Here is a 51682-nt window from a genome sequence, read left to right on the forward strand (position 1 = left end):
GAGCTGGCTTGCCGGCGATGGGCCGCATAGCGGCCCCGATTACCCGATCAGGACGGCGACCGATCCCGGCGCATCTGGCTAACCAGGGTAAAGCGATCATCCGGGTGCACCGTCTCGGAAACCGCCATCAGGTCGCCGTTTTCCTCGCGGTAATGGCGAATGATCTTCAGCCCCGGTGAGCCTGCCTCGGCCTTCAGCACCCGGGCCATTTCCGCGCTCAGCAACACTGCCCGCACCTGCTGGTCGACCACCGCGATCGCCCGGCCATAGTGCTGCTCGATCAGCCCCGCAATCAGCTGGTCGGGGTGCTCGCGGGCCATCTCGATGACCTCGGCATAGTCGCGCTGCGCGTACACATCGGTCCAGCACAGCGGCGCCGCGTTGTGCACGCGGTCGACACGGATGCTCGACACGCAGAAGTAGTGCTCGCCCGGTACCAGCCCCAGCCGCGCCGCCTCGCTCAGGTCGGCGACGAAGTGGCGCACGTCCTGGATTTCCCGTTGCTGCGTTTCCGCCAGGTGCGCCAGGTCCGCCACGCTGGCCAGTGACTGCGAGTAGCCACCGCGCGGGCTGCTGGCCTCCACCCGGGTGCCTACGCGCTTGCGCCGCGATACCAGCCCTTGGTTGAGCAACTGGTTGATCGCCGCGCGCACCGTGTGTCGGCTCACATCGTACAGGTCGCACAGTTCGAACTCGGTCGGCAGCAGGCTGCCCACCGGGTAGCGGCCGCTGGCGATGCCTTCCATCAAGTCCTTTGCCACGGTGGTATAACGCGTCGGGTTCATACCTTTGGTCTGTCTCGCGAATTTGTATCAGCAGCAGGGGCGCAAAGTCGCCCGAAAATCAAGCCTGGGCAGGCAAGCTCATATGCAGCAAGGGGAACGGTCGGCCTTCGCCATCCAGCGGTGAACGGCCGGTCTGGATGAAACCATAGTGCCGGTAGAACCCCACCGCCTGCGGGTTCTGCTCGTTGACATCGACGCTCATCACGTTGTGCTTCTGGCGGCCGAAATCCAGCAGCGCGCGGCCTATGCCCTGTCCATGGCGCTCGGGGGCGACGAAGAGCATTTCCACGTGGTTGCCATTGAAACCGATGAAGCCCAGCGGGCGGTCTTCGGTGTCAACCGCGACCCAGAGCTCGACGGCCAGAAGGTAGACGTCGCGCAATTGCGGCAGCAGCGCGTCAATGTCGGACGCTTGCAGAAAGTGGTGCGTGGCGCGCACGGCGCGCAGCCAGATATCGAGCAGTTGCGGGTGGTCTGCAGCGATACTTTGGCGAATGATCATGGAGTCATGCCTGGGCGGTGTATGGCCGGGGAGGCCGGGAGGAAGAAAAAGGGTACCCGGATTGTGTGGGGCGGGGCAATGGAGGGTGGGGCAGGGCATCAGCTGATGTGTTGCCCGGGCCGGCCCTTTCGCGGGTAAAACCGCTCCCACAAGTAGGCACTGCCCTCGAGCCCGGCGCCGTACCTGTGGGAGCGGCTTTAGCCGCGAACACCGGCATAGCCGGTGCCATGTACCGCGTTGGATTCTTCGCGGCTAAAGCCGCTCCCACAGGGTACGCGTACCGCTTGCGAATTCAGTTCTCTACGCGGCAGCGCAGCCCAACGCGCAGGGCAATCTGCCTGAAAAACGGTATCTAGATGCCCGCCTCCAGGCCCAGCAAATCCTGCACCGTCTGCCTGCGGCGAATCATCCGTAGCGCTCCATCCTCGATCAGGAACTCCGGCAGCAACGGCCGGCTGTTGTAGTTCGATGACATCGACGCGCCATAGGCCCCGGCGTCGTGGATCACCAGCAGGTCACCCACCTGCGCCTGGGGCAGGTCGTGCGGGGTCAGTTCCTGGTCATCCTGGGTGAACACATCACCCGACTCGCACAGCGGCCCGGCCACCACGGTCGGCTGCCGTGGGCGGTCAACCGGCTGGCCGTCGGCGTCGAGCAGGGTCATGCGGTGGTAGGCCCCGTACATCGCCGGGCGCATCAGGTCGTTGAAACCGGCGTCGATCATGACGAAGGTGTTGCGGCCCACCTGCTTCACGGCGCGTACCTCGGCCACCAGGTAGCCTGACTCCGCCACCAGGAAGCGCCCTGGCTCGATTTCCATGCGCACGGGGTGGCCCAGCATCGCTTCGATCTCCTTGCGGGCCACGGCCCAGGTCCGGGCGTAGCGTTGCAGGTCGACCGGCTTGTCGCTGCTGCGGTACGGGGTGGAAAGCCCGCCGCCAATGGAGAACGCCTCGATGTCCACGCCCAGGCGGCCGATCAGCTCGATCATCGAGCGGGCCACTTGCTCCAGATGCTGGTAATCCACCCCCGAGCCGATGTGCATGTGCACCCCTACCAGGTGCAGGCCATGGGTTTTCACGCAGGCCAGCGCTTCGCCCAGCTCTTCGTGCCAGATGCCGTGCTTGCTGTTCTCGCCGCCGGTGTTGGTCTTGCGGCTGTGGCCATGGCCGAAGCCGGGGTTGATGCGGATCCACACGCGGTGGCCGGGCGAGCGTTCACCCAGTTGGCGCAGCATGTCGATGGAGCCGGCGTTGACTTCGATCTTCGAGGCCACCACCCGCTCCAGGGTCGGCCGGTCCAGCGCGTCGCAGGTCAGCACCACGCCGGCAGGGTCGCCATCCACGCTGGCGCCCGCGGCAAAGGCCCGCTCCATTTCGCCCAGCGACACTGCGTCCAGCACCAGGCCGTGGGCGCGCATCAGGCGCAGCACATGCAGGTTGGGGTTGGCCTTCTGGGCGAAGCGCACGGTGTCGAACACCTTCAGCTGTTCGACACGCTCGGCGATGGTGCCGGCGTCGTAGGCCCACAGCGGCGAGCCGTGCTGGCGGACAGCCTCGGCCAGCAGAGTGAAGGGTGCAGTCATGGTGGCGCTACTCATATAAGGAAGGCCACGAGAATGAGCCAAAGCAGGAATTCAGAAAAATAGCTATTTTTCTGTCAGCCATTCATATCTGATATGACCATTACCGACTTGCCAGGTGTTGCCCGTGAAACTGTCCGTCCGCCATATCGAAGTGTTCCGCGCCATCATGGCCGCTGGCAGCGTCACCGGTGCGGCGCGCCTGCTGTTCACCTCGCAGCCCACCGTCAGCCGCGAACTGGCGCGGCTGGAGCAGGTAACCGGGCTGAACCTGTTCGAGCGCGAAGGTGGCCGCCTGGTGGCGACGGCCCAGGCGCTGCTGTTGATCGAGGAGGTTGAGCGGGCCTACGTAGGGCTGGAGCGCATCGACCGCTTTGCCCAGGCCATCCGCAATTTCGAGCAGGGCCGGCTGGCCATTACCTGCCTGCCGCTGTTTTCCCAGACCTTGCTGCCCAAGGCTTGCCAGCGCTTTCACCAGCAGCACCGGGGCGTGAGCGTGAGTATCCTGGCGCAGGAGTCGCCGTTGCTGGAGGAGTCACTGGTTGCCCAGCAGCATGACCTGGGCCTGACCGAGGTAGAACAGATACCGCGTGGCGCCTACGGCGAATTGCTGTTCAGCGCCAACATGGTGTGCGTGCTGCCCGACGGGCACCCGTTGCAGGCCAGGGCCGAGCTGGAGCTGAGCGATTTCCACGAGGTCGACTTCATCAACCTGGCCAGCCTGGACACCTACCGGCAGCGCCTGGACCAGCACTTTCGCGCGGCAGGGGTGAACCGCCGCACGGTCATCGAGACCACCAGTGCTGCCTCGGTGTGCGCCATGGTCAGGCAAGGCCTGGGGGTGGCGATCATCAACCCGCTGAGCGGCCTGGAGGCGGCGCAGGGCGGGTTGCCGATCCGGCGGTTGCGGGTGTCGGTGCCGTATCAGGTGATGCTGATCAGGCCGGACCACCGGCCGGCGTCGGCGGCGGTGGAGCCGTTTTGCCAGGCGTTGCGGGTGCAGGCCCGGGAGATGCAGGCGGCACTGATCTGAAGCCTGGCGCGGCCTTTGTAGGAGCGGCCTTGTGTCGCGATGGGCCGCAAAGCGGCCCCAGAATCTCGGCGTCACGGCATACATTGCTGGGGCCGCGTTGCGGCCCATCGCGACACAAGGCCGCTCCTACAGGGATCGCGCAAGCGTTTGGATTTCTGTATGGCTCAGACTTCGCAGACGAAGGTGCCGGTCCCGGCCAGGATGTTCTCCAGGGTTTCCTTCACTTCATCCATGTCACTCAACTCGCTGGTCAGGTTGATCTCCAGCACCTCATCCCCCTTCAGCGCATCCCGGTCGCCGGCCGCCACTTCGATCAGCAGGCGCTTGGCGCTCAGGGTCACTTTCAGGCCATCCAGCGTCGACGGCTCGTCATCCAGGGTCAGGTCGACGGTGTCTTCGTCCGGGTAGCGGGTCAGCAGGAACATCTGACCCTTGTCGCTGTGGCAGCACAGGGTCGCCATGTTGTCTTCCTCGTCATCGCAAGGGGTGGCGAACAGCAGGGCAGTATTGATTTGCATGGACAAGGCTCGGATCAAAGGAAACGGAAGGGAATTCTGACAGTCTTGCCGACAGGCATAAACGTAAAGTTACCGCCCCTTGACCGAAATTGTCGCAGCGCTGCAAGCCTTGATGACCGATCAGTCGTTAAGCTTCGGCGAGCCCTGGGCGTGCCTGCGCACGTTCAACGCCTGGTTTTACCGTCCGCCTTGCCACGGGTTGGCTATCGTTGATCCGTACACGGCGCACGCAGCGACGCTTCAATTATTACAAAGCCCAAGCGGAGTACCACAGATGGCGTTCTTCACCGCAGCCAGCAAAGCCGACTTCCAGCATCAACTGCAAGCGGCCCTGGCGCAGCACATCAGCGAACAGTCCCTACCACAAGTCGCGCTGTTCGCCGAGCAGTTCTTCGGCATCATCTCTCTGGACGAACTCACCCAACGCAGGCTTTCCGACCTGGCCGGCTGCACCCTGTCAGCCTGGCGCATCATCGAGCGTTTCGACCCCGAATACCCGCAAGTACGGGTGTACAACCCCGATTACGAGCGTAATGGCTGGCAATCGACCCACAGCGTGGTCGAAGTGCTGCACCACGACCTGCCGTTCCTGGTCGACTCGGTACGCACCGAGCTCAACCGCCGCGGCTACAGCATCCACACCCTGCAGACCACAGTGCTCAGCGTGCGCCGCGGCGCCAAGGGCGAGCTGCTTGAACTGCTGCCCAAGGGCACCCAGGGCGAGGGCGTACGCCATGAGTCGCTGATGTACCTGGAGATCGATCGTTGCGCCAACGCCGCCGAGCTGACGGTACTGGCCCGCGAGATCGAGCAGGTGCTGGCCGAGGTGCGGGTGGTGGTGGCCGACTTCGAACCGATGAAGGCCAAGCTGCGCGAAGTGGTTGCGGAGGTGGAGCAGACCGCCTTTGGCCCGGCGCAGAACGAAAAGGGCGAGGTCAAGGCTTTCCTCGAGTGGCTGCTGGACAACCACTTCACCTTCCTGGGCTATGAAGAATTCACCGTCAAGGGCGACGCCGATGGCGGCCAGATGGTCTACGACGAGCAGTCGTTCCTCGGCCTGCCGCGCCGCCTGCGCGTGGGCCTGACGAGCGACGAGCTGCGCATCGAAGACTACGCCGTGGCCTACCTCAACGAACCGCTGCTGCTGTCGTTCGCCAAGGCCGCGCTGCCAAGCCGCGTACACCGCCCGGCCTACCCGGACTACGTGTCGATCCGCCAGCTGGACGCCAATGGCAAGGTGATCAAGGAGCACCGCTTCATGGGCCTGTACACCTCGTCGGTGTACGGTGAAAGCGTGCATGCCATCCCTTATATCCGGCAGAAGGTCACCGAAGTCGAGCGCCGGTCGGGCTTCGATCCCAAGGCCCACCTGGGCAAGGAACTGGCCCAGGTACTGGAAGTACTGCCGCGCGACGACCTGTTCCAGACCCCGGTCGACGAGCTGTTCAGCACCGTCATGTCGATCGTGCAGATCCAGGAACGCAACAAGATCCGCGTGTTCCTGCGCAAGGACCCATACGGCCGCTTCTGCTACTGCCTGGCCTATGTACCGCGGGAAATCTACTCCACCGAAGTGCGGCAGAAGATCCAGCAGGTGCTGATGGAGCGCTTGAAGGCCAGCGACTGCGAGTTCTGGACCTTCTTCTCCGAATCGGTGCTGGCCCGTGTGCAGCTGATTTTGCGGGTAGACCCGAAAAACCGCATCGACATCGACCCGCAGCAGCTGGAACGCGAAGTGATCCAGGCCTGCCGCTCGTGGCATGACGACTACTCGGCGCTGGTGATCGAGAACTTCGGCGAAGCCCAGGGCACCAACATCCTCGCCGACTTCCCCAAAGGTTTCCCGGCCGGCTACCGCGAGCGCTTCGCCGCGCACTCGGCGGTGGTCGACCTGCAACACGTGCTGAACCTGTCGGAAAGCAAGCCGCTGGCGATGAGCTTCTACCAGCCATTGACCCAGGTCGGGGAACGCACCCTGCACTGCAAGCTGTACCACGCCGACACGCCGCTGGCGCTTTCCGACGTGCTGCCGATCCTGGAGAACCTTGGCCTGCGCGTACTCGGCGAGTTCCCGTACCGCCTGCGCCATGCCAGTGGCCGCGGCTACTGGATCCACGACTTCGCCTTCACCTACAGCGAAGGCCTGAGCCTGGACATCCAGCAGCTCAACGACACCCTGCAGGATGCCTTCATCCACATCGTCCGCGGCGATGCCGAGAACGACGCCTTCAACCGTCTGGTGCTGACCGCCGGCCTGCCATGGCGCGACGTGGCGCTGCTGCGCGCCTACGCCCGTTACCTGAAGCAGATTCGCCTGGGCTTCGACCTGGGTTACATCGCCAGCACCCTGAACAACCACACCGACATCGCCCGCGAGCTGACCCGGTTGTTCAAGACCCGCTTCTACCTGGCGCGCAAGCTCACCCAGGAAGACCTGGATGACAAGCAACTGCGCCTGGAGCAAGCCATCCTGACCGCGCTGGACGACGTGCAGGTGCTCAACGAAGACCGCATCCTGCGTCGCTACCTGGACCTGATCAAGGCCACCCTGCGCACCAACTTCTACCAGCCGGACGCCAACGGCCACAACAAGTCGTACTTCAGCTTCAAGTTCAACCCCAAGCTGATCCCCGAACTGCCTAAGCCAGTGCCCAAGTTCGAAATCTTCGTCTACTCGCCACGGGTCGAAGGCGTGCACCTGCGCTTTGGCAACGTCGCCCGCGGCGGCCTGCGCTGGTCCGACCGCGAGGAAGACTTCCGCACCGAAGTGCTGGGCCTGGTGAAAGCCCAGCAGGTCAAGAACTCGGTCATCGTGCCGGTCGGCGCCAAGGGCGGCTTCCTGCCGCGCCGCCTGCCGCTGGGCGGCAGCCGTGACGAGATCGCCGCCGAAGGCGTGGCGTGCTACCGCATCTTCATTTCCGGCCTGCTCGACATCACCGACAACCTCAAGGACGGTGGCGTGGTGCCGCCGGCCAACGTGGTACGCCATGACGATGACGACCCGTACCTGGTGGTGGCGGCCGACAAGGGCACCGCGACCTTCTCGGACATCGCCAACGGCATCGCCATCGACTACGGCTTCTGGCTGGGCGACGCCTTCGCCTCGGGCGGCTCGGCCGGTTACGACCACAAGAAGATGGGCATTACCGCGCGCGGCGCCTGGGTGGGCGTGCAGCGCCACTTCCGCGAGCGCGGCATCAATGTGCAGGAAGACCCGATCACCGTCATTGGCGTCGGCGACATGGCCGGCGACGTGTTCGGCAACGGCCTGCTGATGTCCGACAAGCTGCAATTGGTGGCGGCGTTCAACCACCTGCACATCTTCATCGACCCGAACCCGGAGCCTGCTTCCAGCTTTGCCGAGCGCAAGCGCCTGTTCGACCTGCCGCGCTCGGCCTGGAGCGACTACGACACCAGCATCATGTCCGAAGGCGGCGGTATCTTCCCGCGCAGTGCCAAGAGCATCGCCATCAGCCCGCAGATGAAAGAGCGCTTCGCCATCGAAGCCGATCGCCTGACCCCGACCGAGCTGCTCAATGCGCTGCTCAAGGCACCGGTAGACCTGCTGTGGAACGGTGGCATCGGTACCTACGTCAAGGCCAGCACCGAGAGCCACGCCGATGTTGGCGACAAGGCCAACGACGCGCTGCGGGTCAATGGCAACGAGCTGCGCTGCAAGGTGGTGGGCGAGGGCGGCAACCTGGGCATGACCCAGCTTGGCCGGGTCGAGTTCGGCCTGCATGGCGGCGCCACCAACACCGACTTCATCGACAACGCCGGCGGCGTGGACTGCTCCGACCACGAGGTCAACATCAAGATCCTGCTCAACGAAGTGGTGCAGGGTGGCGACATGACCGAGAAGCAGCGCAACCAGCTGCTGGGCAGCATGACCGACGAAGTGGCCGGGCTGGTGCTGGGCAACAACTACAAGCAGACCCAGGCGCTGTCGCTGGCGGCCCGCCGCGCCCGCGAGCGGATTGCCGAGTACAAGCGCCTGATGGCCGACCTGGAAGCCCGTGGCAAGCTGGACCGTGCCATCGAGTTCCTGCCGTCCGAAGAGCAGTTGGCCGAGCGCCTGGCCGCCGGCCAGGGCCTGACCCGTGCCGAGCTGTCGGTGCTGATCTCGTACAGCAAGATCGACCTCAAGGAACAGCTGCTCAAGTCGCTGGTGCCGGACGATGACTACCTGACCCGCGACATGGAAACCGCTTTCCCGCCGTCGCTGGTCAGCAAGTTCGCCGAGTCCATGCGCCGCCACCGCCTGAAGCGCGAAATCGTCAGCACCCAGATCGCCAACGACCTGGTCAACAACATGGGCATCACCTTCGTCCAGCGCCTGAAGGAGTCGACAGGCATGAGCCCGGCCAACGTGGCCGGGGCCTACGTGATCGTGCGCGACATCTTCCACCTGCCGCACTGGTTCCGTCAGATCGAGGCTCTGGACTATCAGGTGCCGGCGGAAATCCAGCTAACCCTGATGGACGAGCTGATGCGCCTGGGCCGTCGTGCCACCCGCTGGTTCCTGCGCAGCCGCCGCAACGAGCAGGACGCCGGGCGCGACACCGCGCACTTCGGGCCGAAGATCGCGCAACTGGGGCTCAAGCTCGACGAGTTGCTCGAAGGCCCGACCCGCGAGCGCTGGATGGTGCGCTACCAGGGCTTCGTCGAGGCTGGTGTGCCAGAGTTGCTGGCGCGCATGGTGGCTGGCACTACCCACCTGTACACCCTGTTGCCGATCATCGAGGCGTCGGATGTTACCGGCCATGACCCGGCGCAGGTGGCCAAGGCGTTCTTCGCCGTGGGCAGCGCACTGGACCTGACCTGGTACCTGCAGGAAATCAGCAACCTGCCGGTGGAGAACAACTGGCAGGCGCTGGCCCGCGAGGCGTTCCGCGACGACATCGACCTGCAGCAGCGGGCGATCACCATCTCGGTACTGCAGATGGCCGATGCACCGGAAGACATGGACGCCCGCGTGGCGCTGTGGGCCGAGCAGCACCGGGTGATGGTGGAGCGCTGGCGCGCCATGCTGGATGACCTGCGCAATGCAACGGGTACCGATTATGCGATGTACGCGGTGGCCAACCGCGAGCTGGTCGACCTGGCCATGAGCGGGCAGGCGGCGGTGGTGCCGTCCTGAGCCATGAGCTGAAATGAAAAGCCCCGGCAGTGATGCCGGGGCTTTTTTATGATTCCAGTGCTGCTATCACAAGGCTTGAGCGTAGTGAGGCCCCTGTAGGAGCGGGTTTACCCGCGAAGAGGCCGGTACAGGCTTACTTGAACCTGCGCTCCACCCCTTTCTCCACCAGAATCTTCGCCGAAATCTCCTCCACCGAAAAATGCGTGGAATTGATGTTGGGAATGTTCTCCCGGCGGAACAGGTTTTCCACCTCGCGCACTTCGAACTCGCACTGGGCAAAGCTGGAATAGCGGCTGTTGGGCTTGCGCTCGTGGCGGATGGCGGTGAGGCGGTCGGGGTCGATGGTCAGGCCGAACAGCTTGTTGTGGTGCTTTTTCAGCACCGCCGGCAGCTGCAGGCGCTCCATGTCGTCCTCGGTCAGCGGGTAGTTGGCGGCGCGGATGCCGAACTGCATGGCCATGTACAGGCAGGTGGGGGTCTTGCCGCAGCGCGATACACCTACCAGGATCAGGTCGGCCTTGTCGTAGTAGTGGGTGCGTGCGCCATCGTCATTGTCCAGGGCGAAATTCACCGCCTCGATGCGCTCCATGTAGTTGGAATTGCCGCCAATGGAGTGCGACTTGCCGACTGAATACGACGAATGGGCAGTCAATTCCTGTTCAAGTGGGGACAAAAACGAAGAAAAGATGTCGATCATGAAGCCATTCGAGGTAGCCAGGATCTCACGGATGTCCTGATTGACGATGGTGTCGAAGATGATCGGGCGTACACCATCGCGCTCGGCCGCAGCGTTGATTTGCTGGACCATGGTCCGCGCCTTTTCCGGCGAATCGATGTAGGGACGGGTGAATTTATTGAACGGAATGCTCTCGAATTGAGCGAGCAGACTCTGGCCCAGGGTTTCGGCGGTGATGCCGGTGCCGTCGGAGATGAAGAACGCGGTTCGTTTCATTTGCGATCTGGGCCTTAAGCTGATGACGTTTCTTGGATATGATAAGTTCGGTTTGCCGAATGCGGCTGTCGGCATTCTCACTTATTTTCCAGGTACAGGCCACAAGCGTCCGGCCAAGTCAACGAAGGCAGGCGGGCGCCCTTGAGCTTTTCCAACACAGTTAGTGGAGAGATCACCTTGGTAGAGTACGTAGTTTCCCTCGATAAGCTCGGCGTCCATGATGTGGAGCATGTGGGGGGCAAGAACGCATCCCTGGGCGAGATGATCAGCAACCTCGCAGGTGCTGGTGTATCGGTGCCGGGCGGCTTTGCCACTACGGCGCAGGCGTACCGCGATTTTCTCGAACAGAGTGGTCTCAACGACCGTATCCATGCCGCGCTCGACGCACTCGATGTGGATGACATCAACGCCCTGACCAAGACCGGCGCGCAGATTCGCCAGTGGGTCATGGAAGCCGACTTCCCGGCACGTCTGGATTCGGAAATCCGTACGGCCTTCGCCGAAATGGCTGCCGGCAACGACAACATGGCCGTTGCCGTGCGTTCCTCTGCCACCGCCGAAGACCTGCCGGACGCCTCGTTCGCCGGCCAGCAGGAAACCTTCCTCAACATCCGCGGCGTCGACAACGTGATCCGCGCGGCCAAGGAAGTGTTCGCCTCGCTGTTCAACGACCGTGCCATCGCCTACCGCGTGCACCAGGGCTTCGACCACAAGCTGGTGGCCCTGTCCGCCGGTGTGCAGCGCATGGTCCGCTCCGAAACCGGCACCGCCGGCGTCATGTTCACCCTCGACACCGAGTCGGGCTTCCGCGACGTGGTGTTCATCACCGGCGCCTACGGCCTGGGCGAAACCGTGGTGCAGGGTGCGGTCAACCCTGACGAATTCTACGTGCACAAGAACACCCTGCAGGCAGGCCGCCCGGCCATCCTGCGCCGCAACCTGGGCAGCAAGGCGATCAAGATGGTCTATGGCGAAGAAGCCAAGGCCGGCCGTTCGGTCAAGACCGTCGAAGTGGACCGCGCCGAGCGCGCGCGCTTCTGCCTGACCGATGCCGAGGTCAGCGAGCTGGCCAAGCAGGCCATGATCATCGAGCAGCACTATCAGCGCCCGATGGACATCGAATGGGCCAAGGACGGTGACGACGGCAAGCTGTACATCGTCCAGGCGCGCCCCGAGACGGTGAAGAGCCGCTCCAGCGCCAACGTCATGGAACGCTACCTGCTGAAAGAGAAGGGCACCGTTCTGGTCGAAGGCCGCGCCATTGGCCAGCGCATCGGCGCCGGCAAGGTCCGCGTGATCAACGACGTATCGGAAATGGACAAGGTCCAGCCGGGCGACGTGCTGGTCTCCGATATGACCGACCCGGACTGGGAACCGGTGATGAAGCGCGCCAGCGCCATCGTCACCAACCGTGGCGGGCGTACCTGCCACGCGGCGATCATCGCCCGTGAGCTGGGCATTCCGGCCGTGGTCGGTTGCGGCAACGCCACCCAGGTGCTGAAAGACGGCCAGGGTGTGACTGTGTCCTGTGCCGAAGGCGATACCGGCTTCATCTTCGAGGGCGAGCTGGGCTTCGATGTGAAGCAGAACTCGGTCGACGCCATGCCCGACCTGCCATTCAAGATCATGATGAACGTCGGCAACCCGGACCGTGCCTTCGATTTCGCCCAGCTGCCCAACGCCGGTGTCGGCCTGGCGCGCCTGGAGTTCATCATCAACCGCATGATCGGCGTGCACCCCAAGGCGCTGCTGAACTACGCCGGCCTGCCAGCCGACCTGAAGGACAGCGTCGACAAGCGCATCGCCGGCTACAACGACCCGGTAGGCTTCTATGTCGAGAAGCTGGTCGAGGGCATCAGCACCCTGGCTGCGGCCTTCTACCCGAAAAAGGTCATTGTGCGCCTGTCGGACTTCAAGTCCAACGAGTACGCCAACCTGATCGGCGGCAAGCTGTACGAGCCGGAAGAAGAGAACCCGATGCTCGGCTTCCGTGGTGCTTCGCGTTACATCAGCGAATCGTTCCGTGACTGCTTCGAGCTCGAGTGCCGTGCGCTCAAGCGCGTGCGCAACGAGATGGGCCTGACCAACGTCGAGATCATGGTGCCGTTCGTGCGTACCCTGGGTGAAGCCAGCCAGGTTGTCGACCTGCTCGCCGAAAACGGCCTGGCCCGTGGCGACAACGGCCTGCGCGTGATCATGATGTGCGAACTGCCGTCCAACGCCATCCTCGCCGAAGAGTTCCTGGAGTACTTCGATGGCTTCTCGATCGGCTCCAACGACCTGACCCAGCTGACCCTGGGCCTGGACCGTGACTCGGGCATCATCGCCCACCTGTTCGACGAGCGTAACCCTGCGGTGAAGAAGCTGCTGGCCAACGCCATTGCCGCGTGCAACAAGGCTGGCAAGTACATCGGCATCTGCGGCCAGGGCCCGTCGGACCACCCGGACCTGGCCAAGTGGCTGATGGAGCAGGGTATCGACAGCGTGTCGCTGAACCCGGACTCGGTACTCGAAACCTGGTTCTACCTGGCGGAAGGCCAGGGCGCGGTCTGATGCAGTAAAACGCGGGGGTACGTCTGGCGTACCCCCGCCTGGTTTTTTCCAGGGCGAGCTCCAGCAATGGATCCCGCCCTTTTTTGTGCACCAAGCAACCTTATGCAAAGCAGCAGCACTCTATTCCCCGTGGCCCTGCTCAGTGCCGAACGCCGCGGCGACCTCAGCGAAGACGTGTACCGGATCAAGGCCGGTAACAGCCCTGACCCCAGCGTCGAGCTGGCTGTCACCCGCCTGGGGCTGGCCGATCAGGGTCAGGCCCAGGGCGTACCGGTCATTCTCCTGCACGGCAGCTTCTCCAACCGCCGCTTCTGGTATTCCCCCAAAGGGGTTGGCCTGGGCGCCTATCTCGCCCGCGCCGGCTTCGATGTGTGGATCCCGGAAATGCGCGGCCATGGCCTGTCGCCGCGCAACCATGACTGGAAGCACAACAGCGTTGCCGCCTATGCCCGCGATGACCTGCCGCTGATTGCTGCGTTCGTGCGCGAGCAGTCGGGCCAGACGCCGCACTGGGTCGGCCATTCCCTGGGCGGCACGACCCTGGCGGCAGCGCTGGGCGGTGGTTTTCTGGCTGCCGAACAGGTGGCCAGCGTGGCGCTGTTCGGTACCCAGATCAGCCGCGTGTACTGGCCGCTGAAGGTGCCACCGCTGGCCTGGGGGGCCAAGCTGCTGCTCAAGCGCTGGGGGCAGATTTCCGGGCCTCGTTTCAAACGTGGGCCGGAGGATGAGCCGATCGGCCTGGCCCTGGAAAGCATGCGCTGGCATGGCCTGTTCGGGCGCTTTGGCGATAAACAGAGCGACTGGTGGGCGGGGCTGGCCAAGGTGGATGTGCCGCTGCTGGCCGTGGCTGGTGCGGGGGACTTCCAGGACCCGGTGTGGGCCTGCCGCAAGCTGTTCGAGCAATTCGGCGGTGAGCGCAAGCAGTTTCTGCGGCTGGGGCTCGAGGAAGGCTTCGACGCTTTCGGGCATGTCGACATGCTGGTGAGCAAGGCCGCGCAGGTGCAGGTGTGGCCGCTGGTGGAGCGTTGGCTGCGGGATCCGCTGGTGCCGGTGCATGAATCCACGGTGGTGGCGGAGCCTGTGCCCGTCGGTTGAATGGGTTGCGCCTGTGCTGGCCTCTTCGCGGGTAAACCCGCTCCCACAGGAATTGCACAGGGCTCGGGTGCAGTGAAAACCCTGTGGGAGCGGGCGTGCCCGCGAAAGGGCCGGTACAGGCAAAACACAACTGACTGCTTGGTCCCGGATGACTGCAATGGGCTCTACGGTGTAGCCTTGGCCGATATCCGCTTTCGTTGTGACTGACAGGAGCTTCCCATGCAGCATTACGTTACGCCCGACCTGTGTGATGCCTACCCGGACCTGGTGCAGGTGCTGGAACCGATGTTCAGCAATTTCGGCGGCCGCGATTCGTTCGGCGGCCAGATCGTCACCATCAAGTGCTTCGAAGACAACTCGCTGGTCAAGGAGCAGGTCGAACTCGATGGCAAGGGCAAGGTCCTGGTCGTCGATGGTGGCGGCTCGCTGCGCCGCGCACTGCTCGGCGACATGCTCGCCGAGAAGGCTGCCAGGAACGGTTGGGAAGGCCTGGTGATCTACGGCTGCGTGCGTGACGTCGACGTGCTGATCCAGACCGACGTCGGCGTGCAGGCCCTGGCCAGCCACCCGATGAAGACCGACAAGCGCGGCATCGGCGACCTCAACGTGCCAGTGACCTTCGCCGGGGTGACCTTCCGCCCGGGCGAGTATGTGTATGCCGACAACAATGGCGTGCTGGTGTCGCCAAGCCCGTTGAAAATGCCCGAGTAAGGCGCCGCCCGCGCTGATGGAGCTTTGATGTTCGAGGAAGACAACGCGCAGTGGGGGCTGGTGCACGCCCTGGTGCTCGATGGCAAAGGTGGCGCGCGCTCGATTGCCCGTACCGAGCTGGACGACTTGCAGCTGCAACCCGAGCAAAGCCTGTGGCTGCACTGGGATCGCAGCCATCCGCAAACCCGCACCTGGCTGCTGCACGACAGCGGCCTGAGCGCGTTCGCCTGCGAGCTGCTGCTGGAAGAAAACACCCGGCCGCGCCTGCTGCCCATGGCCGATGAACAGTTGTTGCTGTTCCTGCGTGGGGTCAACCTCAACCCGGGTGCAGAGCCGGAAGACATGGTCTCGGTGCGTATCTTTGCCGAGGCGCAGCGGGTCATCTCGCTGCGCCTGCGGCCGTTGCGCGCCAGTGACGAGATTCTCCAGCAGCTCGAAGAGGGCAGGGGCCCGAAATCGGCGTCCGAGCTGTTGCTGCTGATGGGCGAACTGCTCACCGAAAAGGTTCAGGGTCTGGTCAGCGACCTGTCCGAACTGGCCGACATTGAGGAAGAAAAGGTTGAATCCGACGAACGGTATACCCCGGAGAACGGCAGCCTGCAGCAGATCCGCCGGCGTGCCGCCGGTCTGCGGCGTTTTCTTGCCCCGCAGCGGGAAATCTACGCCCAGTTGTCGCGCAGCAAATGGAGCTGGTTCGCCGATGCCGATGCCGATTACTGGAACGAGCTGAACAACAGCCTCATCCGCTATCTCGAAGAGCTGGAACTGACCCGCGAACGTGCCGCGCTGGTGCTGGAAAGCCAGGATCGCCGGCGTAGCGAGCGCATGAACCGCACCATGTACCGCTTCGGCATCATCACCTGCATCTTCCTGCCCATGAGCTTCATCACCGGGCTGCTGGGCATCAATGTCGGCGGCATCCCCGGGGCGGAAAACCCCTATGGTTTCCTGTTCGCCTGCATCGTCGTACTGGGGCTTGCGGTGGGGCAGTGGTGGCTGTTTCGGCGGTTGCGGTGGGTATAGATGTCGATTGACCTGCTCTGGCCTCTTCGCGGGCACGCCCGCTCCCACAGGGACACCACAGCCTTCAGGTTCTGTGGGATCCCGGTGGGAGCGGGCGTGCCCGCGAAGAAGCCGACGCGCATTCATTTTGAAACACTCGTCCCAATGCGATGTGTGACCCATCGACCGGCCATCTCGTCTCTGACTGACACTGCGCGAGGTGCCCATGCACGATCCGTTTGAAGAATCCCTGCGCGACCTGCTCAAGGCGTCCCCCTCCGGCAATGACCGGGACGACCGGGACGACGCCGCTTGCCTGGGTCGCGTACTGAAAACCGCCAACCGCCAGGTTGGCGCGGGCGATCTGTTCAGCCTGCTTGGCCGCTGGAGCCAGGCGCTGCTGATCGCCGTGAACAATGGCGCGGCGCATGTTGCGCCGGTGCGTCGACACTCTTCCCGCAACGCTGCCAACGGCAGCAAAGCAGATAAGGCCGATTGAATATGGAACTCGATCTCTGGACCCAGAGCCTGGTCACCGCCATGACTGCCCTTTGGACCAAGGTAGCGAACTTCATCCCCAACCTGTTCGGCGCGCTGGTCGTGGTGCTGCTCGGTTTCGTGGTGGCCAAGCTGCTCGACACGCTGCTGTCCAAACTGCTGGCCAAGTTCGGCCTGGACCGCCTGATGGCCGGCACCGGCCTGACCAAGATGCTCGGCCGGGTCGGCATCCAGGTGCCTATCTCCACCTTGATCGGCAAGATCGTCTACTGGTTCGTGCTGCTCATCTTCCTGGTCTCGGCCGCCGAGTCGCTGGGCCTGGAGCGGGTTTCGGCAACCCTCGACATGCTTGCCCTTTACCTGCCGAAGGTGTTCGGCGCAGCCCTGGTGCTGCTGGCCGGCGTGCTGCTGGCCCAGGTGGCCAACGGCCTGGTACGCGGCGCTGCCGAAGGCATCGGCCTGGAGTACTCGGCAGGCCTGGGGCGTATCACCCAGGGCCTGGTGATCATCATCAGCATCTCGGTGGCCATCAGCCAGCTGGAGGTGAAAACCGACCTGCTGAACCATGTGATCGTGATCGGGCTGATTACCGTTGGTCTGGCCGTTGCGCTGGCAATGGGCCTCGGTAGCCGCGAAATCGCCGGGCAGATCCTGGCCGGCATCTACGTGCGCGAACTGTATCAGGTGGGCCAGCAGGTGCGAATTGGAGAGGTCGAAGGGCACATCGAGGAAATTGGCACGGTCAAGACGACGCTGCTGACCGATGATGGCGAACTGGTGTCGCTGTCCAATCGCGAGTTGCTTGAGCAGCGAGTCAATAGCCGCTAACCGCACAAAGCTGTTAATGTATGCCGCCGCGAAAATCGACCCACGGGGTCGCGCGGCGACATTGACCTGACTGTCGGCCAGATCCGTTTTGAATAAAGTTCATTCGCCGCCCATGCGTTATGACCCCCGCGAGCTCACCGACGAAGAGTTGGTGGCGCGTTCGCATGAGGAGCTGTACCACGTTACCCGCGCCTATGAAGAGCTCATGCGGCGCTACCAACGGACCCTGTTCAACGTCTGTGCGCGTTATCTGGGGAACGACCGTGACGCGGACGATGTCTGTCAGGAAGTCATGTTGAAAGTGCTGTACGGGCTGAAGAACTTCGAGGGTAAGTCCAAGTTCAAGACCTGGCTCTACAGCATCACCTACAACGAATGCATTACCCAGTACCGCAAGGAGCGCCGTAAACGTCGGTTGATGGATGCCTTGAGTCTGGACCCTGTCGAAGAGGCGTCCGAAGACAAGGCTCCGAAGCCGGAAGAAAAAGGCGGGCTGGACAAGTGGCTGGTGCATGTGAACCCGATTGACCGGGAAATCCTGGTGCTGCGTTTTGTCGCAGAGCTGGAGTTTCAGGAAATTGCCGACATCATGCACATGGGCCTGAGCGCGACAAAAATGCGCTACAAGCGCGCGCTAGACAAGCTTCGGGAGAAATTTGCCGGCCTCGATGAAACTTAGTGGCGTGCAAATATCTCTAACGAACCGGCGAGTTCTGCTAGACTTGCCGTCGAGTTGTCCCCCTTGTTTGTGGTGGGACTGCTTAACTATCACCAGATGGGGATTTAACGGATGAAATTGAAAAACACCTTGGGCTTGGCCATTGGCTCGCTCGTCGCTGCTACTTCGTTCGGCGTTCTGGCTCAAGGCCAAGGCGCTGTGGAAATCGAAGGCAACGTTACCAAGCAGTACTACGACAGCGAACGTAACTTCAAGAACGACGGCACCAATCCTGGTGTTCGCCTGGGCTACTTCCTGACCGACGACGTTTCCCTGGACCTCGGCTACAACGAGACCCACAACGCTCGTGGTGAAGTCTTCAACAAAGACATCAAAGGTTCCAAGGCCAAGCTCGACGCTACCTACCACTTCGGTACCGTTGGCGACGCTCTGCGTCCGTACGTTTCCGCCGGTTTCGCTCACGAGAGCCTGGGCCAGGCCACTCGTAGCGGCCGCGACCACTCCACCTTCGCCAACGTTGGCGCTGGCGCCAAGTGGTACATCACCGACATGTTCTTCGCCCGTGCTGGTGTAGAAGCCATGTACAACATCGACAACGGCAACACCGAGTGGGGCCCGACCGTTGGTGTTGGTCTGAACTTCGGCGGTAGCCCGAAGCAAGCTGAAGTCGCTCCGGCCCCAGTTGCCGAAGTGTGCTCCGACTCCGACAACGACGGCGTTTGCGACAACGTCGACAAGTGCCCTGACACCCCGGCCAACGTTACCGTTGACGCTGATGGCTGCCCGGCTGTTGCCGAAGTCGTTCGCGTTGAGCTGGACGTCAAGTTCGACTTCGACAAGTCGGTCGTCAAGCCAAACAGCTACGGCGACATCAAGAACCTGGCTGACTTCATGAAGCAGTACCCACAGACCACCACCACCGTGGAAGGTCACACTGACTCCGTCGGCCCAGACGCTTACAACCAGAAGCTGTCCGAGCGTCGTGCCAACGCTGTCAAGCAGGTCCTGACCCAGCAGTACGGCGTAGAATCCAGCCGTGTTGATTCGGTTGGCTACGGCGAAACCCGTCCGGTTGCCGACAACGCCACCGAAGAAGGCCGCGCTGTCAACCGTCGCGTTGAAGCTCAGGTAGAAGCCCAGGCCAAGTAATTGGTTTGAAGCTTCATGAAAAACCCGGCCTCGGCCGGGTTTTTCTTTGCCTGGGATTTGTGTGGTGTGTGCCGGCCCTTTCGCGGGTAAACCCGCTCCCACAGGTTCGCCGCACCCTTCAGCTCATGCACAATCCCTGTGGGAGCGGGTTTACCCGCGAAAGGGCCGGCGCAGGCAGCGCATCATCCAGCAATTGCCACCAATTCCTGAACCACCTGTTCCCCAACCACCTCTCCAATCACCAAAATCGCCGGGCTACGCAAGCCAAACCCCCGCGCATCCTCGACCATTCCCCGCACATCGCTCCTGCATTCCCGCTGCTGCGGCAACGAGGCATTCTCGATCATCGCCACCGGCGTCGCCGGTGCCATGCCCCCGTCCAGTAACCCTTGGCGCACCTGCTCCAGCCTGGCCACGCCCATGTACACCACCAGCGTCGTCCCGCCCTGGGCCAAGGCCGCCCAGTTCAGTTCGCTGTCGTCCTGGGTATGGGCCGTGACCAGCGTCACGCCCCGGCTCACACCCCGTGAGGTCAGGGAAATTCCGCATTGCGTGGCGCCAGCCAGGCCGGCTGTGATCCCATTGACCACTTCCACCTCGATGCCATGTCCCTGCAACCACAGCGCCTCTTCACCGCCGCGGCCGAAGATGCACGGGTCGCCGCCCTTGAGCCGGACCACGCAGCGCCCTTGCCGCGCATGGCGCAGCATCAGGCGCTGGATGAACGCCTGCGGCGTGGAGCGGCAGCCGCCGCGCTTGCCCACGGCAATCACACGGGCCTGTGGGCAGTGCTCCAGCACCGCCGGGTTGACCAGGTCGTCGATCATCACCACAGCGGCTTGCCGCAAGGCGCGTACAGCCTTGAGGGTGAGCAGCTCCGGATCACCAGGACCAGCACCAACCAGCCAGACTTTCGCATTCATCAGGGTTTCCTCATCGGCAAGGTGCGTTCAGCCCTTGAGCAGGGTGAGCAGCAAAATCAGGTTGAACAGCAAGGACAGCAGGGCCAGGGTGCGCCAGACCTTCAACGGTTCGCGCTCCAGCAACGGCCGTGGCCGGGTGGGCAGCTCCTGGCGGTCGCCACGTTCGAGCAGCAGTAGCCAGTGTTCGGCGGTTTCGAAGCGCTGCGCCGGGTCGGCTGCCAGCGCCTGCTGCAGGTTGTGCTGCAGCCATTCCGGCAGGTCAGGGCGGTAGCGCGCGGCGTTGACCGGCTGGCCGAAGCGTGGGCGCTGGAAGGCCTCCACCTCGCCGTAGGGGTAATGCCCGGTCAGCAGGTGATACAACGTCACACCCACGGCATACAGGTCCTGGCGTGGGCTGGGCGGTTGGCCGTCGAACGCTTCCGGGGCAATGTATGACGGTGTGCCCGGCAACTCGTGCAGCGGGTCTTCGGACAAGCCCGGGCAGTAGGCCAGGCCGAAGTCCAGCAGGCGCAGCTGCCCATCGCTGCCCAGGTGCAGGTTCTCTGGCTTGATGTCGCGGTGCAGCAGGTTGCGCCGGTGCAATACGCCGACCGCCTGCAGCAGTTGCCGGGCCAGCTCCAGCCACTGCGGCATGGGCAGCGGGCCATGCTCGGCCAGCAGCGCCGCCAGGCTCTGGCCGGGGTATTCGCGCATCACGTAGTACAGGTGCTGGCGCTGGCTGGCGGTGTGCAGCTCGGGAAAGTGCCGGCCAGCGACCCGGCGCAGGAACCATTCCTCCAGCAACAGCCCTTGCGCCGCGCCGGGCTCCTGCTCGCGCGCGGGTGGCAGTGTCTTCAGCAGCCAGGCTCGGCCCTGACTATCGCGCACCCGGTACAGCAGCGACTGGCGGCTTTGCGAAAGCAGCTTTTCGGCTTGCCAGCCATCGATTACCTGGCCTTCACGCAATGGGCCGGGCACCGGCCATTGCTGCAGTTGCGCCAGGGTGTCGCCCAGGTTGGCAGTGCCCAATTGCTCGACCTGCACCAGCAAGGCACTGGCGTTGTCCTGGCTACCGTTCAGGTGCGCGCTGGCGACCAGGGTATCGACGGCCAGTTGCAGGTCGGGTTGCTCGCGCAGCACCGCCTGGATGTGCTGGTCGCCCAGGCTGGCCCATACGCCATCGCTCAACAACAGGAAACTCTCGCCCGGCTGCAGCTCACCTTCCAGATAATCCACCAGCAGGTGCTGGTCCAGGCCCAGCGCGCGCTTCAGCACATGCTGCATGCCGGGCTGGTCCCATACATGGTCTTCGCTCAGGCATTGCAGGCGCCCGGCGTGCCAGCGGTACACGCGACAGTCACCCACGTGGGCCAGGGTAAAGCGTCGGCCGCGCAGCACCAGCGCGCTGAGGGTGGTCAGCAGTGGCTGGCCACTGCCTTGGGCGCGCAGCCAGCGGTTTTGCGCCAGCAGCAGGCGGTCCAGTGCCTGGGCCACGCTCCAGGTCGCGGGGGTGGCGTAATAGTCCAGGGCCAGCGCCTGCAGGCTGGCACGGGCTGCCAGGCCGCCATCGGCACATTGGCTGACGCCGTCGGCGAGGGCGAACAGGTAGCCTTTGCTGGCGGCCAGCTCCGGCGCCGGGGTAACCAGGCGCAGGGCGTCCTGGTTTTCCTCGCGCGGCCCGGTGGCGCTGGCCTGGGCAAAGTTCAGTTGCAGGCTCATGGCTGTGCCTCAGACCCGTGCCGCGGTAACCGCAGCCGAGCCCCAGGTGGTGCGCCAGCGCTGTTTCACGCCGTGCAGGCCGAACCAGGCCAGCAAGCCCAGGCTGGCGAACAGCCACAGCCCCAGCTGGTAGTCACCGGTGTGCTGCTTGATGGTGCCAAGCCCGGCGGCCAGCAGGAAGCCCCCGATGCCGCCGGCCATGCCGATCAGCCCGGTCATCACGCCGATCTCCTGGCGGAAGCGTTGCGGTACCAGTTGGAACACCGCGCCATTGCCGGCTCCCAGGCCGAGCATGGCGCTGACGAACAGGGCCAGTGCGGCGGCGGCGCTAGGCAGGTTGAAGCCGACTGCGGCGATGCAGATGGCCGCCACGCTATACATGCCCAGCAGGGTGCGGATGCCGCCGAAGCGGTCAGCCAAGGCGCCGCCAAGTGGGCGCATCAGGCTGCCGGCGAACACGCAGGCAGCGGTGTAGTAGCCAGCGGTGACCGGGCTCAGGCCATACTGGTCACTGAAATAGCCGGGCAGGGCGCTGGCCAGGCCGATGAAGCCGCCGAAGGTGACGCTGTAGAAGAACATGAACCACCAGCTGTCACGGTCGCCCAGGGCCTTGAGGTAGTCGGCCATGGCTTTTGGCTTGGGCCGCTGCGGAGCATTGCGTGCCAGCAGGGCGAACACCAACAGGGTCAGCGACAGCGGGACCAGTGCGAAGCCGAACACATTGTTCCAGCCAAAGCCCGCAGCCAGCGCGGGGGCCAGCAGGGCGGCGAACACTGTGCCGGAGTTGCCGGCACCTGCAATGCCCATGGCTTTGCCTTGGTGCTGTGGCGGGTACCATTGCGAGGCCAGCGGCAGCGACACAGCGAACGAAGCGCCGGCAAAGCCGAGGAACACGCCCAGCAGCAGCGCTTGTTCATAGCTGTGCACGCCCAGGTGCCAGGCAGCGGCGAGGGCGACGATGACCACCACTTGGCCGATCAGCCCCGCGGTCTTGGGTGACAGGCGGTCAACCAGCACGCCCATGGCGAAGCGCAGGATCGCCCCGGCCAGGATCGGCGTGGCCACCATCAGGCCCCGTTGTTGTGCACTCAGCTGCAGATCGGCGGCAATCTGCACCGCCAATGGGCCAAGCAGGTACCAGACCATGAAGCTGAGGTCGAAGTACAGGAACGCGGCGAACAGCGTGGGCACATGCCCGGATTTCCAGAAGCTGGTACTCATCGAACACCTCACTCGGCAATGCAACGGAACGAAAAAGACGCCGCTACCCGCTCCACGTGCGTGGAGGGGAGAGCGACGTCTTTGTCGGGGATTAAGTGGGGCAACCGCCGTTGGCTACCGGTGATATTTGTTGAGCAAGAGATGGGCCAACTCTGAGAAGTTGCAGTCCCCTTGTAGGAGCGGCCTTGTGTCGCGATGGGCTGCGCAGCAGCCCCAGGATCTCAGCTTCGCGGCAGAGATTACCGGGGCTGCTGCGCAGCCCATCGCGACACAAGGCCGCTCCTACAGGGGACCGCGTGAAGCAGGTTGCTAGCCCAGCATCTCGTGCATGGCAATGATCTGCTCGGCCACCTGGATCAGCTTCTGCTGCCGGCTCATGGCCTGGCGGCGCATCAGGGTGTAGGCCTGTTCTTCGTTACAGTCCTTCATCTTCATCAGCAAACCCTTGGCCTGCTCGATGCGCTTGCGTTCAGCCAGTTGCTGGTCCCGTGCGAGCAGCTGCGCCTTCAGCGCCTGGTCACTTTCGAAGCGGGCCATGGCCACATCCAGGATCGGTTGCAGCCGCGCGGCATGGATGCCTTCGACGATGTAGGCGCTGACCCCTGCCTGGATCGCCTGGCGCATCACCCCGGGATCATGCTCGTCGGTGAACAGCACGATTGGCCGTGGCTGGTCACGGCTGACCAGGACCACCTGTTCCATCACATCGCGGTCCGGTGAGTCGGTATCGATAAGCACCACGTCCGGGCGCACCGTTTCGACGCAGGCGGGCAGGTCGATGGTCAGGCCTGGGGCTTCGATGACCTCGAAGCCGGCCTCGCTCAAGGCCGCCTTGAGGCGGCCGAGTTTGCTCTGGGTGTCGTCGATCAGCAGGATGCGCAACATGAATGGCCCCCCTCACGCGCCGACACGGGCATCGGGCAGGTCGCCCAGGGCATGCAGGCTGAAGCTGCGGGCATAGCCGTAGGGGTCGCTGCCGTCCCAGCGGCTGCCATCGATCAGCAGGCTGCTGCGCATCGGCTGCTCGGGGCAGGCCACGCCTAGGCTTTGGGCCGCCTCGCCATACAGTGCCAGCTGCTGGACCTGGCGGGCCACGCCGAGGTAGTCGGGGTCATCGCGCAGCAAGCCCCAGCGGCGGAACTGGGTCATGAACCACATGCCGTCGGACAGGTACGGCAGGTTGGCCCGGCCGTGATCGTGCAGGCGCAGGGCGTGCGGGTCTTGCCAGTGGTTACCCAGGCCATCGTGGTAGCTGCCGAGCAGTCGCGGCTCGATACTTGCCAGCGGAGTGTCCAGGTAGGCGCTGCTGCTGAGCAGTTGCGCAGTGCTGCGGCGGTTTTCCGGGCTTTGCTCGATGAAGCGGCTGGCGGCGAGTACCGCCTTGATCAGCGCGCGGGCGCTGTTGGGGTATTGCTCGGCAAAGGCGCGGGCGCAGGCCAGGACCTTTTCCGGGTGGTCCGGCCAGATCGACTGGCTGGTGGCCAGGGTGAAGCCCTGGCCCGTGGCCACTGCATCGGCAGCCCAGGGTTCGCCCACGCAGAAACCGTCGATGCGCCCGGCCTGGATATGCGCAGCCATTTGCGCCGGTGGTACCACCACGCTGTCGACGTCGCGCAATGGGTGGATGCCCTGGCTGGCCAGCCAGTAATACAGCCACATGGCGTGGGTGCCGGTGGGGAAGGTTTGGGCGAAGGTGAGGCGTGCGCCATGCTGGTGCACCAGGCGCGCCAGTGCTTCAGGGTTGGTCACGCCTTTGCGCTGCAGGGCCGGGGACAGGTTTATGGCCTGGGCGTTCTGGTTCAGCCCCATGAGCACGGCCATGGCGCTGGCCGGTACACCGCCGATGCCCAGGTGCACGGCGTACACCAGGCCATACAGGCAGTGCGCCGCATCCAGTTCGCCGCTGACCAGCTTGTCGCGCAGCCCGGCCCAGGAGCCTTGGCGCTTGAGGTTGAGGGTAAGGCCGTGCTGCTGGGCGAAGCCCTGGGTGGCGGCGACTACCACCGAGGCGCAGTCGGTCAGGGCCATGTAGCCGATGTTCAGGCTGGGCTTTTCCGGCGCGTCGCTGCCGTTGACCCAGGCCAGGGGCGTTGCTCGGGGTGCAGTGTTCACAAGGGTCCTCGCCCGTACTGATAAGGCTGTGGGCTTTTCCGGTGCAACCGATGTGCCATCTGACAGCAGCCCCACGATTTGCTGTCATGCCGGCCCCACGCTGGCTATAATCGCCCCCTCATTCACCCCGAGCCTTGCCCGCCCATGTATACCCTGGCCCGCCAGCTGCTGTTCAAGCTTTCCCCGGAAACCTCCCATGACCTGTCCCTGGACCTGATCGGTGCCGGTGGCCGTCTCGGCCTCAACGGCATGCTGTGCAAGCAGCCGGCGGCTTTGCCGGTTACGGTCATGGGCTTGAACTTCGCCAACCCGGTGGGCCTGGCGGCCGGCCTGGACAAGAACGGTGCGGCCATCGACGGTTTCGCCCAGCTGGGCTTCGGCTTCGTCGAAATCGGCACCGTCACCCCGCGCCCGCAGCCGGGCAACCCCAAGCCACGGCTGTTCCGCCTGCCAGAGGCAACGGCCATCATCAACCGCATGGGCTTCAACAACCTGGGCGTTGATCACCTGCTCGGCCGGGTACGGGCTGCGCGTTACAACGGTGTGCTGGGCATCAACATCGGCAAGAATTTCGACACCCCGGTGGAGCGTGCCGTCGATGACTACCTGATCTGCCTGGACAAGGTGTACACCGAGGCCAGTTACATCACGGTCAACGTCAGTTCGCCCAACACCCCGGGCCTGCGCAGCCTGCAGTTCGGCGATTCGCTCAAGCAGCTGCTCGATGCCCTGGCCGTGCGCCGCGAGCAACTGGCCGGCACGCATGGCAAGCGCGTACCTCTGGCAATCAAGATTGCCCCGGACATGAGCGACGACGAAACCGCCCTGGTGGCCGCCGCGCTGATGGAGTCGGGCATGGATGCGGTGATCGCCACCAACACCACGCTGGGGCGTGAGGGTGTCGAAGGCCTGCCGTACGGTGGCGAGGCGGGTGGCCTGTCGGGTGCGCCGGTGCTGGAAAAGAGCACCCATATCGTCAAGGTGCTGGCGGGCGAGCTGGGCGGCAAGCTGCCGATCATTGCCGCTGGCGGCATTACCGAAGGCCGCCATGCCGCCGAGAAGATCGCTGCCGGGGCGAGCCTGGTGCAGATCTACTCTGGCTTTATCTATAAAGGGCCGGCGCTGATTCGCGAGGCGGTGGACGCTATCGCTGCAATGTCCAGGTAACCTGACAGGCCAATTCGCGGGTAAACCCGCTCCTACAGGAATTGCACAGCGCTTGAAGGCAGCAGGGCATCTGTGGGAGCGGGTTTACCCGCGAAAGGGCCGGTGCATTTGATAACATTTGCCAAGTAGCATAAAAAAGGGCCCCATCAAGGGGCCCCTGGGCCTTCGCCCGCCGCCCGGATAGGGCGTGCATGGTGAATCGAATTCAGTGTCCTCGTTCAGCCAACGGCGTGATTTTCGTTGAGTCTATGGATGCCAGCGGTGCCAGTCATTCCGTCCCAGTTATCACCGCGACCTTCACGCCAGCCGTTGATCCAGGCTTGGCGAACAGAAGGAAGATTGAAGGGGCAAAGTTCGCGGGATTTGCCGGTGACCCCGTATTGGTAGCCACGTGAATATGCTCTTTCCAACGGATCACGCTTAAGTCTTCTCATAGGGTGTTGCCCTCACTTGTTGACTGTAATGTCCCGTCGGCCTCTCCGAGGCCGGGCAGAGTCTTTCTGCCGGTGTGCGCTCGCTGCCGGCGTGGCGAGCTGAAAGTGCCACCTCGTTGCGAAGCGGCCTGAGACCAGTTCTATCGAATGCGAGTCACGGTGTGAATGATCGATTTGTCATAAGCACGTAACCTTTCCAAGGGTGAGGGGATAAGTAAATAAATGCGACTCAACCTTGTTTAGCGTTGAGCCCGCTATGATCAGGGTTTGCCGATCATTGACGTCATTTCGCCAGCGTTGCTTGCGGATGACAGAAATAATTTGAAATGCGACGAAGGGTCACATCGGCCCTGGTATCGCAAGAATTTTTCGTACTGCCTGATGATCTAAGCTGTCTTTGCCACTGGGCCAAGCACAGATCGGTCAGGCGGCCCGGCCTTTCATTGCACGTTCGCGTGCCGGGAAGGGCCACCCGCACGTCTGCTGGAAAGGTGTGCGGGCAAACATCGCGGGGCGATGCGTCGCCCCGTCAGTCAAATAGCCCAAGGCGCTGGATTACTCATGTCGGACCGTTTCGAACTTTATCTCACCTGCCCCAAAGGCCTGGAAGGCCTGCTTGCCGAAGAGGCGCGGGGCCTCGGCCTGGATGACGTGCGCGAGCACACTTCGGCCATTCGCGGCGCCGCCGACATGGAAACCGCCTACCGCCTGTGCCTTTGGTCACGCCTGGCCAACCGGGTGCTGCTGGTACTCAAGCGCTTCTCCATGAAGAACGCCGACGACCTCTACGACGGCGTGCACGCGGTCGACTGGGCCGATCACCTGGCAGCCGACGGCACCCTGGCAGTTGAGTTCAGCGGCCATGGCTCGGGCATCGACAACACCCACTTCGGTGCGTTGAAGGTCAAGGACGCGATCGTCGACAAGCTGCGCAACCGTGAAGGCCTGCGCCCGTCGGTAGAAAAGATCGACCCTGATGTGCGCGTACACCTGCGCCTGGACCGTGGCGAAGCCATTCTCTCGCTCGACCTTTCCGGGCACAGCCTGCACCAGCGTGGCTACCGCCTGCAGCAAGGCGCCGCGCCGCTGAAGGAAAACCTGGCGGCAGCGGTACTCATCCGCGCCGGCTGGCCGCGCATTGCTGCCGAAGGTGGCGCGCTGGCCGACCCGATGTGCGGTGTGGGTACCTTCCTGGTCGAAGCGGCGATGATCGCCGCCGATATCGCGCCCAACCTCAAGCGTGAGCGCTGGGGCTTCAGTGCCTGGCTCGGCCACGTACCGGCATTGTGGCGCAAGGTGCATGACGAGGCGCAGGCGCGGGCACAGGCCGGCCTGGCCAAGCCACCACTGTGGATCCGTGGCTACGAGGCCGACCCTCGGTTGATCCAGCCAGGCCGCAACAACGTCGAGCGTGCCGGCCTGGGCGACTGGGTGAAGATCTACCAGGGCGAAGTCAGCACCTTCGAGCCGCGCCCGGACCAGAACCAGAAAGGCCTGGTCATCAGCAACCCGCCTTATGGCGAGCGCCTGGGTGACGAAGCCAGCCTGCTGTACCTCTACCAGAACCTCGGCGAGCGCCTGCGCCAGGCCTGCATGGGCTGGGAGGCGGCGGTATTCACTGGCGCGCCGCAGCTGGGCAAGCGCATGGGCATTCGCAGCCACAAGCAGTACGCGTTCTGGAACGGCGCCTTGCCGTGCAAGCTGCTGCTGTTCAAGGTGCAGCCCGACCAGTTCGTTACCGGCGAGCGCCGCGAAGCGCAGCCTGAAGGCGCGGAAACCCGCCAGCAGGCAGCACCGGCCAGCGAGCCGGCGCGCCTGTCGGAAGGGGCGCAGATGTTCGCCAACCGCCTGCAGAAAAACCTCAAGCAACTGGGCAAGTGGGCCCGCCGCGAGCAGGTCGATTGCTACCGCCTGTACGATGCCGATATGCCCGAATATGCCCTGGCGGTCGACCTGTATCAGGATTGGGTGCACGTGCAGGAATACGCCGCGCCACGTTCGGTCGACCCGGACAAGGCCCAGGCACGCCTGCTCGACGCGCTGGCAGCCATCCCGCAGGCCCTGGGCATTTCGCCGCAGCGTGTGGTGCTCAAGCGTCGCGAGCGGCAGAGCGGCACGCGCCAGTACGAGCGCCAGGCGACCGAAGGCCGCTTCCAGGAAGTGAACGAAGGCGGCGTAAAGCTGCTGGTCAACCTCACCGACTACCTCGACACGGGCCTGTTCCTGGACCATCGCCCGATGCGCATGCGCATCCAGCGCGAAGCAGCCGGCAAGCGCTTCCTCAACCTGTTCTGCTACACCGCCACGGCCACCGTGCATGCGGCCAAGGGCGGCGCGCGCAGCACCACCAGCGTCGACCTGTCGAAAACCTACCTGGACTGGGCGCGACGCAACCTGGCGCTCAATGGCTTCTCCGAGCGCAACCGCCTGGAGCAAGGCGATGTGATGGCCTGGCTGGAAGGCAACCGCGACAGCTATGACCTGATCTTCATCGACCCGCCGACCTTCTCCAACTCCAAGCGCATGGAAGGCGTGTTCGATGTGCAGCGTGACCACGTGCAACTGCTGGACCTGGCCATGGCCCGCCTGGCGCCGGGTGGCGTGCTGTATTTCTCCAACAACTTCCGCAAGTTCCAGTTGGACGAGCACCTTATGGCGCGTTATGCGGTCGAGGAGATCACGGCCCAGACCCTGGACCCGGACTTCGCGCGCAATAACCGTATCCATCGCGCCTGGCGTCTGCAGCTTCGTTGAGGCGACGAGGTACATTGCGCGGCTAATGGCCAATGGCTATAACTGAGGGCAGGGCAAGATAATCCGCAGGACGCTGACGTGACGAGATGGGTGTATGTCAAAGGGTGGCGTGCGTGCGCGGTTGCTTGGCCTGTGCACAGAGGCAATGTCCGCCTGGGCGGTGGCCCTGGTCGCCCTGGTCGTGGGTGGCCTGTTGACGGCCGTCCTGGCGTTAGCCACGCAAACCTTCTACAAGCAGCAACTGCGCCAGCGCTTCGAGCTGCTGGCCAGCGAGCGTTTCAGCCGGATCGCCGAGCGGTTTGACGAACAGCAGCAGCGCCTGGACGGGCTGCGGCGGTTTTTCAGCTTTTCCAACGAAATCACCCCACACGAGTTCGACGGCTACGCCCGGCCATTGCTGCAGCGGACCCTGGCCTACGCCTGGGCGCCGCGTGTCGAGGCCGCGCAACGCGCCGAGTTCGAGCGCCAGGCCAGTGTGCATTTCGGCCCGGGCTATGTGATCCGCGACCAGGATGAACAAGGCCAGTGGCACCCATCCCCCCAGCGCGACCATTACTTCCCGGTACTCTATACCCAGTCGGGTGAATTGCCCGGGCTGCCCCATGGTCTGGACCTCGCCGGCCAGGAAGTGCCCTTGGCGGCACTGGCGCGGGCGCTGGGGCCCGGCAGCATGGCGGTGTCCGAGCCACTGCCCATGTTCGATACCAGCTCGGATGCGCGTGGCCTGCTGATGGTGGCGCCAGTGTTTTCCGATGCCAACCCCCGCGGCGCGGCAATGGGCTATGTGATGGCCCTGCTGAGCATGCGGGAACTGGTCAGTGACGGGCGCCCGGTTACGGCAGACGATAACCTGGTGGTGCGTATCGTCGACCCCACCGGGCTGCATGGCCCCGAGGTGATGTTCGATTCGCAGAACCCGGTCGCACCTCTGCCGCTGGCCATCAACCAGTTGTTGCACCTGGCTGACCACCACTTCCAGCTGAGTATCCGGCCGAGCCTGGCCTTCGTGCGCGCCAATCGCTCCTCCGCGGTGCTGGCGGTAAGCCTGCTGGGCGGCTTGTTGAGCCTGCTGCTCAGTGTGTTGCTCTACAGCCTGTTCAGCCAGCGCCAGCGCGCCTTGGCCCTGGTAGAGCAGCGTACCGCCGAGCTGCGGGTCAGCGAGCAGTCACTGCGTGGTACCCACAACCAGCTGCGCAGCGTGCTGGATGCCGCAACCCAGGTGGCGATCATCGCCACCAACCTCAAGGGCGTGGTCAGCACCTTCAACGCCGGTGCCGAGCGCATGCTCGGTTACCCGGCCTGCGAGGCGATCGGCAAGCTGCGCCTGGAGGACCTGGTGTTGCCCGAGGAGTTGAGCCTGCGTGCTCATGCCTTGAGCCTGCGTTTCGGCCGGCCGATTGCAGGTGGCCAGGCCATGTTTGCCGAAACGGTGCAGGGGCATGGAGCCGAGCCGGGGGAGTGGACCTTGTTGCGCGCCGATGGCAGCCAACTGGTGGCCAACATGCTGGTCACCGCCATGCTCGATGAACAGGGGTTATGGATCGGTTACCTGGCGATCTGCATCGATGTCACTGAACGGCGTCGGGTGCATGAGGCGCTGGCGGCGCGTGACCGCCTTCTGGAAAAACTCAGTGCCGAGGTGCCGGGCGGCATCTACCAGTACCGCCTGGATGGCAACGGCCATTCCTGTTTTCCGTACGCCAGCAAGGGCCTGTACGACATCTACGAAGTCGATCTGCAGCAATTGCGCGAGGATGCCACGGCGGTGTTCGAGCGCATCCACCCGGATGACCTCGAGCGCGTGCGCCGCTCGGTGCGTTACTCGGCCGAACACCTGTCGCCCTGGCGTGAAGAATATCGCGTCTGCCTGCCGCGTGCCGGGCTGCGTTGGGTGCGTGGCGAGGCGACACCGGAGGTGGGCGAGCAGGGCTGCACGTTGTGGCATGGCTACCTGACCGATATCTCCGACCTCAAGGGTGTGGAGGAAGAGTTGCGCGCGCTGTCGGTGACCGATTCACTGACCGGCATCCATAATCGCCGTTACTTCCAGGAGCGGCTCAAGCTCGAGCTGGAACGGGCCCAGCGCGATGGCCAGGCACTGGCGGTCATCATGCTCGATATCGATCACTTCAAGCGCATCAACGACCATTTTGGCCATGCAGTCGGCGATCGCGTGCTGCGCAGCCTGTGCCTGCGTATCAGCCAGCGTTTGCGCCGTACCGATGTTTTCTGCCGGTTGGGCGGCGAGGAATTCATGGTGCTGTGCCCGGGGAGCGATGCCGAGCAGGCGCGGCTGCTGGCGCTGGAGCTATGGTATGGGGTGCGCAATGTGCCGGTGGAAGGCGTGGGCAGGGTGACCGCGAGTTTTGGTGTGGCGGGCTGGCGACCGGGGGAAGGGGCCGATGCCTTGCTGTTGCGGGCTGATGCAGGCGTGTATGCGGCCAAGCAGGCCGGGCGGGACCGGGTGGAGGGGGAGTTGGCCTGACAGCTTTCAGTTGCCAATGCCGGCCCGCTCGCGGCTAAAGCCGCTCCCACAGGGACATCACAGGTCTTGAACCCTGCACTGTACATGTAGGAGCGGCTTTAGCCGCGAAGAGGCCGGTACCGGCTAACGATCAGTTGGCCGCAGTACTGCCGGCCAGTTTCGGCTGGCGGTACAGGTCCAGCAGCACCTGGTCGAGCACCTGCGAGGCGCCCCACGGTTTCGGATCGTTGAGGATCGCCGCCACCGCCCAGGTATGGCCGTTGCTGTCGCGGCTGAAGCCTGCAATTGCCCGCACGGTATTCAGCGTGCCAGTCTTGATGTGCCCTTCGCCGGTCATGGCGGTACGCTTCAGGCGCTTGCGCATGGTGCCATCCATACCCACCAGCGGCATCGAGCTCATGAACTCGGCAGCATAAGGGCTCTTCCAGGCAGCCTGCAGCATCGCGGCCATTTCCCGGGTGCTGACCCGTTCGGCACGCGACAGGCCGGAACCGTTTTCCATTACCAGGTGCGGCGCGGTAATGCCCTTCTTCGCCAGCCACTGGCGCACCACACGCTGGGCGGCGCGGGCGTCGTCACCGTCGGCATCGGTGCGGAACTGCGCGCCAAGGCTCAGGAACAGCTGCTGGGCCATGGTGTTGTTGCTGTACTTGTTGATGTCGCGGATCACTTCCACCAGGTCTGGCGAGAAGGCTCGGGCCAGCAGGCGAGCGCCCTTGGGCACGTTCTCGAAGCGGTCGCCACCCTGGATGCTGCCACCCAGCTCGTTCCAGATCGCGCGCACGGCACCGGCGGCGTAGGTCTGGTGGTCGAGCAGCGACAGATAGGTCTGGGAGTTGCAGCCGTCACCCAGCTGGCCACTGACCGTTACGCTGATGCCATCGGCCTGCTGCACCGGGTTGTAGCGCACGTCACCCGAGCACTGTCTGGAGGCTACTGCCTTGACCTGGTTGTCGATGCGGATGCTGGCAATCGGCGGTTCGACTGCGATGGTTACCTTGCCGCCATCGTTGCGGGCCACGAAACGCAGGGCCTTGAGGTTGACCAGCAGCGAGTCGGGCTTGACCAGGAACGGCTTGTTCTCATCGCCGCCGTCGTCGTTGAACTGCGGCAGGTTGGGCTGCACGAAATGGCTGCGGTCCAGCACGAGGTCGCCGGTGATGGTGCGCACGCCATTGGCGCGCAGGTCACGCATCAGCAGCCACAGCTTTTCCATGTTCAGTTTCGGGTCGCCGCCACCTTTGAGGTACAGGTTACCGTTGAGTACACCGTTGCTCAGGGTGCCGTCGGTGTAGAACTCGGTTTTCCACTGGAAGGTCGGGCCGAGCAGTTCGAGGGCGGCGTAGGTGGTGACCAGTTTCATGGTCGAGGCCGGGTTGACCGAGACATCGGCATTGAACACGGTCGGTGTGCCGGGGCCGTCCAGCGGCAGCATCACCAGCGACAGGGCAGAATCCTGCAGCTTGTTGGCCTTGAGGGCCTGCTGCACCTTGGCAGGCAGCGTGGTGTTGACGGCGGCGGCCTGGCTGGGCAGGGCGAGTGGCAACAGCAGGCCGGCAAGAACGAGGGGACGAAGCGTTTTGATCATGATCGATAAATACCCTACGGCGAGGGAAAAGGGCATTGGGGCTGTAAGGAATGATGGCCCCAGGGTGAAAGAATACGCATTATGCCCCAAGCGCAGCGACGATGCGCCACGTTCGACGGAAAAGCACCCCCAATAAAAAAGGCCACCCCTGAGGGTGGCCTTTTCAGCGATCGAGCCGGGCCGGTATTACTCGGCCTTGTTGATCGGCTTTTCCGGGTACCAGGCGTCCAGCAGCGGGCTGACCTCGATCTTGGTCAGTTCGCTACGGCCTTTGAGCCAGGCTTCAACGGCTGCACGCTGTTCTTCGCTGACCGAGCCGCGTTTGACCGAGCACACCAGGCCGAAATCGTCACCGCCTACATAGTCCAGGCCATTGGCGTCCATGGCTTCTGCCAGGAACGCGTCGAGGAAAGCATCGATTGCCTGGTCATCCAGATCTTCCTTGAATTCCAGGTTCAGCTCGAAGCCCAATTCCTGAAACTCGTCGACACACAGCTTCTTGCGCAGACGACGGGAGCGGTTTGTGGCCATGAAACAATCCTCTTAGGTAATAACGCCGCGCAGTCTACCAGTTAACACGCCTGGCTGCCTGCCTGTGTGCAGGTGCCTGTGGCCAGTTCCCTGGCCAGGGCACGTTCTACCCGGTACATATGCCGCGCCAGTGCCTGGCGCCGCAGGCGTAACTGGGTGGTAGTCAAGCCGCTTGCCTCGAGGGCTTCGCAGGCTTTCATCAGCTCGGGGGCTTCCAGCATCCGCGCGGCACTGAGCACCTTGTGCGCCTGTTCGGCAATGGCATCGCTGTCATGCTGCGGATGCAATGCCATCAAGGTGGCCAGGTCGGCCTGCAGGCTCTGCTGCAACGCCTGCAGGAAACGCTGGCGATCGTTCGGGTCATGCCCGACCACCGTGGCCAGGCCGTCCAGGTGGTAGAGCTTGCGGCGCGGTTTCTGCTGGCGGCGTGGGCGGATACTGGCAAGACGCTGGCTGAGCGTGCCCAGGCTGATGGGCTTGAGCAGGCAGTCGTCCATGCCGGCGCTCAGGCACTTGCGGCGTACCTCCGGCTGTGCGTTGGCGGTGTAGCCGAGAATGGTGCAGCGCTGCCGCTTGCCATGGCGTTCCTCGGTACGCACGGCAGTGGCCAGCTGGTAACCGTTCATGTGCGGCATGTTGCAGTCGAGCACCAGTACATCGAAGTCGCCCGCCCGCCAGGTAGCCAGGCCTTCGCGACCGTCCTGGGCGCTGGTGTGTTCAAGCCCCAGGTAGCCAAGCTGCTGTGCCATCAGTTGCAGGTTGGCCGGGTGGTCGTCGATCACCAGCACGCTCAGCCGTGGGTCGGGCACGTCGAGGTGTTCGATCAGCGGGGTCGGCTGCGCTGCTGCGTCAACCCGCAGCAGCGGCATCTTCAGGCGCACCTGGGTGCCGACATCCTCCAGGCTCTTTATGGTCAGGCTGCCGCCCATCATCTCGCACAGGTTGCGACAGATGGCCAGGCCCAGCCCGGTACCTGCACGGGCGCTCTGGCTATGCGGGTTGGCCTGGATGAACGGGTTGAACAGGCGCTGCAGGTCGTCGGCGTGGATACCGATGCCACTGTCGCGCACTTCCAGCTCCAGCACTGCGGGGGTAGTGCTGCCATCGTCCACCAGGCCGACGCATATGCGCACCTGGCCATGCTCGGTGAACTTGATGGCGTTGCTTACCAGGTTGGACAGGACTTGCTTGAAACGCAGGGGGTCGAGCAGGGCATGGCAGCGGGCGGCCGGTGCGATGATCACCTCCAGGGCCAGGCCTTTCTGCCGGGCCTGGCCCTCGAAAATGCGCCCCACCGACTCGACCAGGGCCGCCAGGTCGACGGCCTCCGGGGCGAGGGACAAATGCCCGGACTCGATGCGCACAATGTCGAGGATATCGCCGATCAGGCCCAGCAGGTCCTTGGCCGAATGGTGGGCCAGCTCCAGCGCACAGCGGTCTACACGGCCTTGGTCGGCGCGCTTGACTGCCAGCTCGAGCATGCCGATGACGGCATTCATCGGGGTGCGGATTTCGTGGCTGATGGTGGCCAGGAACGTGCTTTTGGCGCGGTTCGCATCATCGGCCTGCTGCTTGGCCTGGCGCAGCTCCATGACCAGATGGCGGCGCTCGCTGATGTCGATCCAGCCACCGATGATGCCCTGCACCTCACCCAGTGAGTCGCGGTACGGCAGAATCCAGTGGTAGATGGTCATCTCCCGGCCCTGGATCCGAAGTGGCCGGTCCATGATCAGCGGCGAGCCTTCGGCCATCACCTTCAGATAATCGGCGTGGATCTGCCGGGTCTGCTCGTAATCGGCGAACAGGCTCCCCTCCAGGTTTTTGCCGATGACCTCCTCGGAGCGGGCCTGCACGGCTTCCAGGTAACTGTAGTTGCAGCTTTGCAGTCGGCCCTCGCGATCTCGAACGTACATGGGGTGGGGTGTACCGTTGAGGAGGGCGCGCATGAACGCCAACTGGTCGTTCAGCGCCCGTTCGGCGCGTTGCCGCTGGCGAATCTGCAGGCGCAGGCGGGCATTCCACAACAAGGCCAGCAGCAACAGCACGGCGGTGCCCAGTACCACCTGTATCGCCAGCCGGCGGTAGCCGTGGTCGTTGCCATCCTCGTGCAGGCTGAAGCCGCGCCAACGGTTGTTGATGACCCCGAGTTCTTCCGGCGAGATGCTCAGCAGCGCCTTGTCGAGGATCGACACCAGCGCTTGTGACGGGGCGCTGGTGGCCATGGCGAAGGTGGCGGGTTCGCTGCCGACGGTGGCCCGGATGACCAGTTCGGGATTGCCAGCCAGGGCGTGGTTGGCGTCGATCAAGGTGGTGATCACCGCATCGACGGCACCACTGTTGAGCAACGCCATGGAATAGAACGAGCTTTCGGTCTCGACCCAGCCGATTTGCGGGTAGTGCCGCGACAGCATGGCGTCCATGGCACTGTAGCGGGTAATGGCGATGCGATGCCCCTGCAGCTGTTCCAGCGAGGTGAAGGGTTGTTTGTCCTTGCGGCTGACCAGCACATAGGCGCTTTCCAGGTAGGGTTGGCTGATTTGCAGGTCGTCTTCGTTCATCCCGCCGCTGGCCAGTGCAGCAATGACATCGGCGCGGCCATCCTTGAGGCGGGCAATCATGTCGGCAAGGCCGCTGGCGCGCTGCACTTCGAAACGCAAGCCGGTGCGCAGGCGAAGGAGCTCGAGCAGGTCGGCGGTGATGCCGCGAAAATGCCCCGAGCCGTCGAAATAGGAGACCGGTGCAGCGGTGTCATCGATTGCAACGCGCATCACCGGGTGGTCTTTCAGCCATTGTTCTTCGGTGTCGGTCAGTTGCAGCTTGCGGTCGGTCAGCAGCAGGTCGCTACCAGCGCTCCAGCGCTTGAAGATGCTGGAGCGTATGGCCGAGGTCTGTCTGTCCAGGGTGGCGTTCACCAGATCCATCAGGACCCGGTCCCCGCGGCGCAGGGCAAAACCGAAGCCGATGGCCTCGTGCTTGCCGAAACTGGCCATGCGCAGGCGCGGCAGGTGGCCGCGATTGAGCTGGTAGTGGGTGGAAATGGTATCACCGATGAACACGTCGGCCTGGCCGAACGCCACGGCACTCAGGGCCTGGCTGGACGAGCCGAAGGCCAGAAGCTCGGCCTTGGGGTAGGCGCTGTTCACCTCCTGCCGGGGCAGGTAATGGTAGAGCATGCCCAGGCGCATGCCGCCCAGGCCTGTGTCCAGCGCCCGGCTTTCGTCCTCGCGCGTTACCAGCACCGGTTGGTCGATGGCATAGGGGGCCGACAGGGCCAGGCCATCGCTGGCCGCTTCGTAGCCGTTGGAGCTGCCAAGGAGGTCGATATCGCCCTGCCGGAGCGCCTCGACCGCCGCTTGCCGGCTGGAAAAGCGCAGCACCCGCACGGGCAATTGCAGGGCCTTGCCGATCAGGCTTGCGTACTCGGCGGTAAGGCCCTGGTAGTCGCGGCCCCCACTGGTGATGTCGAACGGCGGGTAGTCTGGTGCCGAGGTACCCAGCACCAGTTCCTGACGGCCTTCGAGCCATTGCCGTTGTTCGTCCGTGAGCGCTGGTAATGCCGGCCTGGCCGATGAGCGTGCCAGCAAGGTATAGGATGAAGCCTCGTGATGGGTAGCCTGTGCCACGCCGCTGAACAGGAGCAGGGTGAGCAGTAGGCGAGCGATACTGTGCGCCATGACTACCCTCAGACCAGCGCGTTGCGTTTGGCCATTTCAATCAGATCGACCAGCGTATTGACCTGAAGTTTGTGCATGAGGCGCTTCTTGTAGGTACTGACGGTCTTGCTGCTGAGGAACATGCCTTTGGCAATTTCCTTGTTGCTGCGGCCCTGGGCGAATAGTTGCAGCACCATCAGTTCGCGGTCATTCACCTGACGGAAAAGTTGCAGGTCGGCATCTACCGCCTGGTTATGCTTGATTGCCTGGCTGGGGAAATAGTTGTAACCAGCCAGCACGGCCTTTACTGCACTGAGCAGTTCGCTCAGGTCCTCCTGCTTGCACACATAGCCTGCAGCACCCGAGTGCATGCAGCGTACGGCAAACAATGCGGGAGATTGCGCGGTCAGTACCAGTACCTTCACGGGCAAGGCCATGGCCTGGAACCGAGCAAGCACCTCCAGCCCGTCCAGTTTGGGGATGCTGATGTCGAGGATGACCAGGTCTGGCGCGGCTTCGCGAATCATCTGCATGGCGTCCACGCCGTTGTCCGACTCGCCGACAATCTTGTAATTCTGGTTTTCCAGCAACATACGAACGGCCAGGCGGATGACGGGATGGTCGTCGACGATAAATATGGAATGCATGTTCAACTTCCCTGCGGGCGATTGAGGGTGACAGGCGGCACCTTATCGCAGTTGAAAGTCATCGGGCATGCGAGGAAGGGCTATTAGCCCTATATGGGAAATGGCTTACAAGATAAAACAATTCGGGCTACGAAATAAGCGTGCTTAATTCATTGTCAAAGCGTGATTGGTAACTTTTCATTTACTTTTATTCGTGCCGTTTAACTTGTCGCCAGTATATGTAGGAAGTTTCCCACAATGTGCGGTGCAGCTACGGGCGATGTCCGGGCTGCACCGGCAGGGCTCAGGTCGGGCTGGAGCGCCCGGTCATTTCCCGGGCCATTTCACTGGCATAGCTGTCGGTCATCCCCGCGATGAAGTCGATCATGCGCAGGAAGGCGCTGTGCAGCGAGCCCTGTGGGTCGGGGGCATTGTTGCCGATCAGGTCCAGTACCCGGCGGCTCTTGAATGAGGGCGTGCGTCCACCGTGCTGCTCGAGGGCGGCCCCGCAGAAGGTGTTCAGCAAGATTTCCAGCGTGGTGTAGGCGCCGATCTCGTGCAGGGTCTTGCGCTTGTCCTGGAAGATCTTGTTGCGTGCCATGTCCTTGGCCTGCAGCACGCAGCGCTTGGCCGGGCCGTGCATGTGTTCGACCAGGTCGCCCGCCAGCTGCCCGGCCAGCAAGGCCTGCTGCTGCTCGACGAAGGCACGGGCGGCAGCATTGGTCAGGTGCTCGATGGCCTTGCCACGCAGGATCGCCAGCTTGCGCCGTCGGGAATCGCCAGGGCCGAGCTGACGGTAGGTTTCCGGCAGGTCATCGCCGACCAGATCGAGCAGCAGTGCTTCGACTTCGGCGTATTGCAGCAGCTCCATTTCCAGGCCGTCTTCCAGGTCGATCAGCGCGTAGCAGATGTCATCTGCAGCCTCCATCAGGTAGACCAGCGGGTGGCGCGCCCAGCGTTGGTGTTCCAGTTGCGGCAGGCCGAGCTTGCGGGCGATCTGCTCGAGCAGCGGCAGTTCGCTCTGGTAACTGCCGAACTTGTGCTTCTTGTAGCCCAGGGCGTCGGCGTGGCGTGCGCTCCACGGGTACTTCAGGTAAGTGCCGAGGGTGGCATAGGTCAGCCGGGTACCGCCCTCGAACTGGTGGTACTCCAGTTGGGTGAGTACGCGAAAGCCTTGGGCGTTACCTTCGAAGTTGAGGAAGTCGGCGCGCTCGTCGTCGCTCATGTCGTCCAGCCAGCCACGCCCGGCGGCCTGCTGGAACCAGTGCCGGATGGCGTCTTCGCCAGAGTGGCCGAACGGTGGGTTGCCGATGTCATGGGCCAGGCAGGCCGATTGCACGATCATCCCCAGGTCGCTGGGGGCGCACCAGTCCGGCAGGCTGTCGCGCAGGGTTTCGCCGACGCGCATGCCCAGCGAGCGGCCGACGCAGCTGACTTCCAGCGAGTGGGTCAGGCGTGTATGGATATGGTCGTTGCTCGAAACCGGGTGCACCTGGGTCTTGCGCCCGAGGCGGCGAAAGGCACCGGAGAAGATGATGCGGTCGTGGTCTTTGTGGAATGGGCTGCGCCCGAGTTCATCGGCGCTGTACAGGGCTTTGCCCAGGCGTTCGCGGGTGAGCAGGGTGTGCCAGTCCAAGGCGCGGTCTCCTGTAGGTCGAAGGCAGCAGCATATCCTGTAGGAGCAGCCTTGTGCTGCGAAGAGGTCCGTTTGATCGATACAAATTCCTCGCCGCTCCCGGCCTCTTCGCAGCACAAGGCTGCTCCTACAAGGATCGCGATGGTCAGGGGCGGCGGCTGCCTTGCAGGTACAGGCGCAGCAACGGCAGCAGGCTGGTGCCCAGGCGCAACAGCCGCGCCAGGTTGCCGCTGCGTACGCCCTTGCCGGTGAGGAAGCCCAGCGCCACCACGGCGCCAATCCCCCACAGCGGCGCATGCTTGATGCCCAGCCCGTCGTGCAGCGAGCTGCCCATGCCGCGCACGCGGCGCAGTGGCTCAAGCAACTGCGCGGATTCGTGGCGGATTTCCTGGCGGTGCATTTCCATGCGCAGGCGCAGCAGCGCCTTGCGCAGTTCCCGCGGGTTACGGGTGTTTGGCAGTTCTGGCAGGCTCATGGCAACAGGCGCTCCCGGTCCTTGGCAAGTTCCTCGAGGGTGGCGCCGAAGGGCGACGACTCGTCGAACACCGCGGCCTTCAAGCGCAAGCCGCAATACAGGGCGGCTATGCCGTAGAACACGCACAGGCCAATGATGCCGGCCAGGCGATAGCTATCCCACAGCAGCACCAGCAACAGCCCGGACAACGCCGTCAGCAGAAGCAGGGCGAATACCAGGGCGAGGCCGGCGAACAGCAGCAGGCTCAAGGTGCGGCCCTTCTGCTCCTGCAATTCGATGCCGAACAGTTCGATGTGGCTGTGCAGCAGCCCCAGGGCAGCCGCCCCCAGGCGCTTGCCCGAGGCGCTGGCGCCGTTGGCGTCGTTCTCCATGGAAACCCCTCAGCGCCGGTTGGCCAGCAGGCCGATCAACAGGCCGACACCAGCGGCAATGCCGATCGCCTGCCACGGTTTTTCCTGCACGTACTGTTCGGCACTGCTCAATGCTGCCTGGCCGTGTTCCCGCACCGAGTCCTGGGTCAGTTGCAGGGTTTCGCGGGCCTGGGTCAGGCGGTCGTGGATCTGTTCACGCAACTCGTCAGCCTGGTCGCCTGCCAGGTTGGCAGTGTCGGCCAGCAGCTTCTCGGTGTCGCGGACCAGTGCCTGGAAGTCAGCCATCAATATCTCTTGTGCAGTCTTTGCCGATTTGCTGGCCATGGGTATCTCCCTGTCGATGAGTGTTGGTAGTTCGAGTGATAGCACACGCGGAAGGTTCAAGTACCGGCGCTGGTATGGGCCTTGCTAAGGCTTTGCCACGTTGCGGGGCGCCCTGGTCGGGTATTGCGCCGATTCAGGGCGTCAGCGCAGCGGATACCGATAAACCTTAACTCAATCCACGACAAACCCAAGAAAAAACCAAGCAGGCTCCGCCCGGTTCACCGAAACGGGGCAGGGAGCTGGCACCGATTCGGTGCAGGGATGCAGGTTCTTGAACTGTCCTGGTGCCTTTTTCAGCAGGTCTGCCTATTTCATGGAAAACATGCACAGCGCGATGGACTCTCTGGTCCACGGTTCAAACACCCTGTTCATTCTCATGGGCGCCATCCTGGTGCTGGCCATGCATGCCGGCTTCGCGTTTCTCGAAGTGGGCACTGTACGCCACAAGAACCAGGTCAACGCCTTGTCGAAGATTCTCAGCGACTTCGCTATTTCGGCATTGGTGTACTTCTTCATCGGCTACTGGATCGCCTACGGGGTCAGCTTCTTCCAGCCGGCGGCAGCGTTGGCGGCCGACCATGGCTATGCGCTGGTCAAGTGCTTCTTCCTGCTGACCTTCGCTGCGGCGATCCCGGCAATCATCTCCGGGGGTATCGCAGAGCGGGCGCGATTTGTGCCGCAGCTGTGTGCCACGGCGTTGATCGTAGCGTTCATCTACCCGTTCTTCGAGGGCGTGGTGTGGAACGGCAACCTGGGCGTCCAGGCTTGGTTGCAGGCACGCTTCGGCGCGCCGTTCCATGATTTTGCCGGCTCGGTGGTGGTGCATGCCATGGGCGGCTGGCTGGCGCTGGCGGCGGTGTTGCTGCTGGGCGCGCGCCGTGGGCGCTACCGCGATGGCCGGTTGGTGGCTTTTGCCCCGTCGAGCATTCCCTTTTTGGCATTGGGGTCGTGGATCCTGATCATCGGCTGGTTCGGCTTCAACGTCATGAGTGCCCAGACCCTGCAAGGTGTCAGCGGCCTGGTGGCGATCAACTCGCTGATGGCCATGGTCGGTGGCACCCTGTCGGCTTTGCTGGCCGGGCGTAACGACCCGGGCTTCCTGCATAACGGGCCGCTGGCCGGGCTGGTAGCGGTTTGTGCCGGTTCCGACCTGATGCACCCGATTGGTGCGCTGGCCACCGGCCTGGTGGCGGGTGCGCTGTTCGTCTGGACCTTCACCGCGGCGCAGAACCGCTGGAAGATCGACGATGTGCTGGGTGTGTGGCCGTTGCATGGCCTGTGCGGCGTATGGGGTGGCATGGCCTGCGGCATCTTCGGCCAGGAGGTGCTGGGTGGCATGGGCGGTGTCAGCCTGGTCAGCCAATTGCTGGGCAGCCTGATGGGCGTGGTGGTGGCATTGGCCGGCGGTTTTGCCGTGTATGGTGCAATCCGCGCGCTGCATGGGCTGCGCTTGAGCCATGAGCAGGAATTCCAGGGCGCGGACCTGTCGCTACACCGTATCGGCGCCACCAGCCAGGATTGAGCCAGGTCAGGTGCACTGTGGGCAGGACGGACCTAGAATAGGTTTCTCCCTGCCAAAGCGGACTTGCCCCCATGCTGCCTGAATGCCAACTGTTCGGCACCCTCGGCTGCCACCTGTGTGAAGTGGCCGAGGCCGTGCTGATGCCCTTCGTCGATCATGGCCTGCTGGTGGAACTGGTCGACATTGCCGAGAACGAAACTCTGTTCGAACGCTATGGCCTGATCATTCCGGTGCTGCGCCGCTGTGACAACGGCGCTGAGCTGCACTGGCCGTTCGATGCCGAACAGGTGGTGGCGTTTCTCGCACAGTAATTGCGCAAGGGGAGGTCTGTCCCTGCTCCATGCGGTGTGCAGCGTTGTGATGATCCGCTGCCGGCACGTTGAGGCCGGCATCCTTCACCGGTCATCAGGAATCCAGCCATGCGCATTACCCCCCATTTCACCCTCGATGAAATGACTGTTTCGCAGCTCGCCGCCAGGGAAGGGCTCGACAACAATCCTCCAGCCGAGGCGCGTGCCAACCTGCAGTTGCTGTGCAATGCACTGGAGCAGGTGCGCGCGCTGTTCGGCGCACCGGTCATCGTCAGCAGTGGCTATCGCAGCCCCGCAGTCAATCGGCGCATTGGCGGGACGCTGACGAGCAAGCATCTGCAGGGGCTGGCGGCTGATTTCACGGTGATTGAAGTGACCCCGCGCGAGGTTGTGCGACGGATCAGCGAAAGCACCATCCCCTTCGACCAGCTGATCCTCGAATTCGATGACTGGGTGCACCTGGCCGTGTCGCGCGGCGCCCCTCGGCGCCAGGTGTTGACCATCCGCAAAGGCACCGGCTATCTGCCGGGCCTGCAATGAAGCGCATTGACGGCGGCAAGGGGATATTCGTATGCTGTATATAAATACAGTGTCGAGGTGAAGCCATGCTCAATGTCGAGCAACTCAAGTACAGCGTCAACCGCATGCCCGTCGAGCGGGTGGCCGACGCTGTTCTGGAACTGCGCCTCGAAGGCCTGGTGACCGATGACCGCACGCCGTTCGGCAAGGTCCACTTCAATACCTGCTTCGCCGAGATCGAGGCCCTGTTCCAGCGTGCCGGCTATCACCGCGGGCTGGATGTGGTGGGGTATCAGGGGTTGCTGTATGCCCTCTACGACCCTGGGCGCTGGGAGCCGGTGCAGGTGTTGCGCTGGCTGAAGGATCGCTGCGAGGCCATTGCCCAGGCTGGTTGAGGGCGCGGGCTTGGGGGATAATGCGCGGCCGTGAACGTTTCGAGCCCTGCCATGACCACGCCTTTCGACCCTGCCCGCCAGCAAGCCAGCACGGTGTGCCTGCCCCCCGGTAACTGGGCGACGGTGCTCGACTGCCTGTGTGACCATTTCAAGGCCATCGACCGCGCCCAGTGGCTCGATCGTTTTGCTCGTGGCCGGGTGCTTGATGCCGAAGGGCGGGCGGTTTCTGCCGAACTGCCTTACAAGCGCGGTATGCGTTTGCACTACTTCCGTGAGGTGCCGAACGAGCGGCCGATCCCGGTGCAGGAGACCGTACTGCATGTGGATGAGCACCTGGTGGTAGCCGACAAGCCGCATTTCCTGCCAGTGACGCCGACTGGCGAATACGTCGAACAGACCTTGCTGCGCCGCCTGATCCGCCGCCTGGGCAACCCGCACCTGGTGCCGTTGCACCGTATCGACCGGCATACCGCCGGGCTTGTGCTGTTTTCCGCCAACCCGCAGAGCCGTAGTGCCTACCAACGGCTGTTCCCCGAACGACGTATCGACAAGCGCTACCAGGCAATTGCGGCGGCCATGCCGCAGCACGATTTCCCGCTGGTGCACAAAAGTCGCCTGGTACATGGCGAGCCGTTTTTCCGCATGCACGAGGTAGAGGGGGAGGCCAACAGCGAAACCCTGGCCGAAGTGCTGGAGAAGAATGGCGAGCTTTGGCGTTACGGGCTGTCGCCGGTAACTGGCAAGACCCATCAGTTGCGCGTGCACATGGCAGCGCTGGGGGCGGGGATCTGCAATGACCCGTTCTATCCGCACCTTCTCAACGACGAGGACGACTACCAGCGGCCGCTGAAGTTGCTGGCGCAGAGCCTGCGCTTTGCAGACCCGCTGAGCGGGGAAGAACGCTACTTCGAGAGCTGTTTGCAGCTGGATTGGTAATGCTCACACGCTCGTTGCATGAGCAACTGTCGTGAATGCACTTTGAAGGCTTGCGCGGCCCCCTGTGGGAGCGGGTTCACCCGCGAAGAAGCCTGCGCGCTGGATGGCACCGGCGTCGCCGGTGTTCGCGGGTGAACCCGCTCCCACAGTGATCGCGCAATCTTTTGGATTTTGAGCAAGACAGTTACTCCCACAGGTACGGCGCAGGTATAAAGTGCATGCCGTACCTTTGGAAGCCGCCTTAGCGGTTGAACCGCTCCACCAGCGAGTACTGGGTACCCGCCGTACTGGTCAGCTCTTCGCTGAGCAGTGCCGAGTGCTGGGCCTGTTCGGCAGTCTGGTCGGCCAGGTCGGCGATGGTGCTGATGTTGCGGCTGATCTCGTCAGCCACTGCAGTCTGCTCCTCGGTCGCAGCAGCAATCTGGGTGGCCATGTCGGTAATGTTGGCCACCGCTTCACTGATGCCCACCAGCGCCTCGTCGGCCTGCATCACACGGTCGACGCCTTCCTGCGCCTGGCGATGGCCGGTTTCCATGGTCAGTACGGCATTGCTGGCGGTTTGTTGCAGCTTGGCGATCAGGCCGTGGATCTGCCCGGTGGATTCGGCAGTGCGCTGGGCCAGCTGGCGCACTTCGTCGGCCACCACGGCAAAGCCTCGGCCCATTTCACCGGCACGTGCCGCTTCGATCGCCGCGTTCAGCGCCAGCAGGTTGGTCTGGTCGGCGATGCCCTTGATCACATCGACCACGCCACCAATCTCGTCGCTGTCCTTGGCCAGTTGCGTCACCGTCTGGCCGGTTTCGCCCACCGCCGCCGACAGGCGCTCGATGGCCTCGCGGGTTTCACCGGCAATCTGCCGGCCCTGGCTGGTCAGGCGGTTGGCTTCCTGGGTGGCATCGGCGGTGCGCTGCACGTGGTTGGCCACTTCCTGGGTGGTGGCGGCCATCTGGTTGACTGCAGCGGCAACCTGCTCGGTCTCCACCCGTTGGCGCTCCAGGCCCGAAGAGCTCTTGTGCGCAAGCGCGTCAGACTGGCGCGCCTGTTCGCTGAGATGTTCGGCGCTGTCCTGCAGGCGGGTCAGGCAGGTTTTCATGCGCGCGTCCTGGCTGAGCATGGCCATTTCCAGGCGCGCCTGCACGCCCCGGCTGTCGGTGTACATCTGCGCGATCAGCGGGTCGGAGGTGGTTTGCTCGGCCAGGCGCAGCAGGCGCTTGAGGCCGCGCTGCTGCCAGCTCAGGCCCAGCAGGCCCAGCGGTACGGAAAGCCCGGCAGCCAGGGCGAAGCCCCAGGAATGGCCCAGCCAGTTGCCGATCAGGAAGCCCACCTGGCTGATCAGGATGAACGGCAACCAGTCCTGCAGCACCGGTAGCCACTTGTCCCGGCGCGGTACCGGCGGCTTGCCCTGGTTGATGCGCTGGTACAGCGCCTCGGCGCGGCGGACCTGCTCGGCGGTGGGCTTGACCCGCACCGATTCGAAGCCGACCACCTGGTTGTTGTCGAAGATCGGCGTGACATAGGCGTTGACCCAGTAATGGTCGCCGGACTTACAGCGGTTCTTGACGATGCCCATCCATGGCTGGCCCTGCTTGAGGGTTTGCCACATGTGAGCAAACACCGCTGGCGGCACGTCGGGGTGGCGCACCAGGTTGTGCGGGGCACCGGTCAGTTCTTCGCGGGTGAAACCACTGATCTCGATGAAGGCATCGTTGCAGTAAGTGATCACACCTTTGGCATTGGTGGTGGAGATCAACCGCTGCTGGGCAGGGAAAGTCCGTTCTCTCTGGGTAATCGGCTGGTTGTTACGCATGGGTTGATAGTCCGCAGGGCTTTCGACTGATATCGGCAAGCCGCTGGTTTTATTGAATGAATAATTAATGTGCTTGATCTGTGGCAACTGGCCATCGGTCGATCTGGATTAGCCAACGTGCACGTTCAAGCAATTTAGCGTCATTATTTCGTTTTTACTGCTGTTTAATGACGGATAAGTCGAATGATGACCGAATGGCTAGCCAAGAGCCAGCATCGGATAGCTGAACAGGGTGAAATGCATCAGGTTCAGGCCAAAATGGCAGAGCACCGCCGCCGCCACGCCGCCCCAGCGGTACGCCAGGCCGTAGCCGATACCGGCAAGGGTGGCCAGGTACACCCATTGCCAGCCGGCCCCCAGGTGGGCCAGGCCGAACAGCAAGGCGGCGGCGAACAATGCCAGCCCTTGGTGGCGCAGCAGCCGTTGCAGGCCGGCCTGGATGTAGCCGCGGAATAGCAGTTCTTCGGTCAGGCTTACCAGCAGCAGGTTGTTCAGCAGCCAGAGCCAGGCTTGGTCGGGCCATTTCGGGGCCCAGGCCAGCATGCCCATTGCCCAGGCGCCGCCCAGGCAGGCAAGCAGTGTCAGGGGCAGGGCGTACAGCAGGCTGGTCGCCAGGCCCTGGCTGCGCCACAGGAACAGCCAAGGGCAGGCCAGCAGCAGCCAGGCGCCGATCAGCGGTTTGTCCAGGTTCAGGTACATCGTGAAGGGCAGGGCGCCAGGGCTGAGGGCAACGCCGTCGATGACCTTGGCAGCGTTGAAGCCGGGCAGCCAGTGCAATGCCAGGGCGATGGCCAAGAGGATGAACAACGTGTGGCCGAAGGCTTGTTGCCAGCGCTGGGGGCGGCGAGCGAGCAGGGCGCTGGCAAGCAGGGCGAGAAAGGTGGGCAGGGTGGTGATGCCGAGGTTGCCCTGGCTCAGGGCGAGGGTGTAGCCGAGTGCCAGGAGTAAAAGTGCGATCAGGTGGAAGCGAGGCACGAGTGGTCCTTCTCGTTGAACAATATTGGGGCTGCACAGCAGCCCCAAGCATACGCGCCTCAACCAGCAATCAGCTGCCGCAACACATAATGCAATATTCCCCCCGCCTTGAAGTACTCCACTTCATTCACGGTATCGATCCGGCACAGCACCTCGATCTGCTCCTGCTGCCCATCCTCGCGGGTGATGCGCAAGGGCAGGCTCATGCCCGGGCGGATCTGTGCGCCGTTCAAACCCAGCACATCGATCTTCTCCTTGCCGGTCAGCCCCAGTTGCTTGCGGTTGTGCCCGGCCTTGAACTGCAGCGGCAGTACGCCCATGCCTACCAGGTTGGAGCGGTGAATGCGCTCGAAGCTTTCCGCCAGTACCGCCTTGACCCCCAGCAGGTTGGTGCCCTTGGCGGCCCAGTCGCGGCTCGAGCCGGTGCCGTATTCCTGGCCGGCGATCACCACCAGCGGCGTGCCTTCCTGCTGGTAGCGCATGGCCGCGTCGTAGATCGACAGCTTCTCGCCACTGGGCACGTGCAGGGTGTTGCCACCTTCTTCGCCCGCCAGCATTTCGTTGCGGATGCGGATGTTGGCGAAGGTGCCGCGCATCATCACTTCATGGTTGCCACGCCGTGAGCCGTAGGAGTTGAAGTCGTGGGGCTCCACGCCCTGCTCACGCAGGTAGCGCCCGGCCGGGCTGTCGGCCTTGATGTTGCCAGCTGGGGAAATGTGGTCGGTGGTCACCGAGTCACCCAGTAGTGCCAGGATCCGCGCACCCTGGATGTCGGTGACCTGCGGGGGTGGCCCGCCGATGTCGTCGAAGAACGGCGGATGCTGGATATAGGTAGAATCGGCCTGCCACACGTAGGTGTCCGCCTGCGGTACCTCGATGGCCTGCCACTGTGCATCGCCGGCGAACACTTCGGCGTATTCCTTGTGGAACATCGCCGTGTCGACCTTCGCCACGGCAGCGGCGATGTCCTGCTGGCTGGGCCAGATGTCGCGCAGATACACCGGCTGGCCATCCTTGCCAGTGCCCAGAGGGTCGCGGGTCAGGTCCAGGCGTACGCTGCCGGCCAGGGCATAGGCCACCACAAGTGGCGGCGAGGCCAGCCAGTTGGTCTTGACCAGCGGATGCACGCGGCCTTCGAAATTGCGGTTACCCGACAACACAGAAGCCACCGTGAGGTCGGCGCTGCCGATGGCTTTTTCGATCGTTTCATCCAGCGGGCCGGAGTTGCCGATGCAGGTTGTGCAGCCATAGCCGACCAGATCGAACCCCAATTGGTCCAGATAGGTGGTTAGCCCGGCGGCCTTGAAGTAGTCGGTGACCACCTTGGAGCCCGGCGCCAGCGAACTCTTGACCCAGGGTTTGCGTTGCAGGCCTTTCTCCAGGGCCTTTTTCGCCACCAGCCCGGCGGCCATCATCACACTGGGGTTCGAGGTGTTGGTACACGAGGTGATCGCAGCAATCACCACGGCACCATCGCGAAGGGTGTGGGTCTGGCCTTGATGGCTGTAGTCGATCTCCCCAGCCTGGTCGGCGTTGCCCACCGCCACGCCGCCGCCACCTTCGCTTTCCAGGCGGCTGACCTCTTTGGCCAGCGGTTTGGGTTGCAGTTCGAGGAAGTGGTCGAAGGCCTGGCTGACCTGGCCCAGGGCTACCCGGTCCTGCGGCCGCTTGGGCCCGGCCAGGCTGGCCTCGACCTCTTGCATGTCCAGCGCCAGGCTGTCGCTGAACAGTGGCTCCTGGCCCGGCTGCCGCCACAAGCCCTGGGCTTTGCTGTACTGCTCGACCAGTTGCACCGTCGCCTCGGGGCGGCCGGACAGGCGCAGGTAGTCCAAGGTCACCTGGTCGACGGGGAAGAAGCCGCAGGTGGCACCGTATTCCGGGGCCATGTTGGCGATGGTTGCCCGGTCGGCCAAGGGCAGCTCTGCCAGGCCGTCGCCATAGAACTCGACGAACTTGCCGACCACGCCCTTCTTGCGCAGCATCTGCGTCACCGTCAGCACCAGGTCGGTGGCGGTGATGCCTTCGCGCAGCTTGCCGGTCAGCTTGAAGCCGATCACTTCAGGGATCAGCATCGACACCGGCTGGCCGAGCATGGCCGCCTCCGCTTCGATGCCGCCCACGCCCCATCCGAGCACGCCGAGGCCGTTGATCATGGTGGTATGCGAATCGGTACCGACCAGGGTGTCGGGGAAGGCGTAGGTTCGGCCATCGGCCTCACGCGTCCAGACGGTGCGGCCGAGGTATTCGAGGTTGACCTGGTGGCAAATACCAGTACCCGGCGGTACCACGCGGAAGTTGTCAAAGGCGCTCTGGCCCCAGCGCAGGAAGGCATAGCGCTCGCCGTTGCGCTGCATTTCGATGTCGACGTTCTCGCTGAAGGCCTGCGGCGTGCCGTAGCGGTCGACCATCACCGAATGGTCGATCACCAGGTCCACGGGTGAAAGCGGGTTGATCCTCTGCGGGTCGCCGCCGGCCTTGGCCATGGCAGCGCGCATGGCGGCCAGGTCGACCACGGCCGGCACACCGGTAAAGTCCTGCATCAGCACCCGCGCCGGGCGGTACTGGATCTCGCGGTCGGAGCGTCGCTCGCCCAGCCATTGGGCGAGGGCGCGCAGGTCGTCGCCGGTGACGGTCTTGCCGTCTTCCCAGCGCAGCAGGTTTTCCAGCAGTACCTTCAGCGACATGGGCAGGCGCTGCAGGTCGCCCAGTTGGCGGGCGGCCTCGGTGAGGCTGAAGTAGTGGTAGGTCTGGTCGCCGACCTGTAGGGATTTGAGGGTATTCAGGCTATCGAGCGAGGGCATTGCCAACTCCTTCTGCGTCGGTGCCTGGCAAGATCTGCCGGTGGCACCGCTGTGTATCGATCCGCACGGCACGGACCTGGCTGAAAGGTCAGGTTAGACCGCTTTGCGCTACCTGACCCTTTTCTGGACCGGCGGGGCGTGTCGCAGGTTCCGATCTTCCTTTATCATCGCCACCCTGCCGGCGCCTGTGGCGCGCCAGCCGTAGTGGAGTGAGAGATGAATACCCTGTTCATGCATTGCCGGCCCGGTTTCGAGGGTGAGGTGTGCGCCGAAATCAGCGAACATGCCGCCCGCCTGGGCGTTGCCGGCTATGCCAAAGGCAAGCCGCAGAGTGCCAGTGCCGAGTTTGTCTGTAGCGAGGAGGGCGGTGCCGAGCGGTTGATGGGGGAACTGCGCTTCAACCAGCTGATTTTCCCGCGGCAGTGGGCTTGTGGCGGTTATGTCGAACTGCCGGAAAGCGACCGTATCAGTGTGCTGCTGGCGCATCTGGCCGGGTTCCCGGTGTTCGGCAGCCTGTGGCTGGAGGTGCTGGACAGTAACGAAGGCAAGGAACTGTCCACCTTCTGCCGCAAGTTCGAGGTGCCGCTGCGCAAGGCTTTGGAAAAGGCCGGCCGCCTGGTCGACGATGCCAGCCGCCCACGCCTGCTGCTCACCTTCATCAGCGGCCGCCGGGTATTTGCCGGTGTTGCCCCGGCCAACAACAGTGCACTGTGGCCCATGGGCATCCCGCGCCTGAAATTCCCCCGCGAGGCGCCCAGCCGCTCGACGCTCAAACTGGAAGAGGCCTGGCATCAGTTCATCCCGCGCGAGCAGTGGGAGCAGCGCCTGGGCGATGACATGACCGGTGTCGACCTGGGGGCCTCGCCGGGTGGTTGGACCTACCAGCTGGTGCGCCGGGGCATGCTGGTGACCGCCATCGACAACGGGCCGATGGCCGAAAGCCTGATGGACACCGGGTTGGTTCAGCACCTGATGGCCGATGGTTTCACCTGGCAACCGAAGCAGCCGGTGGACTGGATGGTGTGCGACATCGTCGAGAAACCGGCCCGTACCACCTCGCTGATCGAGACCTGGTTGGGCGAGGGGTTGTGCCGTGAAGCTGTGGTCAACCTGAAGCTGCCGATGAAACAGCGCTATGCCGAGGTACGCCGTTTACTCGACCGCATGGAGGCGACCTTCAAGGCGCGCAAGATCAAGGTGTCGATTGCTTGCAAGCAGCTGTATCACGACCGTGAGGAAGTGACCTGCCATCTGCGCCGGTTGGACTTGAAACCGCGCTAGCACAGCGAACCGCTTTGCTCTTGCTTCGGCTTTTGCTTCTAAGCGCGCGATAGTTCAGGCGCCGCCGATTGCGACTTCAGGAGGCCGAGCGAAGGGACTGCGGAGGGAGG

The 51682-nt window shown here is 63.7% G+C and carries 41 protein-coding genes; 19 read left to right on the top strand and 22 right to left on the bottom strand.

The features are described 5' to 3' along the window. Positions 1-47: 47 nt before the first annotated feature. The 3 genes from RR51_RS23895 to lysA all read right to left on the bottom strand — a co-directional run bounded on the left by RR51_RS23895 (position 48) and on the right by lysA (position 2872). Positions 48-785, bottom strand: a complete 738-nt coding sequence (locus RR51_RS23895; RefSeq protein WP_039614894.1) for a GntR family transcriptional regulator — start codon at positions 783-785, stop codon at positions 48-50. A 58-nt stretch (positions 786-843) separates the two neighbouring features. Continuing rightward, positions 844-1287, bottom strand: a complete 444-nt coding sequence (locus RR51_RS23900; protein WP_039614895.1) for an acetyltransferase — start codon at positions 1285-1287, stop codon at positions 844-846. A 352-nt stretch (positions 1288-1639) separates the two neighbouring features. Beyond that, positions 1640-2872 (bottom strand): diaminopimelate decarboxylase, encoded by a 1233-nt coding sequence (lysA, locus tag RR51_RS23905; RefSeq protein WP_039614896.1) that lies wholly within the window; start codon positions 2870-2872, stop codon positions 1640-1642. 124 nt (positions 2873-2996) lie between these two features. On the opposite strand from lysA, the gene RR51_RS23910 reads away from it, so the two are divergent. Beyond that, complete coding sequence (locus RR51_RS23910) at positions 2997-3902, top strand: LysR family transcriptional regulator (protein WP_039614897.1); 906 nt, start codon at positions 2997-2999, stop codon at positions 3900-3902. 164 nt (positions 3903-4066) lie between these two features. Here RR51_RS23910 and RR51_RS23915 read toward each other — a convergent pair whose 3' ends face one another. Further along, positions 4067-4420, bottom strand: a complete 354-nt coding sequence (locus tag RR51_RS23915) for a hypothetical protein (RefSeq protein WP_039614898.1) — start codon at positions 4418-4420, stop codon at positions 4067-4069. Positions 4421-4694: 274 nt separating this feature from the next. Here RR51_RS23915 and RR51_RS23920 point away from each other — a divergent pair, with 274 nt between their 5' ends. Then, entirely contained in the window at positions 4695-9560 is a 4866-nt protein-coding gene (locus tag RR51_RS23920) for an NAD-glutamate dehydrogenase (protein WP_024086556.1), read from the top strand. A gap of 133 nt (positions 9561-9693) precedes the next feature. Here RR51_RS23920 and ppsR read toward each other — a convergent pair whose 3' ends face one another. Further along, the gene (gene ppsR / locus RR51_RS23925) at positions 9694-10512 is read right to left on the bottom strand and encodes a posphoenolpyruvate synthetase regulatory kinase/phosphorylase PpsR (protein ID WP_024086557.1); all 819 of its coding nucleotides are present in this window, start codon (positions 10510-10512) and stop codon (positions 9694-9696) included. A 177-nt stretch (positions 10513-10689) separates the two neighbouring features. On the opposite strand from ppsR, the gene ppsA reads away from it, so the two are divergent. The 8 genes from ppsA (at position 10690) to RR51_RS23965 (ending at position 19027) form a co-directional block, all read left to right on the top strand. After that, positions 10690-13065, top strand: coding sequence for a phosphoenolpyruvate synthase (gene ppsA, locus RR51_RS23930; protein WP_015269493.1), 2376 nt, complete (start codon positions 10690-10692; stop codon positions 13063-13065). A 102-nt stretch (positions 13066-13167) separates the two neighbouring features. After that, a complete protein-coding gene (locus RR51_RS23935; protein ID WP_024086558.1) occupies positions 13168-14160 on the top strand; it encodes an alpha/beta fold hydrolase in 993 nt (330 codons plus the stop codon). 219 nt (positions 14161-14379) lie between these two features. After that, entirely contained in the window at positions 14380-14871 is a 492-nt protein-coding gene (rraA, locus tag RR51_RS23940) for a ribonuclease E activity regulator RraA (protein WP_013971668.1), read from the top strand. Positions 14872-14898: 27 nt separating this feature from the next. Further along, positions 14899-15894: a zinc transporter ZntB gene (locus RR51_RS23945; RefSeq protein WP_013971669.1), complete on the top strand. Its 996-nt coding sequence runs from the start codon at positions 14899-14901 to the stop codon at positions 15892-15894. Between the two features lie 205 nt (positions 15895-16099). Then, positions 16100-16372 (top strand): hypothetical protein, encoded by a 273-nt coding sequence (locus tag RR51_RS23950; protein ID WP_004376140.1) that lies wholly within the window; start codon positions 16100-16102, stop codon positions 16370-16372. A 2-nt stretch (positions 16373-16374) separates the two neighbouring features. Next, the gene (locus RR51_RS23955) at positions 16375-17199 is read left to right on the top strand and encodes a mechanosensitive ion channel family protein (RefSeq protein ID WP_004376138.1); all 825 of its coding nucleotides are present in this window, start codon (positions 16375-16377) and stop codon (positions 17197-17199) included. A gap of 112 nt (positions 17200-17311) precedes the next feature. Next, complete coding sequence (gene sigX / locus RR51_RS23960) at positions 17312-17878, top strand: RNA polymerase sigma factor SigX (protein ID WP_003248665.1); 567 nt, start codon at positions 17312-17314, stop codon at positions 17876-17878. Between the two features lie 111 nt (positions 17879-17989). Further along, positions 17990-19027: an OmpA family protein gene (locus RR51_RS23965; RefSeq protein WP_004376136.1), complete on the top strand. Its 1038-nt coding sequence runs from the start codon at positions 17990-17992 to the stop codon at positions 19025-19027. A gap of 182 nt (positions 19028-19209) precedes the next feature. Here RR51_RS23965 and cobA read toward each other — a convergent pair whose 3' ends face one another. The 5 genes from cobA to RR51_RS23990 form a co-directional block, all read right to left on the bottom strand. Further along, entirely contained in the window at positions 19210-19950 is a 741-nt protein-coding gene (gene cobA, locus RR51_RS23970) for a uroporphyrinogen-III C-methyltransferase (RefSeq protein ID WP_039614900.1), read from the bottom strand. A gap of 27 nt (positions 19951-19977) precedes the next feature. Further along, positions 19978-21648, bottom strand: a complete 1671-nt coding sequence (locus tag RR51_RS23975) for a bifunctional protein-serine/threonine kinase/phosphatase (protein ID WP_039614901.1) — start codon at positions 21646-21648, stop codon at positions 19978-19980. Positions 21649-21657: 9 nt separating this feature from the next. Next, positions 21658-22869, bottom strand: coding sequence for a nitrate/nitrite transporter (locus tag RR51_RS23980; protein ID WP_039614902.1), 1212 nt, complete (start codon positions 22867-22869; stop codon positions 21658-21660). Positions 22870-23178: 309 nt separating this feature from the next. Continuing rightward, positions 23179-23754, bottom strand: a complete 576-nt coding sequence (locus RR51_RS23985; RefSeq protein ID WP_013971673.1) for an ANTAR domain-containing response regulator — start codon at positions 23752-23754, stop codon at positions 23179-23181. Positions 23755-23766: 12 nt separating this feature from the next. Continuing rightward, the gene (locus RR51_RS23990) at positions 23767-24981 is read right to left on the bottom strand and encodes a CmpA/NrtA family ABC transporter substrate-binding protein (protein ID WP_039614903.1); all 1215 of its coding nucleotides are present in this window, start codon (positions 24979-24981) and stop codon (positions 23767-23769) included. Between the two features lie 144 nt (positions 24982-25125). Here RR51_RS23990 and RR51_RS23995 point away from each other — a divergent pair, with 144 nt between their 5' ends. Next, on the top strand, positions 25126-26148 hold the full coding sequence (locus tag RR51_RS23995; protein WP_039614904.1) for a quinone-dependent dihydroorotate dehydrogenase: 1023 nt from the start codon (positions 25126-25128) through the stop codon (positions 26146-26148). Between the two features lie 218 nt (positions 26149-26366). On the opposite strand, the gene rmf is transcribed toward RR51_RS23995, so the two are convergent. Further along, entirely contained in the window at positions 26367-26582 is a 216-nt protein-coding gene (gene rmf / locus RR51_RS29675) for a ribosome modulation factor (RefSeq protein ID WP_003248687.1), read from the bottom strand. Between the two features lie 561 nt (positions 26583-27143). On the opposite strand from rmf, the gene rlmKL reads away from it, so the two are divergent. Both rlmKL and RR51_RS24005 read left to right on the top strand, forming a co-directional pair. Continuing rightward, positions 27144-29336: a bifunctional 23S rRNA (guanine(2069)-N(7))-methyltransferase RlmK/23S rRNA (guanine(2445)-N(2))-methyltransferase RlmL gene (rlmKL, locus tag RR51_RS24000; RefSeq protein WP_039614905.1), complete on the top strand. Its 2193-nt coding sequence runs from the start codon at positions 27144-27146 to the stop codon at positions 29334-29336. A gap of 94 nt (positions 29337-29430) precedes the next feature. Further along, complete coding sequence (locus RR51_RS24005; protein WP_039614906.1) at positions 29431-31821, top strand: sensor domain-containing diguanylate cyclase; 2391 nt, start codon at positions 29431-29433, stop codon at positions 31819-31821. Positions 31822-31951: 130 nt separating this feature from the next. On the opposite strand, the gene dacB is transcribed toward RR51_RS24005, so the two are convergent. The 8 genes from dacB to RR51_RS24045 all read right to left on the bottom strand — a co-directional run bounded on the left by dacB (position 31952) and on the right by RR51_RS24045 (position 41025). Further along, the gene (gene dacB / locus RR51_RS24010) at positions 31952-33409 is read right to left on the bottom strand and encodes a D-alanyl-D-alanine carboxypeptidase/D-alanyl-D-alanine endopeptidase (RefSeq protein ID WP_013971678.1); all 1458 of its coding nucleotides are present in this window, start codon (positions 33407-33409) and stop codon (positions 31952-31954) included. 186 nt (positions 33410-33595) lie between these two features. Further along, positions 33596-33940 (bottom strand): YggL family protein, encoded by a 345-nt coding sequence (locus tag RR51_RS24015; RefSeq protein ID WP_004376110.1) that lies wholly within the window; start codon positions 33938-33940, stop codon positions 33596-33598. 41 nt (positions 33941-33981) lie between these two features. Beyond that, positions 33982-37614, bottom strand: coding sequence for an ATP-binding protein (locus tag RR51_RS24020; protein WP_039614907.1), 3633 nt, complete (start codon positions 37612-37614; stop codon positions 33982-33984). Between the two features lie 8 nt (positions 37615-37622). After that, complete coding sequence (locus tag RR51_RS24025) at positions 37623-38240, bottom strand: response regulator transcription factor (protein ID WP_039614908.1); 618 nt, start codon at positions 38238-38240, stop codon at positions 37623-37625. 283 nt (positions 38241-38523) lie between these two features. After that, the gene (locus RR51_RS24030; RefSeq protein ID WP_039614909.1) at positions 38524-39855 is read right to left on the bottom strand and encodes a deoxyguanosinetriphosphate triphosphohydrolase; all 1332 of its coding nucleotides are present in this window, start codon (positions 39853-39855) and stop codon (positions 38524-38526) included. Between the two features lie 145 nt (positions 39856-40000). After that, a complete protein-coding gene (locus RR51_RS24035) occupies positions 40001-40330 on the bottom strand; it encodes a hypothetical protein (RefSeq protein ID WP_013971682.1) in 330 nt (109 codons plus the stop codon). After that, positions 40327-40701, bottom strand: coding sequence for a phage holin family protein (locus RR51_RS24040; RefSeq protein ID WP_013971683.1), 375 nt, complete (start codon positions 40699-40701; stop codon positions 40327-40329). Before RR51_RS24040 ends, RR51_RS24035 begins: the two co-directional genes overlap by 4 nt. Positions 40702-40710: 9 nt before the next feature. Next, the gene (locus RR51_RS24045) at positions 40711-41025 is read right to left on the bottom strand and encodes a DUF883 family protein (RefSeq protein WP_004376104.1); all 315 of its coding nucleotides are present in this window, start codon (positions 41023-41025) and stop codon (positions 40711-40713) included. Between the two features lie 313 nt (positions 41026-41338). On the opposite strand from RR51_RS24045, the gene RR51_RS24050 reads away from it, so the two are divergent. The 5 genes from RR51_RS24050 (at position 41339) to RR51_RS24070 (ending at position 44708) form a co-directional block, all read left to right on the top strand. Further along, on the top strand, positions 41339-42547 hold the full coding sequence (locus RR51_RS24050) for an ammonium transporter (protein WP_015269506.1): 1209 nt from the start codon (positions 41339-41341) through the stop codon (positions 42545-42547). A 71-nt stretch (positions 42548-42618) separates the two neighbouring features. Further along, on the top strand, positions 42619-42858 hold the full coding sequence (locus RR51_RS24055) for a glutaredoxin family protein (RefSeq protein WP_004376101.1): 240 nt from the start codon (positions 42619-42621) through the stop codon (positions 42856-42858). Positions 42859-42966: 108 nt separating this feature from the next. Then, complete coding sequence (locus RR51_RS24060) at positions 42967-43398, top strand: D-Ala-D-Ala carboxypeptidase family metallohydrolase (protein WP_039614910.1); 432 nt, start codon at positions 42967-42969, stop codon at positions 43396-43398. A gap of 65 nt (positions 43399-43463) precedes the next feature. After that, the gene (locus RR51_RS24065) at positions 43464-43772 is read left to right on the top strand and encodes a hypothetical protein (RefSeq protein WP_039614911.1); all 309 of its coding nucleotides are present in this window, start codon (positions 43464-43466) and stop codon (positions 43770-43772) included. Between the two features lie 51 nt (positions 43773-43823). Further along, the gene (locus RR51_RS24070) at positions 43824-44708 is read left to right on the top strand and encodes a pseudouridine synthase (RefSeq protein ID WP_039614912.1); all 885 of its coding nucleotides are present in this window, start codon (positions 43824-43826) and stop codon (positions 44706-44708) included. A 241-nt stretch (positions 44709-44949) separates the two neighbouring features. Here RR51_RS24070 and RR51_RS24075 read toward each other — a convergent pair whose 3' ends face one another. The 3 genes from RR51_RS24075 to acnA form a co-directional block, all read right to left on the bottom strand. Then, entirely contained in the window at positions 44950-46515 is a 1566-nt protein-coding gene (locus tag RR51_RS24075; protein ID WP_015269510.1) for a methyl-accepting chemotaxis protein, read from the bottom strand. Between the two features lie 198 nt (positions 46516-46713). Beyond that, positions 46714-47490: a CPBP family intramembrane glutamic endopeptidase gene (locus RR51_RS24080; protein WP_039614913.1), complete on the bottom strand. Its 777-nt coding sequence runs from the start codon at positions 47488-47490 to the stop codon at positions 46714-46716. A 59-nt stretch (positions 47491-47549) separates the two neighbouring features. Next, positions 47550-50291, bottom strand: a complete 2742-nt coding sequence (gene acnA / locus RR51_RS24085) for an aconitate hydratase AcnA (RefSeq protein ID WP_039614914.1) — start codon at positions 50289-50291, stop codon at positions 47550-47552. A 216-nt stretch (positions 50292-50507) separates the two neighbouring features. Here acnA and rlmM point away from each other — a divergent pair, with 216 nt between their 5' ends. After that, positions 50508-51572, top strand: a complete 1065-nt coding sequence (rlmM, locus tag RR51_RS24090; RefSeq protein WP_039614915.1) for a 23S rRNA (cytidine(2498)-2'-O)-methyltransferase RlmM — start codon at positions 50508-50510, stop codon at positions 51570-51572. Positions 51573-51682: the final 110 nt, after the last annotated feature.

This window comes from Pseudomonas sp. C5pp (assembly GCF_000814065.1).
GTDB classification, from domain to species: Bacteria; Pseudomonadota; Gammaproteobacteria; order Pseudomonadales; family Pseudomonadaceae; genus Aquipseudomonas; species Aquipseudomonas asiatica.

Bases quoted from the DNA above. Each gene is read 5' to 3' on its own strand.
- RR51_RS23920 (WP_024086556.1), top strand. From the start codon at position 4,695: ATGGCGTTCTTCACCGCAGCCAGCAAAGCCGACTTCCAGCATCAACTG.
- dacB (WP_013971678.1), bottom strand. From the start codon at position 33,409: ATGATCAAAACGCTTCGTCCCCTCGTTCTTGCCGGCCTGCTGTTGCCA.
- RR51_RS24050 (WP_015269506.1), top strand. From the start codon at position 41,339: ATGGAAAACATGCACAGCGCGATGGACTCTCTGGTCCACGGTTCAAAC.
- RR51_RS23900 (WP_039614895.1), bottom strand. From the start codon at position 1,287: ATGATCATTCGCCAAAGTATCGCTGCAGACCACCCGCAACTGCTCGAT.
- RR51_RS24075 (WP_015269510.1), bottom strand. From the start codon at position 46,515: ATGCGTAACAACCAGCCGATTACCCAGAGAGAACGGACTTTCCCTGCC.
- RR51_RS23955 (WP_004376138.1), top strand. From the start codon at position 16,375: ATGGAACTCGATCTCTGGACCCAGAGCCTGGTCACCGCCATGACTGCC.
- RR51_RS24040 (WP_013971683.1), bottom strand. From the start codon at position 40,701: ATGGAGAACGACGCCAACGGCGCCAGCGCCTCGGGCAAGCGCCTGGGG.
- sigX (WP_003248665.1), top strand. From the start codon at position 17,312: ATGCGTTATGACCCCCGCGAGCTCACCGACGAAGAGTTGGTGGCGCGT.
- RR51_RS23895 (WP_039614894.1), bottom strand. From the start codon at position 785: ATGAACCCGACGCGTTATACCACCGTGGCAAAGGACTTGATGGAAGGC.
- RR51_RS24070 (WP_039614912.1), top strand. From the start codon at position 43,824: ATGACCACGCCTTTCGACCCTGCCCGCCAGCAAGCCAGCACGGTGTGC.
- cobA (WP_039614900.1), bottom strand. From the start codon at position 19,950: ATGAATGCGAAAGTCTGGCTGGTTGGTGCTGGTCCTGGTGATCCGGAG.
- acnA (WP_039614914.1), bottom strand. From the start codon at position 50,291: ATGCCCTCGCTCGATAGCCTGAATACCCTCAAATCCCTACAGGTCGGC.
- ppsR (WP_024086557.1), bottom strand. From the start codon at position 10,512: ATGAAACGAACCGCGTTCTTCATCTCCGACGGCACCGGCATCACCGCC.
- rlmM (WP_039614915.1), top strand. From the start codon at position 50,508: ATGAATACCCTGTTCATGCATTGCCGGCCCGGTTTCGAGGGTGAGGTG.
- lysA (WP_039614896.1), bottom strand. From the start codon at position 2,872: ATGACTGCACCCTTCACTCTGCTGGCCGAGGCTGTCCGCCAGCACGGC.
- RR51_RS23935 (WP_024086558.1), top strand. From the start codon at position 13,168: ATGCAAAGCAGCAGCACTCTATTCCCCGTGGCCCTGCTCAGTGCCGAA.
- rlmKL (WP_039614905.1), top strand. From the start codon at position 27,144: ATGTCGGACCGTTTCGAACTTTATCTCACCTGCCCCAAAGGCCTGGAA.
- RR51_RS24025 (WP_039614908.1), bottom strand. From the start codon at position 38,240: ATGCATTCCATATTTATCGTCGACGACCATCCCGTCATCCGCCTGGCC.
- RR51_RS23980 (WP_039614902.1), bottom strand. From the start codon at position 22,869: ATGAGTACCAGCTTCTGGAAATCCGGGCATGTGCCCACGCTGTTCGCC.
- RR51_RS24005 (WP_039614906.1), top strand. From the start codon at position 29,431: ATGTCAAAGGGTGGCGTGCGTGCGCGGTTGCTTGGCCTGTGCACAGAG.
- rmf (WP_003248687.1), bottom strand. From the start codon at position 26,582: ATGAGAAGACTTAAGCGTGATCCGTTGGAAAGAGCATATTCACGTGGC.
- rraA (WP_013971668.1), top strand. From the start codon at position 14,380: ATGCAGCATTACGTTACGCCCGACCTGTGTGATGCCTACCCGGACCTG.
- RR51_RS24055 (WP_004376101.1), top strand. From the start codon at position 42,619: ATGCTGCCTGAATGCCAACTGTTCGGCACCCTCGGCTGCCACCTGTGT.
- RR51_RS24020 (WP_039614907.1), bottom strand. From the start codon at position 37,614: ATGGCGCACAGTATCGCTCGCCTACTGCTCACCCTGCTCCTGTTCAGC.
- RR51_RS23945 (WP_013971669.1), top strand. From the start codon at position 14,899: ATGTTCGAGGAAGACAACGCGCAGTGGGGGCTGGTGCACGCCCTGGTG.
- RR51_RS24035 (WP_013971682.1), bottom strand. From the start codon at position 40,330: ATGAGCCTGCCAGAACTGCCAAACACCCGTAACCCGCGGGAACTGCGC.
- RR51_RS24015 (WP_004376110.1), bottom strand. From the start codon at position 33,940: ATGGCCACAAACCGCTCCCGTCGTCTGCGCAAGAAGCTGTGTGTCGAC.
- RR51_RS23995 (WP_039614904.1), top strand. From the start codon at position 25,126: ATGTATACCCTGGCCCGCCAGCTGCTGTTCAAGCTTTCCCCGGAAACC.
- RR51_RS23915 (WP_039614898.1), bottom strand. From the start codon at position 4,420: ATGCAAATCAATACTGCCCTGCTGTTCGCCACCCCTTGCGATGACGAG.
- RR51_RS24045 (WP_004376104.1), bottom strand. From the start codon at position 41,025: ATGGCCAGCAAATCGGCAAAGACTGCACAAGAGATATTGATGGCTGAC.
- RR51_RS23965 (WP_004376136.1), top strand. From the start codon at position 17,990: ATGAAATTGAAAAACACCTTGGGCTTGGCCATTGGCTCGCTCGTCGCT.
- RR51_RS23950 (WP_004376140.1), top strand. From the start codon at position 16,100: ATGCACGATCCGTTTGAAGAATCCCTGCGCGACCTGCTCAAGGCGTCC.
- RR51_RS24065 (WP_039614911.1), top strand. From the start codon at position 43,464: ATGCTCAATGTCGAGCAACTCAAGTACAGCGTCAACCGCATGCCCGTC.
- RR51_RS23985 (WP_013971673.1), bottom strand. From the start codon at position 23,754: ATGTTGCGCATCCTGCTGATCGACGACACCCAGAGCAAACTCGGCCGC.
- RR51_RS24060 (WP_039614910.1), top strand. From the start codon at position 42,967: ATGCGCATTACCCCCCATTTCACCCTCGATGAAATGACTGTTTCGCAG.
- RR51_RS23975 (WP_039614901.1), bottom strand. From the start codon at position 21,648: ATGAGCCTGCAACTGAACTTTGCCCAGGCCAGCGCCACCGGGCCGCGC.